The 55,426-nt window shown below is 67.4% G+C and carries 52 protein-coding genes (2 of these 52 cut by a window edge); 32 read left to right on the top strand and 20 right to left on the bottom strand.

Annotated features, from left to right (window positions below):
* Positions 1–971 carry the 3' portion of a M20 aminoacylase family protein gene (locus HUK68_RS06215; RefSeq protein WP_175503417.1) on the top strand. The gene continues 226 nt to the left of window position 1, outside the view, so 971 of the gene's 1,197 nt are visible here — the last part of the coding sequence; its start codon lies off the left edge, out of view; its stop codon occupies positions 969–971.
* 12 nt (positions 972–983) lie between these two features.
* On the opposite strand, the gene ylqF is transcribed toward HUK68_RS06215, so the two are convergent.
* Positions 984–1,949 carry a ribosome biogenesis GTPase YlqF gene (ylqF, locus tag HUK68_RS06210; RefSeq protein ID WP_175503416.1) on the bottom strand — a complete coding sequence of 322 codons (966 nt, stop codon included), beginning with the start codon at positions 1,947–1,949 and terminating at the stop codon, positions 984–986.
* Positions 1,950–2,032: 83 nt separating this feature from the next.
* On the opposite strand from ylqF, the gene HUK68_RS06205 reads away from it, so the two are divergent.
* Positions 2,033–2,326 (top strand): hypothetical protein, encoded by a 294-nt coding sequence (locus tag HUK68_RS06205; protein ID WP_244146269.1) that lies wholly within the window; start codon positions 2,033–2,035, stop codon positions 2,324–2,326.
* Positions 2,326–2,541, top strand: a complete 216-nt coding sequence (locus tag HUK68_RS06200) for an oxidoreductase-like domain-containing protein (RefSeq protein WP_175503415.1) — start codon at positions 2,326–2,328, stop codon at positions 2,539–2,541. Before HUK68_RS06205 ends, HUK68_RS06200 begins: the two co-directional genes overlap by 1 nt.
* 11 nt (positions 2,542–2,552) lie before the next feature.
* On the opposite strand, the gene gshA is transcribed toward HUK68_RS06200, so the two are convergent.
* The gene (gene gshA / locus HUK68_RS06195; RefSeq protein ID WP_175503414.1) at positions 2,553–4,082 is read right to left on the bottom strand and encodes a glutamate--cysteine ligase; all 1,530 of its coding nucleotides are present in this window, start codon (positions 4,080–4,082) and stop codon (positions 2,553–2,555) included.
* Between the two features lie 629 nt (positions 4,083–4,711).
* Between gshA and HUK68_RS06190 the strand changes: the two genes are divergently transcribed.
* The 9 genes from HUK68_RS06190 (at position 4,712) to tolA (ending at position 11,312) form a co-directional block, all read left to right on the top strand.
* Positions 4,712–5,008 carry a 2Fe-2S iron-sulfur cluster-binding protein gene (locus HUK68_RS06190; protein ID WP_175503413.1) on the top strand — a complete coding sequence of 99 codons (297 nt, stop codon included), beginning with the start codon at positions 4,712–4,714 and terminating at the stop codon, positions 5,006–5,008.
* 198 nt (positions 5,009–5,206) lie between these two features.
* Positions 5,207–6,328: a bifunctional 3,4-dihydroxy-2-butanone-4-phosphate synthase/GTP cyclohydrolase II gene (gene ribBA / locus HUK68_RS06185; protein ID WP_175503412.1), complete on the top strand. Its 1,122-nt coding sequence runs from the start codon at positions 5,207–5,209 to the stop codon at positions 6,326–6,328.
* A 4-nt stretch (positions 6,329–6,332) separates the two neighbouring features.
* Positions 6,333–6,797, top strand: a complete 465-nt coding sequence (ribH, locus tag HUK68_RS06180) for a 6,7-dimethyl-8-ribityllumazine synthase (RefSeq protein ID WP_175503411.1) — start codon at positions 6,333–6,335, stop codon at positions 6,795–6,797.
* Position 6,798: 1 nt separating this feature from the next.
* Entirely contained in the window at positions 6,799–7,326 is a 528-nt protein-coding gene (gene nusB, locus HUK68_RS06175; protein ID WP_175503410.1) for a transcription antitermination factor NusB, read from the top strand.
* A gap of 85 nt (positions 7,327–7,411) precedes the next feature.
* Positions 7,412–8,596: a pyridoxal phosphate-dependent aminotransferase gene (locus HUK68_RS06170; RefSeq protein WP_175503409.1), complete on the top strand. Its 1,185-nt coding sequence runs from the start codon at positions 7,412–7,414 to the stop codon at positions 8,594–8,596.
* 6 nt (positions 8,597–8,602) lie between these two features.
* Complete coding sequence (ybgC, locus tag HUK68_RS06165; protein WP_175503408.1) at positions 8,603–9,004, top strand: tol-pal system-associated acyl-CoA thioesterase; 402 nt, start codon at positions 8,603–8,605, stop codon at positions 9,002–9,004.
* Positions 9,001–9,705, top strand: a complete 705-nt coding sequence (tolQ, locus tag HUK68_RS06160; protein ID WP_175503407.1) for a protein TolQ — start codon at positions 9,001–9,003, stop codon at positions 9,703–9,705. The genes ybgC and tolQ overlap by 4 nt, the downstream gene beginning before the upstream one ends.
* Positions 9,706–9,726: 21 nt before the next feature.
* On the top strand, positions 9,727–10,158 hold the full coding sequence (locus tag HUK68_RS06155; protein WP_175503406.1) for an ExbD/TolR family protein: 432 nt from the start codon (positions 9,727–9,729) through the stop codon (positions 10,156–10,158).
* Positions 10,159–10,172: 14 nt separating this feature from the next.
* On the top strand, positions 10,173–11,312 hold the full coding sequence (gene tolA / locus HUK68_RS06150) for a cell envelope integrity protein TolA (RefSeq protein ID WP_175503405.1): 1,140 nt from the start codon (positions 10,173–10,175) through the stop codon (positions 11,310–11,312).
* A gap of 19 nt (positions 11,313–11,331) precedes the next feature.
* Here tolA and HUK68_RS06145 read toward each other — a convergent pair whose 3' ends face one another.
* Genes HUK68_RS06145 through HUK68_RS06130 form a run of 4 tightly spaced genes read right to left on the bottom strand, consistent with a single transcriptional unit; the run spans position 11,332 to position 14,303 of the window.
* The gene (locus HUK68_RS06145; protein ID WP_175503404.1) at positions 11,332–12,504 is read right to left on the bottom strand and encodes a BamA/TamA family outer membrane protein; all 1,173 of its coding nucleotides are present in this window, start codon (positions 12,502–12,504) and stop codon (positions 11,332–11,334) included.
* Positions 12,479–12,886, bottom strand: a complete 408-nt coding sequence (locus HUK68_RS23160) for a hypothetical protein (RefSeq protein WP_208458685.1) — start codon at positions 12,884–12,886, stop codon at positions 12,479–12,481. Before HUK68_RS23160 ends, HUK68_RS06145 begins: the two co-directional genes overlap by 26 nt.
* 14 nt (positions 12,887–12,900) lie before the next feature.
* Positions 12,901–13,671, bottom strand: coding sequence for a DUF2092 domain-containing protein (locus HUK68_RS06135; protein WP_175503403.1), 771 nt, complete (start codon positions 13,669–13,671; stop codon positions 12,901–12,903).
* A gap of 11 nt (positions 13,672–13,682) precedes the next feature.
* Positions 13,683–14,303, bottom strand: coding sequence for a response regulator transcription factor (locus tag HUK68_RS06130; RefSeq protein ID WP_175503402.1), 621 nt, complete (start codon positions 14,301–14,303; stop codon positions 13,683–13,685).
* A 116-nt stretch (positions 14,304–14,419) separates the two neighbouring features.
* On the opposite strand from HUK68_RS06130, the gene HUK68_RS06125 reads away from it, so the two are divergent.
* The 5 genes from HUK68_RS06125 to HUK68_RS06105 all read left to right on the top strand — a co-directional run bounded on the left by HUK68_RS06125 (position 14,420) and on the right by HUK68_RS06105 (position 19,876).
* A complete protein-coding gene (locus HUK68_RS06125) occupies positions 14,420–15,592 on the top strand; it encodes a hypothetical protein (protein WP_175503401.1) in 1,173 nt (390 codons plus the stop codon).
* A gap of 106 nt (positions 15,593–15,698) precedes the next feature.
* Positions 15,699–16,649, top strand: coding sequence for a SphA family protein (locus HUK68_RS06120; RefSeq protein ID WP_208458684.1), 951 nt, complete (start codon positions 15,699–15,701; stop codon positions 16,647–16,649).
* Between the two features lie 7 nt (positions 16,650–16,656).
* Positions 16,657–17,454, top strand: a complete 798-nt coding sequence (locus HUK68_RS06115) for a neuromedin U (protein ID WP_175503399.1) — start codon at positions 16,657–16,659, stop codon at positions 17,452–17,454.
* 5 nt (positions 17,455–17,459) lie between these two features.
* Complete coding sequence (locus HUK68_RS06110) at positions 17,460–18,332, top strand: bile acid:sodium symporter family protein (protein WP_175503398.1); 873 nt, start codon at positions 17,460–17,462, stop codon at positions 18,330–18,332.
* Between the two features lie 2 nt (positions 18,333–18,334).
* On the top strand, positions 18,335–19,876 hold the full coding sequence (locus HUK68_RS06105; protein WP_175503397.1) for an arylsulfatase: 1,542 nt from the start codon (positions 18,335–18,337) through the stop codon (positions 19,874–19,876).
* 362 nt (positions 19,877–20,238) lie between these two features.
* On the opposite strand, the gene HUK68_RS06100 is transcribed toward HUK68_RS06105, so the two are convergent.
* Both HUK68_RS06100 and HUK68_RS06095 read right to left on the bottom strand, forming a co-directional pair.
* Positions 20,239–22,791: an autotransporter gene (locus HUK68_RS06100; protein WP_175503396.1), complete on the bottom strand. Its 2,553-nt coding sequence runs from the start codon at positions 22,789–22,791 to the stop codon at positions 20,239–20,241.
* Between the two features lie 139 nt (positions 22,792–22,930).
* Positions 22,931–24,982: an MASE1 domain-containing protein gene (locus tag HUK68_RS06095; protein WP_175503395.1), complete on the bottom strand. Its 2,052-nt coding sequence runs from the start codon at positions 24,980–24,982 to the stop codon at positions 22,931–22,933.
* A gap of 219 nt (positions 24,983–25,201) precedes the next feature.
* Between HUK68_RS06095 and HUK68_RS06090 the strand changes: the two genes are divergently transcribed.
* Complete coding sequence (locus HUK68_RS06090) at positions 25,202–25,891, top strand: response regulator transcription factor (RefSeq protein WP_244146268.1); 690 nt, start codon at positions 25,202–25,204, stop codon at positions 25,889–25,891.
* Positions 25,892–25,963: 72 nt separating this feature from the next.
* Here the strand turns inward: HUK68_RS06090 and HUK68_RS06085 are convergent, their stop codons facing one another.
* On the bottom strand, positions 25,964–26,389 hold the full coding sequence (locus HUK68_RS06085) for an outer membrane lipoprotein (RefSeq protein WP_175503394.1): 426 nt from the start codon (positions 26,387–26,389) through the stop codon (positions 25,964–25,966).
* Between the two features lie 185 nt (positions 26,390–26,574).
* Between HUK68_RS06085 and HUK68_RS06080 the strand changes: the two genes are divergently transcribed.
* The 9 genes from HUK68_RS06080 to HUK68_RS06040 all read left to right on the top strand — a co-directional run bounded on the left by HUK68_RS06080 (position 26,575) and on the right by HUK68_RS06040 (position 35,770).
* Positions 26,575–27,393, top strand: coding sequence for an acid phosphatase (locus tag HUK68_RS06080; protein WP_175503393.1), 819 nt, complete (start codon positions 26,575–26,577; stop codon positions 27,391–27,393).
* A gap of 17 nt (positions 27,394–27,410) precedes the next feature.
* Entirely contained in the window at positions 27,411–28,616 is a 1,206-nt protein-coding gene (gene gltS / locus HUK68_RS06075) for a sodium/glutamate symporter (protein WP_175503392.1), read from the top strand.
* A gap of 2 nt (positions 28,617–28,618) precedes the next feature.
* Positions 28,619–30,109, top strand: a complete 1,491-nt coding sequence (locus HUK68_RS06070) for a TAXI family TRAP transporter solute-binding subunit (protein WP_175503391.1) — start codon at positions 28,619–28,621, stop codon at positions 30,107–30,109.
* A 75-nt stretch (positions 30,110–30,184) separates the two neighbouring features.
* Positions 30,185–30,865: a YidH family protein gene (locus HUK68_RS23155; protein WP_208458683.1), complete on the top strand. Its 681-nt coding sequence runs from the start codon at positions 30,185–30,187 to the stop codon at positions 30,863–30,865.
* 4 nt (positions 30,866–30,869) lie between these two features.
* Complete coding sequence (locus HUK68_RS06060; protein ID WP_175503390.1) at positions 30,870–31,850, top strand: formylglycine-generating enzyme family protein; 981 nt, start codon at positions 30,870–30,872, stop codon at positions 31,848–31,850.
* A gap of 2 nt (positions 31,851–31,852) precedes the next feature.
* A complete protein-coding gene (locus tag HUK68_RS06055; RefSeq protein WP_175503389.1) occupies positions 31,853–32,194 on the top strand; it encodes a DUF1622 domain-containing protein in 342 nt (113 codons plus the stop codon).
* A 61-nt stretch (positions 32,195–32,255) separates the two neighbouring features.
* Positions 32,256–33,620, top strand: a complete 1,365-nt coding sequence (gene trhP, locus HUK68_RS06050; RefSeq protein WP_175503388.1) for a prephenate-dependent tRNA uridine(34) hydroxylase TrhP — start codon at positions 32,256–32,258, stop codon at positions 33,618–33,620.
* Between the two features lie 225 nt (positions 33,621–33,845).
* Entirely contained in the window at positions 33,846–34,640 is a 795-nt protein-coding gene (locus tag HUK68_RS06045) for a plasmid replication/partition related protein (RefSeq protein WP_175503387.1), read from the top strand.
* A gap of 29 nt (positions 34,641–34,669) precedes the next feature.
* Positions 34,670–35,770, top strand: coding sequence for an NADH:flavin oxidoreductase/NADH oxidase (locus tag HUK68_RS06040; RefSeq protein WP_175503386.1), 1,101 nt, complete (start codon positions 34,670–34,672; stop codon positions 35,768–35,770).
* A gap of 14 nt (positions 35,771–35,784) precedes the next feature.
* Here HUK68_RS06040 and HUK68_RS06035 read toward each other — a convergent pair whose 3' ends face one another.
* From HUK68_RS06035 to HUK68_RS06010, 6 genes are all read right to left on the bottom strand, one after another.
* Positions 35,785–36,567 (bottom strand): DNA alkylation repair protein, encoded by a 783-nt coding sequence (locus tag HUK68_RS06035; RefSeq protein WP_175503385.1) that lies wholly within the window; start codon positions 36,565–36,567, stop codon positions 35,785–35,787.
* Positions 36,564–37,073 (bottom strand): MarR family winged helix-turn-helix transcriptional regulator, encoded by a 510-nt coding sequence (locus HUK68_RS06030; RefSeq protein ID WP_175503384.1) that lies wholly within the window; start codon positions 37,071–37,073, stop codon positions 36,564–36,566. Before HUK68_RS06030 ends, HUK68_RS06035 begins: the two co-directional genes overlap by 4 nt.
* A 471-nt stretch (positions 37,074–37,544) precedes the next feature.
* The gene (locus HUK68_RS06025) at positions 37,545–38,543 is read right to left on the bottom strand and encodes a Bug family tripartite tricarboxylate transporter substrate binding protein (RefSeq protein WP_175503383.1); all 999 of its coding nucleotides are present in this window, start codon (positions 38,541–38,543) and stop codon (positions 37,545–37,547) included.
* Between the two features lie 49 nt (positions 38,544–38,592).
* Complete coding sequence (ilvD, locus tag HUK68_RS06020) at positions 38,593–40,365, bottom strand: dihydroxy-acid dehydratase (protein WP_175503382.1); 1,773 nt, start codon at positions 40,363–40,365, stop codon at positions 38,593–38,595.
* Between the two features lie 101 nt (positions 40,366–40,466).
* A complete protein-coding gene (gene ccoG / locus HUK68_RS06015; RefSeq protein WP_175503381.1) occupies positions 40,467–41,906 on the bottom strand; it encodes a cytochrome c oxidase accessory protein CcoG in 1,440 nt (479 codons plus the stop codon).
* A gap of 282 nt (positions 41,907–42,188) precedes the next feature.
* A complete protein-coding gene (locus HUK68_RS06010; RefSeq protein WP_175503380.1) occupies positions 42,189–45,086 on the bottom strand; it encodes an aconitate hydratase in 2,898 nt (965 codons plus the stop codon).
* A gap of 102 nt (positions 45,087–45,188) precedes the next feature.
* On the opposite strand from HUK68_RS06010, the gene HUK68_RS06005 reads away from it, so the two are divergent.
* Positions 45,189–45,746: a hypothetical protein gene (locus tag HUK68_RS06005; protein WP_175503379.1), complete on the top strand. Its 558-nt coding sequence runs from the start codon at positions 45,189–45,191 to the stop codon at positions 45,744–45,746.
* 42 nt (positions 45,747–45,788) lie between these two features.
* On the opposite strand, the gene acnB is transcribed toward HUK68_RS06005, so the two are convergent.
* From acnB to HUK68_RS05980, 5 genes are read right to left on the bottom strand one after another with little or no spacing between them, the layout of a single operon-like run.
* The gene (acnB, locus tag HUK68_RS06000; RefSeq protein ID WP_175503378.1) at positions 45,789–48,389 is read right to left on the bottom strand and encodes a bifunctional aconitate hydratase 2/2-methylisocitrate dehydratase; all 2,601 of its coding nucleotides are present in this window, start codon (positions 48,387–48,389) and stop codon (positions 45,789–45,791) included.
* 59 nt (positions 48,390–48,448) lie between these two features.
* A complete protein-coding gene (locus HUK68_RS05995) occupies positions 48,449–49,027 on the bottom strand; it encodes a hypothetical protein (protein WP_175503377.1) in 579 nt (192 codons plus the stop codon).
* Between the two features lie 27 nt (positions 49,028–49,054).
* The gene (locus HUK68_RS05990; protein ID WP_175503376.1) at positions 49,055–50,065 is read right to left on the bottom strand and encodes an HpcH/HpaI aldolase/citrate lyase family protein; all 1,011 of its coding nucleotides are present in this window, start codon (positions 50,063–50,065) and stop codon (positions 49,055–49,057) included.
* Positions 50,062–50,838 (bottom strand): trans-aconitate 2-methyltransferase, encoded by a 777-nt coding sequence (gene tam / locus HUK68_RS05985; RefSeq protein WP_175503375.1) that lies wholly within the window; start codon positions 50,836–50,838, stop codon positions 50,062–50,064. The genes HUK68_RS05990 and tam overlap by 4 nt, the downstream gene beginning before the upstream one ends.
* Before the next feature lie 17 nt (positions 50,839–50,855).
* Entirely contained in the window at positions 50,856–51,842 is a 987-nt protein-coding gene (locus HUK68_RS05980) for a malate dehydrogenase (RefSeq protein WP_175503374.1), read from the bottom strand.
* A gap of 215 nt (positions 51,843–52,057) precedes the next feature.
* On the opposite strand from HUK68_RS05980, the gene HUK68_RS05975 reads away from it, so the two are divergent.
* The 4 genes from HUK68_RS05975 to sdhA form a co-directional block, all read left to right on the top strand.
* Positions 52,058–52,837 carry a GntR family transcriptional regulator gene (locus HUK68_RS05975; protein WP_175503373.1) on the top strand — a complete coding sequence of 260 codons (780 nt, stop codon included), beginning with the start codon at positions 52,058–52,060 and terminating at the stop codon, positions 52,835–52,837.
* A 152-nt stretch (positions 52,838–52,989) separates the two neighbouring features.
* A complete protein-coding gene (gene sdhC, locus HUK68_RS05970) occupies positions 52,990–53,424 on the top strand; it encodes a succinate dehydrogenase, cytochrome b556 subunit (protein WP_175503372.1) in 435 nt (144 codons plus the stop codon).
* A 33-nt stretch (positions 53,425–53,457) separates the two neighbouring features.
* A complete protein-coding gene (sdhD, locus tag HUK68_RS05965; protein ID WP_175503371.1) occupies positions 53,458–53,823 on the top strand; it encodes a succinate dehydrogenase, hydrophobic membrane anchor protein in 366 nt (121 codons plus the stop codon).
* 34 nt (positions 53,824–53,857) lie between these two features.
* Positions 53,858–55,426 carry the 5' portion of a succinate dehydrogenase flavoprotein subunit gene (sdhA, locus tag HUK68_RS05960; RefSeq protein ID WP_175503370.1) on the top strand. The gene runs 237 nt beyond the window's last position, so only the first 1,569 of its 1,806 coding nucleotides appear in the window; it begins with the start codon at positions 53,858–53,860; its stop codon lies off the right edge, out of view.

The following is a 55,426-nucleotide window of genomic DNA, read 5'->3' as shown; positions in this document are numbered from 1 at the left end:
TCGGCATCCGTGCCGACATGGACGCGCTGCCGGTGCAGGAGCTCAACCAGTTCGGCCACATCAGCACCCATCCGGGCCGCATGCATGCCTGCGGCCACGACGGCCACACCACCATGCTGCTGGGCGCGGCCACGCTGCTCGCGCAGCAGCCCGACTTCGACGGCTCGGTGCACCTGATCTTCCAGCCCGGCGAGGAAGGCGGCGCGGGCGCGCGCGCCATGATGGAAGACGGCCTGTTCACGCTGTTTCCCTGCGAGGCGGTGTTCGCGCTGCACAACTGGCCGCTGCTGCCCGCGGGCAAGATGGCGGTGCGCGTCGGCCCGATCATGGCGTCGGCGCTGCGCTTCGAGATCCGCATCACCGGCAAGGGCGGCCACGCCGCCATGCCGCACACCACGCTCGACCCGATTCCCGTGGCCTGCGCGCTCGTGGGCCAGCTGCAGACGCTGGTGTCGCGCAGCACCGACCCGCTGGACAGCTCGGTGCTGACCGTCGGCCAGATCAATTCCGGCACGGTGGAAAACATCATTCCCGACACCGCGGTGATCTACGGCACGGTGCGCACGCTCAAGACCAGCACCGAGAAGATGATGATCGAAGGCCTGCACCGCATGAGCGAGCATGTGGCCGCGGCGCACCAGTGCCAGGCCGAAGTCATCATCAAGCCCGGCTACCCCAACACCACCAACCACGCGCACGAAGCCCGCTTCATGGCCAGCGTCATGCGCGAGATCGTCGGCGACGAGAATGCCGATGGCGATATCCTGCCCGCGCTCACGGCCGAGGACTTCGGCTTCATGCTTGAAGTGGTGCCCGGCGCCTACGGCTGGATCGGCAACGGCCCGAACGGCCAGGCCGGCGTGGGCCTGCACAACCCGGCGTATGACTTCAACGACGAGAACCTGGACCGCGGCCCGCGCTTCTGGGACCTGCTGGCGCGCCGCTGGTTCGAGACCCCGGCGGTGAAGTAACAGCCGGCCGGCTCAGGTGCCGGCGTCAGGGGCGGGTCGTGGTCCACGCCCGCCCTTTTTGTTTTTCGCGCGCGCGTCCTTCTTGGCCTGGCGCTGCGCGTCGAGCTCCATGCCCTTGGCAAACCACTCCTCGTATTCCTGCGGCGTCTCGAGCGTGATCCGGCCCAGGTTGTGGATGCGGAAATCGGTGATCACGATCTCGGCGGCCTTTTGCAGGTTCACGCGCCCGCCGCTCATCACCGCGCCGCGCTTGCGGCCGATGGCCTCGAGCAGTTCGTCGTCGGGCAGCGCGGCGATTTCGGCGTCGTCCTGCGTGAGCTTGTAGCGCTCGCGCAGGTGGGCGGCGTAGTTGCGCTGCGCATAGCGCAGGAATTCCAGCGCCACCAGTTCCTCGTCATACGCATTGCGGCCCACGGCGCCGCTCACCGCGAGGTTGTAGCCGCTTTGCTCGACGGCAATGCGCGGCCAGAGCATGCCCGGCGTGTCCCACAGATAGAAGTCATCGGCCAGCACGATGCGCTGCTCGAGCTTGGTCACGCCGGCCTCGTCGCCGGTCTTGGCCTGGCCCTTGTTGCTCATCGAGTTGATCAGCGTCGACTTGCCGACGTTGGGAACGCCGCAGATCAGCACCCTCATCGGCTTGGCCATGCCGCCGCGCCCCGGCGCGAGCAGCTGGCAGGCCTCGATCAGGCGGCGCGTGGGCGCGGGCTCCGACGCATCGAGCGCCACGGCGCGGGTTTCGGGCTGGGCGTTGTACCAGGCCAGCCACTGCACGGTACGCTCCGGGTCGGCCACATCCTGCTTGTTGAGGACCTTCAGCCGCGGCTTGTGGCCCGTGAGTTCCTGCAGCAGCGGGTTGGCGCTCGAGCCCGGCAGGCGCGCATCCAGCACTTCAATGACCACGTCAATGTCCTTGATGCGCTCGGCAATCGCCTTGCGTGTGAGATTCATGTGACCGGGAAACCATTGAATGGCCATGGGGCAATACTTTCTGAAGATTCGTCGCTGACAAGGGGCGCAAGGATAATCGGGTTCTGCATTTTTCACGCACCCGTTCCCTCATGCCCACACCAAACTCCATTGCCGCCCAGCACCAGGCCAACAACGACCTGCTGATCAAGGGCGTGACCTGCGCCATCATCGGCCTGGTCATCCTGGTCGCGCCATTCTTCATGCAGGCCAGCGACCTGCGCAACATTTTCCTGCAGGGACATATCGTCGGCTGGTTCGCGCTGATCCTGGGTGCGGCCTTCGTGGTCCAGGGCGTGCTGCGCCGGCGCAAGACCGCAGCCATCGAAGCCATGCTCGAACCCAAGACCACCTATACCGCCGAGCGCAAGAAGAACCGGCGCTGATGGACGCTGCGGCTCCCGCGCTGCAGGCCGCGCTGGCGGCGTTTGCGCGCTATGAAGCACTGGCCGCCGAGGCCGGCGTCGCCCTGCGGCCCGCGCCCGCGCAGCCCACCAGTTGCTGCGGCCGCGGCTGCAACGGCTGCGTCTGGGAAGGTTTCTACGGCGCCGCCACGTTCTGGGTCGAGGATGCACAGGCCGCGTTGTCTGGCATGGCCTGAGCGGCGACCGGCTACCCTAAGGTCTGCGGCGCCATGAAGCGCTGGCGCCATTCCTCGAACGGCAGCGTATCGCCCTGCTCGCGCGCGCGCTGCTCGGCCACCGATTGCAGCGCCTGCGCCTCGGCGCGCGCCTGCTGCCCGGCGGACCAGGGCAGGTCCAGCAGCACCTCGCGCGCGAGTTCGGACTGCGCCAGCGTGAACGCCATGAAGCTGCGCTCATGCTGCTCGACCATCGTGCGCAGCACCTGGGCCGAAGGCGTCGTATCGGGCTGCGCCACGCGTGCACGCGCCTGGGCCAAGGCCTGGCTATAGTCGCTGCAGCCATGCGCGGCATCGAGCGCCGCGGCCAGCGGCACGCAGGCGGTGAGCACTTCGTCGGCCCAATCGCTGAGCAAGACTTCGTGGCCGCCGCGCTTGAGGCACAGGCCGGGCTCGCGGCCGCGCTCGGCCGCCAGGTGCTGGTTGTGCTTGAGTTCGGCAATTTCCGCGGGCGTATCGGGCGGGCTGTCGCTTTGCAGGCAGTGCAGCAGGAACACGTCCAGCATGCGCATGGTGCTTTGGGCGATGCCTACCGGCTCGAAGGGATCGAGGTCCATGAGCCGCACCTCGACATACTCCACGCCGCGTTCGCGCAGCGCATGCAGCGGGCGCTCGCCGCTGCGCACCGTGCGCTTGGGCCGGATGGTGCCGTAGAACTCGTTCTCGATCTGCAGCAGGCTGGTGCCGAGCTGGTTGTAATCGCCGCCGGGGTTGCGAATGCCCAGCTGTTCATAGGCCGGATAGGGCTGGGTCAGCGCCTCGTGCAGCGACCGGGCATAGCCGCCCAGGCCGTTGTAGCTGACGTTGATCGCTGCCTGGGCGTCGCTCTGGTAGCCCAGCCGGCCCATGCGCAGCGAGGTGGCATGCGGCAGATGCAGCGTGTGGCCTTTGGCATCGAGGGGCTGCAGGCTGTGCTCGCGGCCGTCGACAAAGCACGAACACAGCGCCGGCGACGAACCGAACAGATACAGCAGCACGAACGCATGGCGGCGGAAATTGCGGATCAAGGCGAAGTACTGGTCGCTGTCCACACCGGGCATGGACCAGTTGTAGTGGATGCCCGAGATCATCTGCATGCGCCGGCCATAGCGGTGGCCCAGGCCCATGCGGTAGACGCTTTTCGAGCGCCCCGCGTTCGACGAGCCATAGCGCGCCAGCGGAATGGTCTCGTCCGTGGGCAGGCCGCAGGGCATGCTCGACACCCAGAGCATTTCGTCGCCCGCCTGGCGCAGGCTGTGATAGACATGCTGGTGGACTTCGACCAGTTCGTCGAGGCATTGGGCGACGCCCAGGTGGGCGCCGGTGATCAGCTCGATCTGCGACTCGCTGTAATCGGTGGTGATGTGCGGGTGCGTCAATGCTGAACCGAGGGCGGCAGGATGCGGTGTCAGCGCCAGCCCTCCGTCAGGCAGTGCGCGCAGCCCTTCCTTCTCGATGCCGCGGCGGATCTGCGCCAGGCGGTCGGAGGAAGGGACTGGCAAGGGCTCCTGCGATTTGTTCATTCTTGGGTACCGATTCAACTGTTTTGGAGCCGGCGCACGATGCATGCCCGGCCCGGACGCTCTGATCATAGAGAAATGCCTTGGAGCACGCCGCGCGCGGCGGCGAAATCACGTGCGCACGGCCTGTCTCCCTACAGCTCGCGCACGGCCGCGCGCAGATTGTGGTGGGGTTTTGTAACAGAAACCTATGGCACTGCGCTGACCATTGCTGACACCACCAAAGGCTTTGCTCAAAAAACAGGCAGGCTGTCACGCCGCATACAAAGTTGTTACCGCGTTCACTGGACAAGCATGTGCACAACTTCCATTTTTTGCCGATAAAACACTGCAAGTCATTGATTTCAAAAGAGGCAGGGTGGGCTGCACAAAAAACAGGCAAGCTCGCTGCAACCAGTTCAGAGGGCTTCAGAGGGAAAGGCGGGGTGCCGCGAGCAAGGGTTAACCCTTCACCGGTTTGCAGTTATGCCCGGCAAAGCGGGACAATCGTGTGGATAAGTCCGGGCCATCGCTGCAGGAGCCGCGCAAGCTGTTGATTTGCGTGGAATTTGTCCGCGATGCCCAAAAACCAGGCAGCCTGCAGCCTGCGGCATGCTCCAATTCCGGTTCTGCATCTCTTTTCCCACCTGCGCATGAGCTCGCCCTTCACTCCCGATTTCTTCATCGCCAAACTCACCCCCAGCGGCCAGCAATGCGACGCCTGGGCCGACCAGCCGCTGCTGCATTCGCTCGAGGCCGGCTCCATCGACTGGCCCAGCTCTTGCCGCAATGGCACCTGCCGCACCTGCCTCGGCACGCTGGTGTCGGGCAGCGTGCGCTACGAAATCGAGTGGCCGGGCCTGAGCGAGGATGAAAAGGCCGAGGGCTGCGTGCTGCCCTGCGTCGCCTACCCGCTGGGCGACGTGGTGCTCGAAGACCCTACGCGCTGAGCTTGCAGCCACGGCTTGGCGCGGTGCACGCGCGGCTGGATTAAAATGCCGGTTTGAGGTTGGTTGCCATCCGGCATCCGCCCTGAAGCGGCCAGCCCGCATCGATCGTTCTTTGGGGGCACTGCAGTGCCAGCGACAGTTCTCCCAGGAATGCCCGCTGCCTGGTCCGATTGCACCGGCATCCGAAGAAAGCCCGACATGACCTCCCCCCTGCATCCCGTAGCCATCTCTCCGGTGGAAGACATCATTGCCCACATGCGCGCCGGCCGCATGGTGGTGCTGATCGATGAAGAAGACCGCGAAAACGAAGGCGACCTGGTGCTGGCCGCCGACCATGTCACGCCCGAGGCGATCAATTTCATGGCGCGTTTTGGCCGCGGCCTGATCTGCCTCACGCTCACGCGCGAACGTTGCGAACTGCTCAAGCTGCCGCCCATGGCCACGCGCAACGGCACCAAGCACTCCACCGCCTTCACGGTCTCCATCGAAGCCGCCGAAGGCGTCACGACGGGCATTTCCGCCGCCGACCGCGCGCGCACCGTGCAGGCCGCGGTGGCCGCCAACGCCCAGGCCGACGACCTGGTCCAGCCCGGCCATATCTTTCCCTTGCAGGCCGTGCCTGGCGGCGTGCTGATGCGCGCCGGCCATACCGAAGCCGGCTGCGACCTGGCCGGCATGGCCGGCTGCAGCCCCGCGGCCGTGATCTGCGAGATCATGAAGGACGACGGCACGATGGCGCGCCTGCCCGATCTGCAGCTGTTTGCCGCCGAGCATGGCCTGAAGATCGGCACCATTGCCGACCTGATCCAATACCGCAGCCGCACCGAATCGCTGCTGCAGGTCGTCGACAGCCGCCCGCTGCAGACCCCGTTCGGCGAATTCACGGTGCGCGTGTTCCGCGACCAGCCCAGCCATTCCGTGCACCTGGCCCTCGTCAAGGGCAGCTGGAACGCCGATGACGAGGTGCCGGTGCGCGTGCACGAGCCGCTGTCGCTGCTGGACCTGCTTGAAGTCGACCGCGAGATGCACTCGTGGAGCCTTGACAGCAGCCTGCGCTACCTCGACGCGCAAGGCCGCGGCGTGGCCGTGCTGCTCAACTGCGGCGAAAGCGCAGAGCAGTTGCTGGCGCAGTTCGACGGCAGCGCGCGTTCGGCGCAGGCGCCCGAGCGCGGCCGCATGGACCTGCGCACCTACGGCATCGGCGCGCAGATCCTGCGCGACTGCGGCGTGCACAAGATGCGTTTGATGGGCAACCCGCGCCGCATGCCCAGCATGACCGGCTACGGCCTCGAGATCACTGGCTACATCCCCAAGGAATAACAACATGTTTGGCGCAGAACAGGGCATCGGCCCGCAACTCGACGGCGCAGGCTTGCGCATCGGCATCGTCCAGGCCCGCTTCAACGAAAGCATCACCAACGCGCTCGCGGCGGCCTGCCGCGCCGAGCTGCTGGCACTGGGCGTGCAGGAAGAGAACATCGACCATGTGCAGGTCCCGGGCGCACTGGAAGTGCCCGTGGCGCTGCAGGCCATGGCCGAACGTGAGCAGTACGACGCCCTGGTGGCGCTGGGCTGCATCATCCGGGGGGAGACATACCACTTCGAGCTGGTGGCCAACGAATCGGGCGCGGGCGTGACGCGCCTGTCGCTGGACTACCAGCTGCCGATCGCCAACGCGATCATCACCACTGAAAACATGGAGCAGGCCATTGCGCGCCAGACCGACAAGGGCCGCGATGCAGCCCGCGTGGCGGTCGAAATGGCACAGCTGCTCGACACCCTGAACTGACATGAGCGAAGAACAATCCTCCGCGGCCGCAGGCCGCCCGCCGCGCCAGTCGCGCACCGGCAACACCAGCACCGGCGCGCGCAAGGCAGCCTCGAAATCGAACCGCAGCCGCGCGCGCGAATTCGCGCTGCAGGCGCTCTACCAGCATCTCGTGGGCCGCAACGATGCGACCGCCATCGACATGTTCACGCGCGACCTGGCCGGCTTCCACAAGGCCGACACGGCGCATTACGACGCGCTGCTGCACGGCTGCATCACGACCGAAGCCGAGCTCGACGCGCTGATCGTGCCCAAGCTCGATCGCCAGCTCGCCGAGATCTCGCCCATCGAGCATGCGGTGATGTGGATCGGCACCTATGAGTTCCTGCACTGCCCCGATGTGCCCTGGCGCGTCGTGCTCAACGAGTGCATCGAACTGGCCAAGGAATTTGGCGGCACCGACGGCCACAAATACGTCAACGCCGTGCTCAACGGCCTCGCGCCCAGCCTGCGCAGCGTCGAAGTCGCGGCCGACAAGGCCGCGGGCTGACAGGCTCCGGGCCGCAGCCGGTGCGCAGCGCGCGCACCGCTGGCCGCGGCTGCCGTTTTCCGTTCCCGACAACGCCCTCCCGCCCATGCAAGTTTCAAACCGCGCGCAGCGCATTGAGCCGTTTTATGTGATGGAAGTGGCCAAGGCCGCCCAGGCCCTGGCACGCGAGGTGGCGCACACCAGCGAGCCGATGATCTTCCTGAACATCGGCGAACCCGACTTCACCGCGCCGCCGCTGGTGCAGCAGGCCGCGGCGCGCGCCGTGGCCGAAGGCCAGACGCAATACACGCCGGCGCTGGGCCTCGACGCGCTGCGCGAGCGCATCAGCCAGTGGTATGCGCAGCGCTTCGGCGCCGATGTGCCCGCGCGGCGCATCGTCGTCACGGCCGGCGCCTCGGCCGCGCTGCAGCTGGCCTGCCTGGCGCTGGTCAATGCGGGCGACGAGATCCTGATGCCCGACCCGAGCTATCCGTGCAACCGGCATTTCGTGAGCGCGGCCGAGGGCACTCCGGTGCTGATTCCCACCACGGCCGCCGAGCGTTTCCAGCTCAGCGCCGACAAGGTCGCCGAGGCCTGGGGCGAGAAGACGCGCGGCGTGCTGCTGGCCTCGCCGTCGAATCCCACGGGCACCTCGATCGCGCCCGACGAGCTGCGCCGCATCCACGACGTGGTGCGCGCGCGCGGCGGGCTGACGATCATCGACGAGATCTACCTGGGGCTGTCCTACGATCCGGCCTACTCCCAGACCGCGCTGGCGCTGGGCGAGGACCTGATCAGCATCAACAGCTTCAGCAAGTACTTCAACATGACCGGCTGGCGCCTGGGCTGGATGGTCGTGCCCGAGGCGCTGGTGCCGGCCATCGAGCGCGTGGCGCAGAACCTGTTCATCTGCGCCAGCACCATTGCCCAGCATGCGGCGCTGGCCTGTTTCGAGCCCGACAGCATTGCCGAGTACGAGCGCCGCCGCGCCGAATTCAAGGCGCGCCGCGATTACTTCATCCCGGAACTGGACAAGCTCGGCCTGCGCGTGCCGGTCATGCCCGATGGCGCGTTCTACGCCTGGGCCGACTGCAGCGACGCCGCGCGCAAGCTGGGTGTGGAGGGCAGCTGGGACTTCGCGTATGCGCTGATGCAGCGCGCGCACCTGGCGATCACGCCGGGGCGCGACTTCGGCAGCCATGAGACGGCGAATTACGTGCGCTTTTCCACGGCCAATTCGCTGCCCCAGCTGCAGGAGGCGGTGCGCCGCCTGCAGGTGCTGCTGGGCTGAGCGCGCATGGATTTCGCTCTCCCGATCCGCGTCTACTGGGAAGACACCGATGCCGGCGGCGTCGTGTTCTATGCCAACTACCTGAGGTTCTACGAACGTGCGCGCACCGAATGGCTGCGCTCGCTGGGTATCGAGCAGCAAAAGTTGCGGGAACAAACCGGCGGCATGTTTGTCGTAACCCAGGCGCAGGTCGAGTACCTGCGGCCCGCGCGGCTCGACGACCAACTTTTGGTTACCGCGCGCTTGGAGGCCAGTGGCCGTGCGTCGATGACAATACGCCAGCAAGCTTTCCTGGAAACGACCTCCGGTGCGCTGCTCAGCGAAGCTTCGATACGCATCGGCTGGGTCAATGGCGCGAACATGCGTCCGATGAGAATACCGATCAGCCTTCTGGAACAACTTTCATGAACTCCCATAACATGTCCATTTTCAGCCTGGTCCTGCAGGCCAGCTGGGTCGTGCAGCTCGTCATGCTGGCCCTCGTGGCCGCATCGGTGGCCAGCTGGGCGGCGATCTTCCGCAAGTCCAACCTGCTCAAGCGGGTGCGCGCGTTCAACGACGCGTTCGAGCAGGAATTCTGGTCGGGCACCAGCCTCAACGACCTCTACGCCTCGGCTGCGCAGAACGCCAAGCGCGGCGGCCCGATGGAACGCATCTTCGCCAGCGGCATGCGCGAATACCAGAAGCTGCGCGAGCGCCGCATCGGCGACGTCTCGACGCTGATGGACGGCACGCGCCGCGCGATGCGCGCCAGCCTGCAGCGCGAAATGGACGAGATCGAAGCCGGCCTGCCCTTCCTGGGCTCAGTGGGCTCGGTGTCGCCCTATGTCGGCCTGTTCGGCACGGTGTGGGGCGTGATGCACGCGTTCACCGGCTTTGCCAGCATGGAGCAGGTCACGCTGGCCACGGTGGCGCCGGGCATCGCCGAAGCGCTGGTGGCCACGGCCATGGGCCTGTTCGCGGCCATTCCCGCCGTCACCGCCTACAACCGCTTCGCGCACCAGACCGACCGCGTGGCCAACCAGCTCGATACCTTCATCGAGGAGTTCTCCAACATCCTGCAGCGCAACGTGGGCGCCACCGCGAGCAGCACCGCGTCCGGCCACTGAGCTGCCACCAGGAGCCAACCCATGCCTGCAGTGTCCTCCCGTGGCGGCCGCCAGCGCCGCACCGTCAATGAAATCAACATGGTGCCGTTCATCGACGTGATGCTGGTGCTGCTGATCATCTTCATGGTGACGGCGCCGATGCTCACGCCCGGCGCGATCAACGTGCCCAGCGCGGGCAAGGCCTCGCGCGTGCCGACCGAGAACCTGGCGCGCATCCTGATCGACAAGGACGGCTCGATCCGCCTCAAGACCGGCAGCAGCGAGCAGGTGGTGCTGCTCAACGAACTGGGCTTTGCCGCCAAGGCCTGGCAGGCGCAGCAGCCCGCCGACGACAGCGCCGTCGTGATCTCCGCCGACAAGACGCTCAGCTACGACACCGTCATGCAGACCATGGCCCAGTTGCAGCGCGCCGGCGTGAAGCGCGTGGCGCTTGACGTCAAATCCAGCCAGTAAAGCCTTTGCCTCCCATGCCACGTCCGCCAGAACACGATCCCTTCGCCCCGCCTCCACCGCCGCCGCGCCTGCGCGCCTGGCTTCTGGCGATCGTGGCGCACGGCCTGCTCGTGGCGGCGCTGCTGTGGGCGGTGCGCACGCCACCCGCCATGCAGGAGGCCGCCGTCGAGGCAGAGATCTGGTCGGCCCTGCCGCAGGAAGCGGCTCCGCCGGCGCCCACGCCCGAGCCGACGCCAGCGTCCGAGCCGAAACCCGAACCCGAAGTGAAGCCCGAGCCGCCACCACCGCCACCGCCGCCCGTGGTGGCGCCACCGCCGCCGCCGCCCCCAGCCGTGGCGCCAAAGGACGACGACAACGAAGCCGAGATCGCGCTGGAGCGCAAGAAAAAGCGCGAAGCCGCCGAAAAGGCCGAGCGCGAAAAGGCCGAAAAAGCCAAGGCCGAGCGCGAGAAGAAGGAACAGGAGCGCCGCGAAAAACTCGAGGCCGAGAAGAAGGAACGCCTGGAGAAGGAAAAAGCCGAGAAGGCGGAAAAGGCCAAGCAGGAAAAGGCCGATCGGGCCAAGCAGGAAAAGGCCGATAAGGCCAAGGCCGAGCGCGAGGAAAAAGCGCGTGAGGAAAAGGCACGCGAAGAAAAAGCGCGCGCGGAAAAAGCCGAGAAGGAAGAAAAGGCCAAGGCCGAGAAAGCCAAGGCCGACAAGGCGGCCGCGGACAAGCGCAAGAAGGAAGAAGCCGCCAAGGAAGCCAAGGAGGCCGAAGCACGCCGTGCGGCCAATGTGGCGCGCATGCAGGCCGCGGCCGGCGCCGGCTCCGAATCCTCGCGTGGCAGCGCCGAGCGCGCCAGCAGCCCGAACCAGGGCCAGGGCAATGGCTCGGCCACGGGCGGGCCTTCGGCCGGCTATGGCGCCAAGGTCGCGGCCAAGGTCAAGCCCAACATCGTCTATCCAGATGACGTCGCCGGCAACCCGCGCGCCGAAGTCGCGGTGCGCACCTCGCCCGACGGCACCATCGTCAGCGTGCGCGTGACCCAGTCCAGCGGCAACGCGGCCTGGGATGAAGCCGTGGTGCGCGCGCTGCACAAGACCGATACGCTGCCGCGGGACATCAACGGACGGGTGCCGAGTTCGCTGACGATCGGCTTCCGGCCGCGCGACTGACGACCGGGGCTGGCGGGCGCTAGAACGCCTCGCCGATATAGAAATAGACGGCGTGGCCGTCGCGTCCGACGGCCACGTCGACGCTGACGTTCACGCCGTATTTCTTGCTGGCCATCCAGCGCAGGCCGGCGCCGGCCGACGGCAGCTGCGTTTCCTTGAACAGCTCGGAGTACTTGCGGGCGACGGCGCCCGTGCCGGCAAAGAACACCGCGCCAAAGCGCTCGCCGAAATGCCAGCGCAGCTCGGCTTGCGCCGCATAGAGATTGCGGTCGCGGTATTGCCCGGTCGGATAGCCGCGCAAGTCCTTTTGCGCGCCATAGAGGCACAGTTCGGGAAACGGCACGCGGCCATCCACGGCGCAGGTCGAGACCCGGCCGGCCAGCGTCCAGCGCGGGTTCAGCGGCCAATACCTCGCATACCCGGCGCGCAGATTGCGGTAGCTCAGGTCGCTGCCCAGGCTGGGGCTGGAGAAGCCGATGCGCAACGTGGCGTAATCGCCCTTGCGCGGCATGAACTGGTTGTCGCGCGTGTCGTAGTCGAGCGCCGGGCCCAGCAGCACGGTGCGGTGGTCCAGGTCGATGGCAGGCAGGCTCACGCCCAGCCGGTTGCCGACTTCGCTCAGATCGAGCTCGGTCTTGATGTGCGTGCTTTGCAGGCGCAGGCCGAGGAAGAGGTTCTTGGTGACGCCGTACAGCGCCTGCGCCAACACCACGTCGCCGGAGTCGCGCGTGGGCACCGAGATGCCCTGCTCGCCCGCCGCGGAGCCGATGCCGTAGAAGCGCAGGTTCATGTCGGCTTTGCCGGCAAATGCCAGCACCCGCAGCCGGTCCTCGAGAAAGCTCGCCTGCTGGAAGGCGCCATAGGCATGGCTGCCATTGCTGGTGGCCAGCACGCCTGCCCCCGTGACCCAGGGCCGCTCGCTGCCGTTGGGGTTGTAGAGCGCGGCCGCGGCCAGTGTGAGCCCGGTGCCCAGCATCGGGTCCGACATCGGGATCGGCATGACCACGAAGCTGGGCTTGCGGTCCACCGGGTGCGGGCCCGCGGTCTCCTGCGTGCGCACCGCCTGGGTCTCGATCTGGTCGCCCAGCGCCGCGGTGCTCTGGCCCCAGGCCGCGCCGCAAGACAGCAACAGCGCGCAGGCCCCGCCGAGCCGCCGGGTGCGCCGGCTAGCGCGGTGGGTTGACGACCACATAGGTCACCGAACTGCCCTGCATCTGCGGCTGGTACCAGGTGTTGCCGCACTGGCTGTAGGAAATGCCGTTGACCACGACGGTGTTGCAGTTGGGCGGCACGGAACGCACCATCGAGCCGATCACCGCGCCGGTCACCACAGCGGCGGTGGTCACGGCCGCCGCCGTGGCCCAGGGATGGTAGTGGTCGTCCACGTCGACGTCGATATCGACATGGTGGTTCACGTTGACATTGCGGGGCGGGATGGGATGACCGGGCGGCGGCGGCGGGCGGTTCTGGTGCACGGAGGTGCGCGCGGCCGACCGGACTTCCCTGGCATCGCCCATGGCTGGAGCCAGCACCAGCAGTGCGCACATGGCAGCGGGAATCGAGATCAGTTTCATGGCGTGGCTCCTGGTTACCGGGCGGTGTTGGCAATCGCGTTGGCGCGCACCGCTTGAATGGCTTGCGCTCCATCCGGGGGCACGAAGGCAAACGTCGAATCCGGCGGGGTGTCGCCAGGCACCCAGTCGAGGTCCACCGTGTACTGCGGGCGCGCCGGGTCATCGGTGGTGGTGAGCACCAGGCGCCGCGGCAGGGGCTGGGCGCCGCGCTGGATCCAGAGCTGCCAGTCGAGGCCGTCCTGGCGGAACGCGTACTGCTCGCAGGGCACGCCGCGCACGGTGGCCGGGCCGATGGCCAGGGCGGTGATCAGCTGTTCGGGCTTGGCCGCGGGATCGCCCCAGGCAAACAGATCGGCCAGCGGCAGATCGATGCCGAATTCCTCGAAGACCCGGCCAAACAGCTGGTCGAGCGTCGGCGGCGCCGCGAACTGGGCGTAGTAGTTCGAGGCCTTGCCATAGACCGTGACCGACCTGCCGTCGTAGTAGAACTGGCGCTGGCGCCGGTCGCTCTCGAAGTCGACGCGCAGCCGGTTGGGCCGGTGTGCCCATAGCGTCAACGCCGCATCCAGCTGCACCTTCTGTCCGTTCACCAGCACCTGGTCGGTGGCAGTCTGGGCCTTGAGGCTGAACGACTGCAGCGACTGCAGATGGCGCCCCATCTTGCGCAGCGCCTCGACGGCCTGGGGTTCGAGCAACGTCGGCGCGGCCGCGGTTTGCGCCATCGCGGAGACGGTTCCGAGGGCACCGGCAAAGGCCAGCCCCCAGGCCAGGATCGCATGTTTCATGGATTCACCTTTCAGGAGAAGCCGCCGCGGTCGCAGCGTGCCTCGATTAGCAACTTCACCATCTCCGCCAGGGAGCGCACGCCCAGGCGGTGCATCACCTGCGAACGGTCGGCCTTGATGGTGCGTTCGCTGACGCCCAGTTCCACCGCCAGCTGCTTGTTGAGCCGCCCTTGGGCAATGCCGTCGAGCACCTTGCGCTCGCGCTCGCTGAGCGCGGCAATACTGCTGCGCACGAAATCGCACAGCGCCTGGTTGGCGCGCCGGCGCTGGTCGTGCTCGACCGCGGCGCGCACGGCGGCCAGCAGCGTCTCGCCATCCACGGGCTCGGTGAGGAAGTCACGCGCGCCCGCCTGCATGGCCTGCACGGTCGAAGCCACATCGGCGTTGGCGGTGAGAAAGATGATCGGGCGCTCGTAGGCCGGATAGCGGCGCAGCGCCGCCTGGAACTTCAGGCCGTTCACGCCGGGCAGGTGCAGCGACAGCAGCAGGCAGCCGACCTCGTTGTCCGGCTCCATGACCAGATAGTCGCCGGCCACGGCATAGGTATGCACCTTGTAGCCCGCAGCCGCCAGCAGGCTGCCGGTCGCGCAGCGGGTGTGCTCGTCACTGTTGATGAGATGAACTACAGCCATGCGGCACAGTATCGGCACGCGTCTGTGGCGTTGAATTGGACGAAGGTCCCATAGGCCGCAGCAGGGGCGCGCGGCGATGCTTCAGGTCCCGGCCACAAGGCAATGAGGAGACGCGTGTGGAAGACATGGACCTGACCGAGGGGCTGTTCCAGGAGCGCTTGCCGGCGCCGCTCGATGACGGGCGCCTCGCCTCCCGGCTGGCGGCCTGGAAAGCCCATACCCCATTGCGCATCGCCGCCTTCGTCGCCGTCGCCTGGCTGCCGCTGTGCCTGCTGGCGTCCCATGAGGGCACGCTCTATGCGCCCGGCACCGCCGGCACGCTGTTGCTCGATTTCGGCGCCATCGGGCGTTACCTGGGCGCCGGTCCGCTCCTGATCGCGGGCACGGGGGTATGCATGGCGGTTCTGGGCGGCATTGCGCAGCGGCTGGGAACGCTGTGCAACGACGCCGATCCCGGCGGCCAGCATTTTGCGCAGCTGGTGGCCGCGACGCGGCGGCGCCACGCGCGGCGCTGGCCGGCCGTGGCGCTGCTGTGCATCGCCCTCTTGCTCAGCACGGTGCTCACCCATGCCCTGCCGTGGCACGAACTGCCGGCCTGGCACCGCGCGGGCGCGCAGCTGTCGCTGGCCGGCTGGTGGAACGCCTGCGTGAGCCTGCCGCTGCTGCTGATGCTGCTGCTGGGCTGGCTGTGGCGGCTCGCGCGCTGGAGCCGGTTCCTGTGGCGCGTCTCCCAGCTGCCGCTGTGCCTGGTGCCGGTGCATCCCGACCAGGCCGGTGGAATCGGCTTCGTGGGCTATTCCCTGCGCGGGTTCAGCCCGTTTGCCGCGGCCTTCGGCGCCATGATGGCCGGCGCCATCGCCAACCGTACCGTGCACGGCGGCATCCCGCTCGCCGACCACAGGATGGCCATCATCGGTGCGGTGGCCGGCATGCTGCTGCTGTGCGGCGCGCCGCTGCTGCTGTTCTCCACCCGGCTGATGCGCACCTGGTGGCGCGGGGTGCGCGACTACGCCGCGCTGGCCAGCGAGTTCGGCCGCGCGTTCGAGGCGAAATGGTTTTCCGAGGGCGCGCCGACGCGCTGCGGCGACCTGCTCGATACCGGCGATTTCTCCGCGGCCGCGGATCTCTACCAGGTGGTCGACCGGATCCACGCGCTGCGCGTCGTGCCGGTGGATCTGCTGAGCGCCGTGGCGCTCGCGGCCGCGACCCTGCTGCCCCTGGTGCCGGTCGTATTGCTGGTGATTCCCTTCGACGTGCTGCTGGCGGCGCTGGCGTCGCTGCTGCGCTGAGCACGCCGAACGCTCTATGGGACCAAGGGCCAATTTCAGCGCTTTCGGCGCGGCTGACAATTTTCCACAGGCTCAGAGGCTTTACGAAAAGGGGCGGCATATGCACTTGCGGGCGGCAATCAAAAGCATTTCGGCGGGCGCGGCCATTGCCGCTGTACTGGCAGGCCCGGCGCGCGCCGATGAAGGTGGCATCAGCTTCTGGCTGCCCGGCCAGATGGGCAGCCTGGCGGCGGTGCCGGGCGAGGCTGGCTGGTCGATGCCCGTCCTCTACGTCCACACTTCGGCCAAGGGTGGACGCGATGCGGCGTTCACGCGCGGCGGGCGTGTCGCACTGGGCCTGAAAGCGCGTGCCGACCTGGTGCTGGCCGTGCCGACCTATACCTTCGAGAAGCCGGTCTGGGGTGCGCAGGCTGCCGTGGGCATGGGCATTGGCGGCGCGCACATGAAAACCAATATCCAGGCCACCGTGACCGGCCCCGGCGGCGGCCAGGTCTCGGGCAGCGAGCACGACTCGCTCAACGGCGCTGCCGACCTCTATCCGACGGCCTCGCTGAAGTGGAACCGCGGCGTGCACAACTTCATGGCCTACACCATGGGCGGAATCCCTGTGGGCGCGTACACCGCCGGCCGGCTGGCGAATGTCGGCGTGAACCACTGGTCGCTCGACGCGGGTGGCGGCTATACCTACTTCGACAAGAAAAACGAGTTCTCGGCGGTGCTGGGCTTCACCCACAACTGGAGGAACAAGGACACCGACTACAAGAACGGCACCTCCATGCACCTGGACTGGGCAGCCTCGCATTTCGTGTCGCAGCAGGTGTTCGTGGGCGCGGTGGGCTATTTCTACCACCAGCTCACGGGCGACTCGGGCTCGGGCGCCAAGCTCGGGGAGTTCAAGTCGCAGGTCACGGCCATCGGCCCGCAGCTGGGCTACTTCTTCGATTGGGGCGGCCGCAAGATGTACCTCAATCTGAAGGCCTACAAGGAATTCGACGCGAAAAACCGTGCCGAAGGCTGGAACGCCTGGGCCACGCTGCTGGTGCCGCTGGGAAAGTGAGGCGCCAATGAAGATTCTCCCCATTGCCGCCTGCGCCCTGGCCTGCGTGGCCGCCCTGCCCGCCCGGGCCGATGAAGAGCTGCAAAAGAAGCTGGCCAACCCGGTCGCCGACATGATCTCGGTGCCTATCCAGCTCACCAGCACCCTGAAGACCGGGCCGCAGGAGCGGCCGCAGCATGTCGTGAATTTCCAGCCGGTCTACCCGGTGCGCATCAGCGAGAACTGGCGCCTGATCAACCGCGTGATCGTGCCCGTGGTCTCGAGCCCGGCGCTCACGCCCACGCAAGACCGCGTCAATGGCCTGGGCGACATCACCTATGAAGGCTTCTTCTCGCCCGTCAAGCCCGCGGGTGGAGCGATCTGGGGCGTAGGGCCGATGCTGCAGATGCGCACCGCCACCGATGAACGGCTCGGCTCGGGCAAATGGGCCGCGGGACCGTCGGCGCTGGTGCTGGCGCAGCCCGGGAAATGGTCGGTTGGCGCGCTGGTGACGCAGCTCTGGTCCTTTGCCGGCGACGAGTCGCGCGCCAAGGTGAACCAGATGCAGATCCAGCCCATCGTCAGCTACCGGCTGAGCCCGGTGCACACCGTCGGCTACCTCGGCACCATCACCGCGAACTGGGAGGAGTCGCGCTCCAGCCAGCGCTGGACGGTGCCGGTGGGCATGACCTATTCGACGCTGGTCAAGCCCGCCAAGGGCGCGCCGATCAATTTCGTCGTCGGCGCGGGCTACAACGTGGTGCGGCCCGACAACGCCGGCACCTGGTTCGTGCGCGCCCAGGCCACCTTCATCTTCGACAAGTGAGCAGCATGAATACCCTCCAGCTCATCGGACTCGCGCTGCAACTCAGCATGGCCGGCATTCTTTTGTCGGTGGCGCTGCAGGCGCGCCCCAAGGACCTGACCTGGCTACTGCATCAGCCCGGCCTGCTGGCACGCTCGCTGCTCGCGGTCTTCATCATCATGCCGCTGGCCGCCGTCGCCGTGGCGCTGGTGTTCGACCTGCCCCGGCCGCTGGAGATCGCGCTGATCGCGCTGGCGCTGTCGCCCGTGCCGCCGATCCTGCCGAAAAAGGAAATCGATTCCGGCGGCGCGCCTTCGTACACCTTCGGCCTGATGGCCGTGACTGGCATTTTCTCGCTGGTCTTCATTCCCGTGGCAGCGTGGCTGCTGTCGAACACCTTCCATCGGCCGCTGGAAGTATCCAACGCCAAGCTCGCGGAAATCGTCCTCACCTCCATCCTGCTGCCGCTGGTGCTGGGCATCGTGCTGCGCGCCCGCGCACCGAAGCTGGCCGACCGGCTGGCCAAGCCGATCAGCGTGGTCTCGAGCGTACTGCTGGTGCTGGCATTCCTGCCGGTGCTGTGGGGCGAAGGCAAGGCCATGCTGGCCTTGATGAGCGTGGGCACGCTGCTTGTGATCATCGCGCTCTACGCCTTCGGCATTGCCGCCGGCCACCTGCTGGGCGGGCCCGACGCGGGCGACCGCACCGTGCTCGCGCTCACCAACACCACGCGCCATCCGGCCATTGCCCTCGCCATCCTGCATACCGCGCCCAATCCCCGCGCGGAACTGGGCGCGGTGCTGCTGGTCTTCCTGCTCGCGTTTCTGGTGTCCATTCCCTATGCCAATTGGCGCCGCAAGGCGCTTGTCGATCGTCCGTCAACCAAGAAGGAGCTTTGAAGATGTCCAATCCAGGCAACAAGCAACCGAATATCCTCGTCATATGGGGAGATGACATCGGCCAGTCCAACCTGAGCTGCTACACCCATGGGCTGATGGGCTACCAGACGCCCAACATCGACCGCATCGCCTCCGAAGGTATGCTGTTCACCGACAGCTATGGCGAGCAGTCCTGCACCGCCGGCCGCTCGTCGTTCATCACCGGGCAGAGCGTCTACCGCACCGGGCTGTCGAAGGTCGGCATTCCCGCGGCACCGATCGGCATGTCGGAGAAGATCGTGACCATCGCCGCGCTGCTCAAGGAACAGGGCTATGCCACCGGGCAGTTCGGCAAGAACCACCTCGGCGACCTGAACCACATGCTGCCCACCAACCATGGCTTCGACGAGTTCTTCGGCAACCTCTACCACCTCAACGCCGAGGAAGAGCCCGAGATGGACGACTATCCCAAGGACCCGGCGTTCAAGGAGCGCTTCGGTCCGCGCGGCGTCATGCACTCCTGGGCCACCGACAAGGACGATCCCACCGAGATGGAACGCTGGGGCCGCGTCGGCAAGCAGAAGCTCGAGGACACCGGCCCGCTGACCAAGGCGCGCATGGAAACCTGCGATGACGAGTTCGTCGAAGCCGCAACCGACTTCATCAAGCGCCAGAACGCGGCCGGCAAGCCCTGGTTCGTGTGGCTCAACACCACCCACATGCACCTGTTCACGCACACCAAGAAATCCAGCCTGGGCCAGGCCGGGCGCTGGCAGTCGCCCTACCACGACACCATGGTGGACCATGACAAGAATGTCGGCCAGATGCTGGACCTGCTCGACGAGCTGGGCATCGCCGAGGACACGCTGGTCCAGTACTCCACCGACAACGGCCCGCACCGCAACAGCTGGCCCGATGCCGGCACGACGCCATTTCGCAGCGAAAAGAACACCAACTGGGAAGGCGCGTTCCGCGTGCCGCTGCTGCTGCGCTGGCCGAACAAGATCAAGGCGGGCTCGGTCTGCAACGAGATCATCCAGCACCACGACTGGCTGCCGACCTTTCTGAGCGCCGCGGGCGCGCCCGATGTGCCCGAGAAGCTGAAATCCGGCTACGAGGCCATCGGGCGCACTTACAAGAACCATATCGACGGATATGACTTCCTGCCTTATCTCACGGGACAGGCGAAGGAAGGGCCGCGCAAGTTCTTCTTCTATTTCAGCGACGACGGCGATGTGCTGGGCATGCGCTTCGACAACTGGAAGATCGTGTTCATGGAGCAGCGCGTGCGCGGCACCATGGCCGTATGGGCGGAACCCTTCGTGCGGCTGCGCCTGCCGAAGATGTTCAACCTGCGCACCGATCCCTACGAGTACGCGGACATCACGTCCAACACCTATTACGACTGGTTCCTGCACAACGGCTATTTCATCTTCGTGGCGCAGGCGGCGGCGGCCAAGTTTGCCGAGACCTTCAAGGAATTCCCGGCGATACAAAAGCCCAACAGCTTCACCATTGACGACGCGATGGCGAAGATGAGCGAAGCCGCGACGGCCTCCGACTGACCTCCCTCCGAGAGATCCTTGCGGGCTTGCTGCCGGGCAGAAATGCCGGGCCGCAAGCCCGCGGTGCGTCTGGGCGGTCCCGCAGCGCTGGGCCTTGCGTCGATAGCCCAGGCATCGGTTCGCGCCAGGCCTGCAGATCAAGCCTGCAGTAGGAGCCGGGCGCGAGATTGCGCGCGCAAGGCCGGCAAGCAATCGCTGGCAGCAGTGGCCTGGCTCCAGCCACGGCGCGACCCGGTCCCTGATCCGTCCGCCTGCAGCCTCATCGGTCCGCAAGGTCCGCAGGCCAAAAAAAAGCCGGGAGCAAGGCTCCCGGCTTGTCGATTCGAACGGTTTGAGGCGCGTGTATTGCGCCCCCCAGACGCTTAGCGCCGCAGGCGCCCCCCGCCCATGCGGCCGCCAAAACCGCCGCCAAAGCCCCGGCCGCCAAACTGCTGCTGCAGGTTGGCATGCGACTGCATCAACCCCTGGCTGCGGGTCGCGCCGTTGAAACGCGCACCGCGCTCGCGGTCGAGGTTCTGGAACTGGCCCTGCGCCGGCGCGGTGCGCTGCGCGCCGCCCAGGCCGCCGGTGGCATTGCGCGTCGCCTGGCCCTGGGCCGAGCCCAGCACCGGCTGCCAGCCGCCGCCGCTCGTATGCTGCTCCCAGCCCGCATCGGTGTGGCGATAGACATCGCCGTTGCGGCCCGCATAGACATCGTCGCCGATATGGCCTACTGCGCCCTGGTCGCCGCGGATGCCGCCGAAACGCGTCACCTGGCCGGTGCTGGCGTTGTAGGCCGCGCCGCGGTTGGCGTTCACCTGGTTGCCGGTGTAGGGGTTGCCCGCCACCACGCGGTTGCCGCCAATGGCGCTGCCGCCCGGGCCGGTGGCGACACCGCGCTCGCCGGCGACGAAGTTGCCGGTATAGGCGTTTTGCACCACGCCGCGCTGGCCCGCGGCCGCGACCCCGGTGCGCGAGTTGTACGCGGTGCCCACGCGCTGGGCCCAGGCATTGCCGGTCCAGGCGTCATAGCCGCCACCCACGCGCGACACCGTGGCGACGTTGCTCCAGTTGCGGTAGATGTTGCCGGAGTAGCCTGCCCAGCCGCCAGGCCCCCATGCCGCTGCCCCTCCCGCCGGGCCCACGGCCGAGCCCCATGCCGGATACCAGGGATAGGTATCCGGGCCCCAGGCCCAGCCCCAGCCCCACGGGCCCCACCAGGGGTACGGCCCCCAGCCCCAGCCGGCCGCGCTCATCGCCGCGCCCCAGGCCCAGCCAAAGCCGAACGACACCGCCCAGCCGGTCCATGGCGTATAGGCCACGGAGGCGCCAAAGCCATAGGTCACGGGCTGGCCGACCCAGACCGTGCCCACCCAGGGGTCGTAGACATAGCCCGTGCCGTAGACCACGGTGCCCGTGACCGGGTCGATATAGGTGCCCTGGTAGCCCGGCGTGTAGCCGACATGGACGATGTCGCCGTCCACGTCGTAGATGCGCGCAAACGTGACGTAGTACAGCGGCGAGTCGGGCGGAATCGCGTAGATTTCCGCGGGCACGCTGCGCGCCGCGCGCCACGGCCCGCGCGGCGAGGACGCCTGGAACCAGACACCGTTTTCCACCGCGAGGTAGCCCGCGCTGCCCGCGAACACGATAGGAGTGGCACTGTTGCTCACGTACTGCAGCGAGGTCGGAGGAATCGGGCGCAGCACCGGGTCGCCATCGAAGCGCGGCGCCGTCATGTGCGCGCCGCTGGCGCTCACCGAGGCCGTCTGAGGCACGCCCGCGGCAATCGCCGCCTCGCGTGCCTGCGCCGTGCCCGCCACCGCGGCCAGCACGTTCTCCTTGGGACTGTCGTCGGGAATCTGCGCGAAGTCGGGCGGCAAGGCATTCGCGGCGACATAGCTCCAGGGCCCGCTCAGGCTGGCGGCACGGTACCAGCGGCCCGACAGCAGCACATAGACGGTGTTGTCGCCCTCGTGGCGGAACAGGTTGCCGGTGGTGTTCTCCGCATATTGCAGGCGCGTGCCAGGCACCGCCACGTAGCGCGGCGCGCCTTCTAGCACAACCAGCTCGGTGGGCCGGGTCGCGACGAAGATCTGCGGCACGGTTCTGGCCAGCGATGGCACCTGCTGGCCCGGCTGGGTGCGGCCCGACAGCGGGTCGACCAGGCGGTCCGCCGTGGCGTTCTTCAGCGCCAGCGCCAGCTCGGGCGTCTCGGGCACCACGCCCCAGGGGCCGGCCAGCGTGGCCGCGCCCATCCAGCCATCGAACAGGCGCAGATAGAAACGCTGGCCCGAATCGCGCAGCAGCAGCACGCGGGTGTTGACCACGCGCTCGAGTTGCGTGCCGCGCAGCGGCCGCAGCACCGGCTCGCCGTCGAGCGGCACGAGGATCGCGGGGGTCTCGCTGAAAAGGATTTGCGGCGGGTCGTTGCGCAGCCGCGTGTGCGCCGCGAGCCCGGTCTCCTGCGTCACGGCCAGCGAGGCCTCGAGCCGGTCCAGCGGCACGACGCGCGCGCGCGCGCCGACCTGGCTGGTCAGCAGCCGCGACAGGCGCGCCTTTTCCGCAGGCGCGGCGGCGGGGAAGTCGATGCCGTCGAGCTTGAGCTGGTCGAGCGTGACCGTGCGCCGGCCCTTGTCCACGAGCGTGCGGGCCTGGACATCGGCGACGCCGTAGTAGCTGCGCGGGGACTTGTCGCCGACCTCGGCGCGGACCGCCACGCGGCCCAGCAGCCGCCAGCCGTCCCAATGCTCGACCTGCAGCGGATAGACCGTGAGCGCGGTCGTGCCGGAGCGCAAGGTGCGCGGCCAGTCGGCCTCGGTGGCCGTGCGCGGCGGCGCGGCGCCGGCCCCGGCCACTGCCTGCGCTTGGGCCAGCGGCGCGATCAGCGCCAGCAGCCATAGCGCCATGAGACTTAGAAAGCGCGAAAGTGCCATGCTTTTTCTCCTGGAATCGAGCTGAGTTGAAGCCAGTAAATCATGGGAGTTCGCGCCCCGCCTTGGCACGAGGGGCAGCCGCGCTGCCCCTTACCCTGGGTTTCCGCGGCAATGATTCGCGCGATGCGTGCGCCCGCTACTACGCCTGTGGCAGCTCCAGCCAGAAACTCGTGCCATGCGGCGCCAGCGGCTGCAGCCGCAGCGAGCCGCCATGCGCCTGGGCAATCTTCTGGCAGATGGGCAGACACAGGCCCAGGCCGCTTTTCTTGGTGGTGAAGAACGGCTCGAAGAGGCGCGCGCGGTGCTCGGCCTTGATGCCCGGTCCCGTGTCGCATACCTGCAGATGCACGCCGCCGCGTTCGCCAGCCTGCGAGATCACGGTCAGGCAGCGTGGCGTGTCGTTGTGCTGCATGGCGTCGCAGGCATTGGACATCAGGTTGAGCACCAGCTGCTGCAACTGCACACCGTCGCCGCGCACCGGCGGCAGGTCCGGCGCGAGCTTCAGCGCAATCTGCACGTCGCGCCGCAGCAACTCGCCACGCATGAAATGCGCCACGTCCTGCACCAGCTGATTCAGGTCCAGCAGCGCGGTTTCGGCGTTGCCCTTCTTCACCATGCGCCGCAGGTACTGGATCAACACCATCGCGCGCTTGTCCGCTTCGACGATGTCCTCGAGGATCGAACGGATGGCGGGGGTGCATCCCGGCTGTTGCTCGACGAAGCGCTGGGCAGCCTGCGCGCTGCTCAGGATCGCGGTCAAGGGCTGGCTGATCTCATGCGCCAGCGTGGTCGAGAATTCGGTCAGCGAAGCCACGCGCGCGGCATGCGTCAATTGCTGTCGCTGCTCTTGCGCATCGAGTTCTGCCTGGCGCTGGGGCGTGATATCGCGCACCACGAAGAACATGCACTCGAGGTCCGGCAGCATGACCGGCGACAGGGTGATCAGCGCGTTGTGCACCTGGCCGCTGACATCGCGCACCACCATCTCCACATCGCGCACCTCCACGCCCTCGGCCAGCATCGCTGCCAGCCGGGCTGCATCCGCTGCATCGAGGTAGGGCGCCAGCGGCGCAAGGCGCGCCGGCGCTGCGCCCCGGCGTTCGTGGGGCAGCAATACGCGCCAGCTGCGGTTGGCCTCGAGCACCACGCCGGTGTCGGCATTGGCGATGGCAATGGCATCGGCGCTGGCATGCACGGCACGCGAAAACAGCTCGCGCGAGGCCGACAGCCGGCGACCGTATTGGCGCCGCTCCTCGACCAATGCCGCCAGCAGCATCTGCGACACCGCCAGGCTGATCAGGAACAGCTGCAACGCCATTTCCTCGCTGCGCTCCAGCGCGGTAGGGAACGGCCCGCGCCCCTGTGTGCTGCCCCAGACCATCAAGACCGACACAGCCGCGAAAGTCAGGCTGGCCATTCCAGGGCCAAAGCGCACCGCGGCCCAGATCAGCAGCGGCACCGGCAGATACCACAGGCTTTGCGTGCTGGACACCTGCGGTATCCAACCCAGGCCGAAAGCTGCGACGCCCAGCATGGCCAGCAGCAGCAACAGCGCACCCGCCTCGCCCATCCGCCAGCGGCTTGCCTGCCGCAATCCACGCGACGCATCCCACCAGGCGACGATCACGGTGGTGAAAGTGAGCGTCGCGAGCATATTGGAGAGCATGCGCGCATGCCAGATCTCGACCGGATCCAGTTCCACGCCGGCCAGCCGCAGGAACATTGCGGCGAAGTAGGACGAGAGAACCGATCCCACGCTGGCCGCACCCAGGAAGGTCACGACGGCGCGCACCGAGTTCAAGCGCACGCGCCCGCCCGCGCTCCAGCGCGCCAGCGCCGCGCCGGTTACCGCTTCGATCACATTGCTGACCAGCCAGACCAGCGCCACCGAGAGCGGCATGCCCCACTGCAATTGCGCCAGCAGATGGGCGGGCACGATGGTCGCAACCAGCAACCACCACCAGCGCGAAGGCGTGACGAGCAAGGCGCCCAGCAGCAGCGCGTTGGAAGGCCACAACAGGGACACCGGGTAGGTGCGGGCGCTGAACGTCATGCCCAGCTTGGCACCGAGAAAGTAGGCAAGGCCGAGCGCCACTGCGGCCGCCAGGGCACGCGGATCCCTGAGGCCGGCTGCGGGCGCGTCCTTCAGGGGAATATGCGCGGACAGTTGCGAACTGACGTTGATTGGCATGGAACAAATAGTCGAGCCTCGGGTTATCCCGACGCATCGCCCTTTGGTCCCATATCGCCACTACTTAGTAAAAAGTCATCAAATCTTAAAGAAGGAAACATTTGTTACCAAACATGAGCCAGACAGGTTAAATCACTGGATCCTTTTACACTTATTTCAGCCGACAGAAAACCAATTGAGTCTCAACCGCATTCCAAAACTTGCCTATTGGAGGTAACCATGCAGACTGATGATTTGGCGTCGTACAAGACCTTTGGCATGGGAGGGGTGGTCGGGCAGCCGCATGTCTACCTGATCGACGATGACAGCGCTGTCCGAAAAGCCATCGGGTGGCTGCTGCGCTCGGCGATGTTCCGGGTGCTGGAATTCAACAGCGCCGAGGATTTCCTGCGCGATGCCGATCCGGACGGCCAGGGATGCATCGTCCTCGACGTGTGCATGCCCGGTCTGGGGGGACTCGATCTGCAGCAACAGTTGACAGCACGTGCCCGGTCCATGCCGGTGGTGTTTCTCTCCGGTACGGCCAGCGTATCGACCTGCGCCGCGGCAATGAAATTCGGGGCCTGCGACTTCCTTACCAAACCAGTGGACGAGGCGCTGCTGTTCTCGGCTGTCGAGCGGGCCTTCGCGCGCGACCAGTCCCAGCGCGAGGAGCGTTCGCGCAGCGCGGTGACCGATTCGCGCCTGGCCACGCTCACGCCGCGCGAGCGCGAAGTCCTTGGCCATGTCATGTCGGGCCGGCTGAACAAGCAGATTGCCGCCGAACTGGGCACGGCCGAGAAGACCGTCAAGGTGCACCGCGCCCGCGCCATGGAAAAGATGCAGGTGGACTCGGTGGCGGAACTCGTGCGCACGGTATTGCGCGCGCACCCGCAATGGTCGTTCGCGCCCCATGGCACGCCGCACTGAGCGTCCGGCGCCGACGCTGGCGCTGCGGGGGGCGTGCGGGTACATGGGTTGCTCCTGACGGGCTGAACGCCTTCAGTAGCGCATCACGCGGGCGTCCTGGCCCACGCCTTCGACGCGCGCCCGGTCGCCCACCGCCAGCGCGGAGTTCACCGGCTGGGTGATCCCGACGGAGACGCCGTTGTCCAGCAGCACCAGCACATGCTGGCCCGGACGCGGGCTGGCATAGTGGTTCTGGACCTTGTTGCCGCCATACGCGCCCAGCAGCGAGCCGGCCACGGTGGCCACGTCGCGGCCGGTGCCATTGCCGATCTGATAGCCCAGCACGCCCCCAGCCACGGCGCCGATGATGGCACCCAGGCCCAGCTGGTGGTCGCCATCGATGGTCACGGCCTCGATGCGCGTGACCTTGCCCAGGCGCACCTCGGTTTCGCCCTGCTGGGGCGTGGAGCAGGCAGCCAGCAGCGCCATCAAGGCGATAGAGAGCCACGCACGAATCATAGAACCTCCAGTAATGATGTGATCGCGGCTGGATCTTCCGCGCGGCGCGCGGCGTTGGCATTGGCCCACGGTTCGTAGCGCGTTGCCCCAAGGTGCCATTCTGGAAGCGGCCGCAACCTGTAATGCTGGCTCCTGTCTATCCCGGATGAGGCCATCATCCCTGGCCGCCGCCCCAAGGAGCTCAGATGAAAACATTGCTTGCCATCGTCGCGCTGACCGTTGCCGGCTGCGCCCATGTCCCCGACCCGGCGCAGCCCGCGCAGCCGGCCAAGGTCCCGGAAATCCTGCCCGGATTCCTGCAGGGCTACCTGTCCAAGGAGGCGCTGCCCAACAGCCTGGCGCTGATCCCACCGCCGCCGGCACCGGGCTCGGGCGCGTTTGCGTTCGACGAGGAGATCATGCGCAAGAGCCTGGCGCTGCACGGCACGCCGCGCTGGACGCAAGCCACGCTGGACGCCGACCTGCGCTTTCCGCATGCCGCCGACACCTTCTCCTGCGTGCTGGGTGTATCCGTGACCCAGGCCCGCACTCCCTACCTGTACCAGTTGCTGCGCCGCACCATGACCGACGCGGGGCTGGCCACCTACTCGGCCAAGGACCACTACCAGCGCACCCGGCCATTCGTCGCCAACCAGGCGCCGATCTGCACGCCGCAGGAACAGGCCTTCCTGGCCAAGGACGGCTCCTATCCCTCGGGCCACACCGCCATCGGCTGGGCCTGGGCAATGGTGCTGATCGAGATCGCGCCCGCGCGCACCGATGCCATTGCCGCGCGCGGCCGCGCGTTTGGCGAAAACCGCAATATCTGCAACGTCCACTGGCGCAGCGATGTGCTCGAGGGCCGCTTCGTCGCCGCCGCCACCGTGGCGCGCCTGCAGTCGGAGCCGGCCTTCCGCAGCGATCTCGCGGCCGCAAAGAAGGAGCTGGCCGCGGCGCAGGCCAGCGGCGCCAAGCCCACGCGCGACTGCCGCGCCGAAGCAGCCGCGCTGGCCCAGCCGCTCTGAAGCGCCGCGACAGACCCATGGACGCTTTCGCCCTGACGCCGCTGCAATCGCTGTTTGCCGCCGTGGCCTGCCTGCTGGTCGGCGCGGGCGTCACGCGGCGCGTGGGCTTTCTCGCGCGCTACAACATTCCCGAGCCCGTGACGGGCGGCCTGCTGTTCGCGGCCGTCGCCTCGGCGGCGGCGCTGCTGGGCAGCAGCGGGCAGGCGCCGGTGGCGCTCGACACGACGCTCAAGCCGACCCTGCTGCTGATGTTCTTTGCCGGCGTCGGCATGGGCGCCGACCTGCGGCTGCTGCGCCAGGGCGGCAAGGCGCTGGGCCGCTTCGTGCTGGTGCTGTTTCCCTTCATCGTGCTGCAAAACGGCGTCGGGCTCGCAATGGCCACGCTGCTGGACCTGCATCCGCTGTACGGCGTCATCGTCGGCTCGATCACGCTGGTCGGCGGCCATGGCACGGGCGCGGCCTATGCCGAGCGCTTTGCCGAGGTCAACAACCTGCAGTCGGTGATGGAGCTTTCCATGACCTCGGCCACCGTGGGCCTCATCCTGGGCGGCATCGTCGCGGGACCGGTCGCGCAGTTCCTCATCAGGCGCCACCGGCTCGGGCTGGACCAGGCCGAGGCGCAGGCCGCCGGGCCGCAGGCCGAAGCGCGCGCGGTGTCGGCGCTGGGCGTGGCGGGCGCGCTGGCCGGCATTCTCGGCGCGGTCATCCTGGGCCAGTGGCTGGCGCAGCAAATGCAGGATCTGCCGATGACCGTGCCCGGTTTCCTGTGGTGCATGCTGGTAGGCGTGGCCGTGCGCAACCTGGCGCCGCTGGTGGGGCTGCACTTCGACGACCGAGCCACCGAGCTGATCTCGGGCCTGTGCCTGGCGCTGTTCCTGGTGATGACGATGATGGCGCTGAACCTGGTCGAGGTCGCGCGCACGGCCGGGCCGCTGCTGGCCATCCTGGCGGCGCATACGATCATCATCGCGCTCTACGCGGTTTTCGTCTGTTTTCGCGTCATGGGCCGCGACTACGAGGCTGCCGTGACCTCGGCCGCCTTCATCGGCTTCAATCTGGGCTCGACCGCGACGGCCATCGCGAACATGCAGGCGATCGCGGCCAAGCATGGTCCGGCGCCGCGCGCGTTCCTGATCGTGCCGCTGGCCGGCGCCTTCCTGGTGGACCTGATGAACGCCGTGATACTGACCGGTTTCCTCTCGCTGGACTTGCTGGGGCAGTGACGATGGCGCTGCGCATCGGCCCGACTGCTGCCCTGCTGCTGGCGCTGCTGCTCGCGGCCTGCGCACGCGGCCCCGACACGCGAGCGCTCGAGGCCGACGTGCGGCAGCGCCTGGACGCGGCGCTGCCTGCGGGAACGCTCCAGCTGCAGGCGCTGCAGCGCCGCGGCTCGCAGGACGACGCCAAGGCACCGCCGGGCGAGACCCGGCGCGTGGTTTATTTCGATGCCGACCTGCAACTGGCGCGCGACTACGACTTCGGCGCCTGGGATGCGGCCGGCGTCGCCGGGCTGGTGAGCGCGCTGGGCACGGGGCCCAAGGGGCTGACCGGCATCCGCAGCGGTGGCAACCAGGCCGGCGATGTGCTGCGCGCCCATGGCTCGGCGCTGTACCGGCGCGCAGGCGAGGGCTGGGAAGCGGTGGCGCCGCAGGGCTTTAGCGCGCCGGGCGCCCCAGGCTTCGCGGCAGAAGCGCCCCGCCCGCCCGAGGAGCGGCTGCTCGAGGCCATGCGCAGCGTGGTCGCCAACGCGCCGCCCGAAACCTCGCCGGCCACGCGCGAGGCCATCGTGCAGGAACTGGAGAACGCGCACGCGGCCCTGCGCGCGCGTCTGGCGCGTGTCGCGCGCGGCTACGCCATTGCCGCGGGTCCGGCCAGCGGCCAATACCTGCGCTTTGCCCAGGCGTTGGGCCAGGGCAGCCAGCGCACCGAGGCCCTGGTCACCGCGGGCGGCGAGGAAAACATCCGGCTGGTGCGCGAAGGCCGTGCGCCGCTGGGCCTGGCACAGGGCGACTCGGCTTGGTGGGCCTTCCGCGGCGAAGGCCCGTTTGCCCAGGAAGGTGCGTGGACCACGCTGCGCGCCATTGGCAGCCTCTACCCCGAGGCCGTGCATGTGCTGGTGCGGCGCGAGGCGGGCCTGCGCTCGGTCGCCGACCTGGCCGGCAAGCGCGTGGCCGTGGGCCAGCCCGGCGCCGCGTCGCGCACCACGGCGCTGGCCGTGCTGCAAGCCCATGGCGTGGACGAGTCCCGGCTGTCGGCGGTGCTGGACCTGGCGCCCGACGCCGCGCTGCGCGCCTTGCGCGACGGCGCAGCCGATGCGCTGGTGCAGGTCATCGGCTTTCCTGCCGACAGCATCCGCGGCGCGGTGGCGGAACTGGGCTTGCAGCTGCTGCCACTGGAGGCGCGCGTGGTGCGCGATCTCGCGGCGCGCAATCCCGCCTGGTACCCGCTGGCCTTGCCTGCAGGCACCTACGCGGGGCAGTCCGCCGAGTTGCAGACGCTGGCCACCTCGGCGGTGCTGCTGGCCGCCGGCGACCTGACCGACGCCGAGGTCGCGGCCATCACGCGCTGGGTCTACGCGCCGGGCAGCGACCTGGTGGTGCGCGGCAGCGTGCAGGGTGCGCAGATCTCCGCCGCCCAGGCGCGCCAGGGCCTGGCCGTGCCGCAGCATGCCGCCGCGGCGCGGGTGCTCGAATCGCTCGCGACGCCTGCGCGCTGACGGCGTCAACTGCCCTGCACAGCGATGGGACCAAGGTCCAATGCTCCACCCGGGCGCGCTGATTATCTTTGTGCCATGACCTCGAACCAAGACCCGACGCCGCCCACCGATCCGACGCCGCCGGCAGGTCCGGACAAGCCGCCGCCAACCCAGATCCCGCAGGTCGACGCGTCCGATCCGGACAGTGCGTCGCTGCAGTACTCGCAGTTCCGCACCGGCCTGTCGGCCAAGCGCACCGACATGTCCACCGAACGCACCGGCATGTCCAGGGAGCGCACCGACATGTCCAAGGAGCGCACCGCGATGTCGACGGAGCGCACCGACATGTCGACGGCGCGCACGGACATGTCCAAGCGGCGCACCGGCATGTCGTTCCAGCGCACGCGCATGAGCGCCGACCGCACGCTGATGTCGGTGATCCGCACCTCGCTGTCGCTGATCAGCTTTGGTTTCACCATCGTCCAGGCGTTCGAGAAGCTGGCCATCAACAAACTGCTCCACGACTCGCATGCGACTCGCAACTTCGGCGTATCGCTGGTGTGCCTGGGCATCATCATGCTGGCGATCGGCATCCTCTACCACCTGCGCTTCATGCAGGGCCTGCGCCACACGCGCGAAGAAATGACCGAGAACGGCCTGATCCACGGCGAAAGCGTGTTTCCGACCTCCTTCACGCTGGTGACCGCAATCATCCTGCTGGGCATCGGCGTGGTCGCCGTGCTGAGCATCGTGTTGAACATCGGACCCTTTGGATAGACACATGGACGACGTCGTCAAAACCGCGCGGCCCGCCGCGACCCGGCCCGGCAACCTGGTGTGGGTGCCCGGCGGCCTGTTCCGCATGGGCTCCGATGACCACTACCCCGAGGAAGCTCCGGCCCACTTCGCGCGTGTGGAAGGGTTCTGGATGCAGCGCACGCCCGTGACCAACCGCGAGTTCCGGCGCTTTGTCGAGGCCACGGGCTATGTCACCTTTGCCGAGAAGGCGCCCGACCCGGCGTCCTATCCGGGCGCGCTGCCGCACATGCTGCGCGCCGGCTCGATGGTGTTCTCGCCCCCCGACCATCCCGTGGACCTGCGCGATTACAGCCAGTGGTGGAATTTCCGCTTCGATGCGCAATGGCGCCGTCCGCAAGGTCCGCGCAGCTCGATTGGCGGGCTGGACGACCACCCGGTCGTGCATGTCGCCTACTGCGATGTGCTGGCTTACGCCGAATGGGCCGGGCTGGCGCTGCCGACCGAAGCCGAGTGGGAATTCGCCGCGCGCGGCGGCCTGAGCGGCGCCGAATACGCCTGGGGCGACGAACTCACGCCCGGCGGCCGCCACATGGCCAACACCTGGCAGGGTGCGTTTCCGCATGAGAACCAGCGCGGCGACGGCTACGACCGCACCTCGCCGGTCAACGCGTTTCCCGCCAACGGCTGGGGGCTGCTCGACATGATTGGCAATGTCTGGGAGTGGACCGCCGACTGGTACGCGCCGCGGCACGAGGACCAGGGCGCGCGCCCCTGCTGCGCGCCGCGCGACCCGCGCGGCGCGCGCGAGGAGGCCAGCTATGCCGGCGGCGACGGCGTGCCGATTCCGCGCAAGGTGCTCAAGGGCGGCTCGCACCTGTGCGCGCCGAGCTACTGCCGGCGCTACCGCCCGGCGGCGCGCCACGCCCAGCCCATCGACACCTCCACCAGCCATGTCGGCTTCCGCTGCGTGCTGCGCGGCCCCGGGCCACAGGACGGAGACTGAGCATGCGCGAATGGTTCGTGCTGATCAGCGAGGGCGCGGTGCTGTTGATCGACAGCATCGCGATGGCGGTCATCGTATTGGCCACGCTGCAGGCCTGCGGCGCCTGCCTGCGCGCGCTCGGCCACCCGCCTTCCGGCCACGAGCGCCGCGCCATCTGGCTGCGCTATGCGCGCTGGCTGGTCGCGGGGCTCACCTTTCAGCTCGCGGCCGACATCATCGAGACCTCGACCACCGACGGCTGGGATGCCATCGCACGCATGGCCGCGGTGGCCGCCATCCGCACCGCGCTGAACTGGTTCCTGGACCGGGACCTGAGCGACGTGCGCGAACGCGATCTCGCTTGACGCGGCGCCGAAAACAGGGGCTGGCGCCACCCGGTTTCTGACAATCGGGGACAATTGCGCCATGCCCCTCAAAGCCCCCGAACTACTGCTGCCCGCCGGCTCGCTTGACAAGATGCGCGCCGCCTACGACTTTGGCGCCGACGCCATCTACGCGGGCCAGCCCCGCTACTCGCTGCGCGCGCGCAACAACGAGTTCCGCCTCGAGCAGATCGGCCAGGGCATTGCCGAAGCCCATGCGCGCGGCAAGAAATTCTTCGTCACCAGCAACCTGCTGCCGCACAACGACAAGGTGCGCACCTATCTGCGCGACATGGAACCCGTCATCGCGTTCAAGCCCGACGCGCTGATCATGGCCGATCCCGGCCTGATGATGATGGTGCGCGAGAAGTGGCCCGAGGTGCCGATCCACATCTCGGTGCAGGCCAACACCGTCAACTATGCGGCCGTCAAGTTCTGGCAGCGCATGGGCATTGCGCGCATCATCCTGTCGCGCGAACTGAGCCTCGACGAGATCGAGAAGATCCGCCAGGAATGCCCGGACATGGAACTCGAGGTGTTCGTGCACGGCGCGCTGTGCATCGCCTACTCGGGCCGCTGCCTGCTGTCGGGCTACTTCAACCGCCGCGACCCCAACCAGGGCACCTGCACCAATGCCTGCCGCTGGAACTACGCGACGCAGGAAACGGCCGTGGACCCGAACACCGGCGAAGCCATCCCGCTGAAGATGGAAGGCGACTTCGACTTCGCCAAGGCCCAGCAGGAAGAGGAAACCAGCTTCTCGGCCTGCAACAACACGCCGCGCCACCCCAAGGCCGACCAGGTCTACCTGCTCGAAGAGCAAGGCCGCCCCGGCGAGCTGATGCCCATCATGGAAGATGAGCACGGCACCTACATCATGAACAGCAAGGACCTGCGCGCCGTCGAGCACATCGACCGGCTCACGAAGATCGGCGTCGATTCGCTCAAGATCGAAGGCCGCACCAAGTCGCTGTACTACGTCGCGCGCACCGCCCAGACCTACCGCCGCGCGATTGACGATGCCGTCGCGGGCCGCCCGTTCAACCCGCACCTGATCACCGAACTCGAGGGCCTGGCCAACCGCGGCTATACCAGCGGTTTCCTCGAGCGCCGTCCGTCGCAGGACTACCAGAACTACGAGACCGGCCACTCGCTGCTGCAGCGCAGCCACTTCGTCGGCGAAGTGCGCGGCTGGGCCGACGGCCTTGCCGAGATCGAGACCAAGAACCGCTTCGCGGTCGGCGACACGCTGGAAATCATCCATCCGAGCGGCAACCGCCAGGTCAAGCTCGAGCAGATGTTCAACCTCGACGGCGACGCCGTGGCCGTGGCCCAGGGCAACCCGATCCGCGTGCGCATTCCGCTCGAAGGCCCGGTGGACGGTGCGCTGATCGCGCGTCTGCTCTAACACGCCCCGCTTCTTCGGTCGAAGGGTGAAGAACCACCCCGTTCGCCCTGAGCTTGACGAAGGGTGAAGAACCACCCCGTTCGCCCTGAGCTTGACGAAGGGTGAACGCCTAGGCCAGTGTTGACTGGCCTGATCACACAGCGACACCGCCACAGCGCTGCCCCTTCCGGGTGGCTCCCATTCTTCCCCCCAGGCGCGTTGCCGTCGGCCATCGCCTCTCCTCCCATGAATATTGTTGTCAACGAAGAACTCAAGGCCTATATCGACCCGCTGAGCGCCGACGAACACGAAGCGCTCGAACGCAGCATCCTGGCGGAAGGCTGCCGCGATGCGCTGGTGCTGTGGGGCGACCTGCTGGTCGACGGCCACAACCGCTACGGCATCTGCCAGAAGCATGGCGTGCCGTTCGAGACCGTGCAGGCCAAGCATTTCCAGAGCATGGATGACGTTCACCTGTGGATGATCGACCAGCACCTGGGCCGGCGCAGCGTGTCCGACTTCCAGCGCGGCGTGCTGGCGCTGCGCAAGCGCGAGATCGTGGCGGCGCGCCGCGCCAAAGCCGCGCAGAGCGCCGCGCCTGCGGCCGAGGCGGCCCCTGCCGACGACAGCGCCGAGCAGCAGGCGCTGGCCACGCGCGAGGCGCTGGCGCGCGCCGCGCGCCTGAGCAGCACCCAGGTCAAGCAGATCGAGACCATCCAGCAGAAGGCCGCGCCCGAAGTCGTGGCCGCGGTGAAGGCCGGCGAGATCTCGATCAACGCCGCGGCGGCCGTGGCGCAACTGCCTGCCGAGGAACAGGTGGCCGCGGCGGCCGCGGGCAAGGACGAACTCAGGCAGGCCGCCAAGCGCGTGCGCGAGTCGAAGAAAAAACCGCGCGAAGAAACCGCCGAGGGCAGCGCACCGGCCGCAGAAACCGTGGACGTCGCCGCCCTGCAACAGCGCGTCGAGACGCTGGAGCAGGAAAATGGCATGCTGCGCCAGCAGATCAAGGCCTTGCAGGAAATGCTCCAGGAAAAGGCCTGATTACTTCCCTCGTCTCACCAACGGATGCCATGACCGCCCTGTTCTCCCCCCTGCCCGTGGGCCCTGCCCAGCTGTCCAACCGCATCGTGATCGCGCCGATGTGCACCTATAGCGCCGACGATGGCTGCGCCACCGACTGGCATCTGATGCATTACGGCCAGCTGGCCCAGTCGGGCGCGGGCCTGCTGATCGTCGAAGCCACCGCCGTCGAGGCCATCGGCCGCATCAGTCCCAAGGACCTGGGGCTTTGGAGCGATGCCAACGAGGCGGCCATGCGCCCGGTGATCGAACATGTGCGCCGCTTCAGCGGCATCAAGCTGGGCGTGCAACTGGGGCACGCGGGCCGCAAGGCGTCGAGCCTGCAGCCCTGGCTCGGCGGCGGCCCGCTGCCCGCGGATCAAGCCTGGCCCACGCTGGGTCCGAGCGCGCTGTCGGCAGCGCCCGAAGTGCCCACGCCCGCAGCCGCCACGCTGGCCGACATCGTGCGCGTGAAGAAGGCGTTCGTCGACGCGGCGCTGCGCGCGCAGCGCCTGGGCTACGACCTGATCGAACTGCACGCGGCGCATGGCTACCTGCTGCACCAGTTCCTGTCGCCGCTGTCGAACCAGCGCACCGACCAGTATGGCGGCAGCCTGGAAAACCGCCTGCGCCTCACGCTGGAAGTGTTCAGTGCGGTGCGCGCCGCCGTGGGCGACACCCTGCCCGTGGGCGTGCGCCTCTCGGCCACCGACTGGATCGATGGCGGCTGGGATGTCGAACAAAGCGCGGTGCTGGCCAAGGAACTGCAGGCCCTGGGCTGCGCCTTCCTGCATGTCTCGAGCGGCGGCCTGAGCCCGGCGCAGCAGATTCCCGTCGGTCCGGGCTACCAGTTGCCGCTCGCGCACGCGCTGCGCGCGCAACTGCAAATGCCGGTGATCGGCGTGGGCTTGATCACCGAGCCGCTGCAGGCCCAGGCCGCGCTCGACGCGGGCGATGCCGATGCCATTGCCATCGCGCGCGCCGCCCTCTTCAATCCGCGCTGGCCCTGGCATGCGGCCCAGGTGCTGGGCGCACAGGTGCCGGCTTCGGCGCAGTACCTGCGCTGCCAGCCGCATGGCGCGCGCGGGCTGTTCGCGCCGCTGGCGGCTTGAATCTGCCCCGGGCTTCAGGGACGAGGCAGGCTGCGCAAACCGCGCTGGCAGATACGGCGCGTCGCGGCCTGCGGCTCGCCTTGCAGCCACTGGGCACACAACGAGCGCGCCCAGTCCGGCTGGGTCTTGGCGGCGTCGTTGAGCCAGTTGGCCACTGAATCCTGCACATAGGCCGATGGGTCGGCGCGCAGCGGCTCCAGCAATGGCAGGCCGCGTTCCGGTTGTTGCCTGAAAGCCGCGATGTGCGCGCACCAGACGCCGCGCGGACGCAGTGCTTCACAGGCAAAGCGGCGCAGGCGCTCGGACGGCTGCGAGGTCCAGCCAGCCAATATCTCGATGGCCGCGCCGAGTTCCGCAACCAGCTGCGGCCGCAGCGCCATCCATGCCCATTCGCGCACGCCAAAATGGGCATCGTCGGCCAGCGGACGAATGGCGTCGAGCCGCGCCGCCAGATCCAACTGGGGTTGGCTCGCCACCATGAAGCAGGCCCAGCCGCGCACGGTATCCGAGGCGTGGCTGCGGCAGGTGTCGATGCCGGCGCTGCCCAATGCCGTGAAGAGCAGGCTGCCCATGCCGTGCATGCGTTGCAGGATGCCGCGCGCGCAGACCTGGGCCGCCTGCGCCAGCACCGGCGTCGGCAGCGCCGGAAACACCGCATTCAGCAAGCGCGCCTGGTCCACCGCGAGGCCCTCGACCAGTGTTGCGCTCTGCACGGTGCCCAGCGACAACGCATCGAGCAGCCCGGCGGGAATGTCGGCGCCGCGGCGCGCGCCCTTGCGCGTTGCGGGCGGCGTCATGGCGCGCCCGCGCTGCGGCGTGCCGCCAGCCCGGCCGCCACCTTGTCCAGCAGGCCTTCGAGCTGAATGCGCTCTGCCGCCGACAGCCCGCCAAACACGCCGGCAATCCAGCGGCCGTGCTCGGCCACCACGGCCTGCGCCAGCTCCCTGCCACGCGCGGTGAGCTGTACCCGCAGCGCGCGCCGGTCGGCCGCGTCGGTCCGGCGTTCGACCAATGCATCGCGCTCGAGGCCGTCCAGCAGGCCGGTCACCGTCGCGCGCGTCACGCCGGCCTGATCGGCGAGCTCACGCGGCGCCAGCCCGCCGCTTGCCGCGTCGAGCAGGAACAGCAGCACGAAGCGGCCTTCCGACAAACCATATCCTGCCAGCACGCGCGCGCAATCGCGGTCGATGGCCGCGGCCAGCGACAGCGTCTGGAAGCACAGGCGAATGCGGTCCTGCCCGGGCCACTGGCGCCGGCCGGCCTCGGCCAGCAGCGCCTGGTATTTTTGTTCAAATTCTTGCATGTCACCATACTATATGGTGCCTAATCATCAATTGAAACAAGCAGGCAAAAAAAATACTCCAGGACCCAGTGTCATGGAGTATTTTGTCCCGGACCCGCAACCCTTTCGGGCTTGTCCGTGCGCATCAGACGCTCTGGCGAGCGCTGCGCAGGTTCCCTGCAATTACTGGTTGGCCAGGCCGACGTGGGCTTCGCGGTAGTCAGCGATGAAGGTGATCAGGGTGTTGATGGCTTGACGCATGGTGTGCTTTCTATGAGATGCACTCAAACAACTGGCGGCTCGCATCTCCAAACACCGCCAGAGCAGATCACCTAAGTAGTAACCCGTAGCCCCCAGTATAAACCCTGTACGCGTTTTTACGCAGTCTGTGCGGCAAAACAACATGTTATGCATGGGGGATTGTCACACCAGCATAAAAAACGGGAGCCCAGGCTCCCGTTGCTTCTTGCATGCCGCCGCGTCGGCGGGTGTTCAGCCCTCGGCAGTGAAGCCCACGCGCTGGACGATGGGGCCCCATTTCTCCACTTCGGACTTCACCAGCGCCGCCAGTTCCGCGGGCGTCGACGACATGGCTTCGAGGCCGAAAGTCGCCAGGCTGTCGACCACGTCCTTCGATGCCAGCGCGCTGCGCAGATGGCCGTTGAGACGCTGCACCAGTTCGGGCGGCGTCTTGGCCGGCAGGAAGAACGCAAACCATTCGCTGTGCGCCATGTCGGCGTAGCCCTGCTCCACCAGCGTCGGCACCTGGGGTGCGAAACGGCTGCGGCGCTGGCCGCTCACGCCCAGGATGCGCAGCTTGCCGCTGGATACATGCTGCAGCATGTCGCCCACCGGCCCCGAAACCGCCGAGATGTTGCCGCCCATCATGTCGAGCAGCGCCGGCTGGGTGCCGCGGTAGCCTGCATGCTTGAGATCGACGCCGCCATGCTGGCCCAGCAGTGCGCCGATGAAATGCGGTGTCGAGCCGGGCGCGGGCGAGCCGAAGTTCGCGCCCTGCGGGTTGGCCTTGGCCCAGGCCAGGAACTCGCGCACGTTGGTCACCTGGGCCGGCACGGCCGGGCCGACCGCAAAGCCGAAGTCGAAGATGCAGCCGAGCGACACTGGCGCCAGATCGGTCACGGGGTTGTACGACAGCTTCTTGTAGATGTGCGGATAGATCGACAGCATCGAGGTCGGCGTCTGCAGCAGCGTCGCGCCATCGCCGGGCCGGCCCTTGACGTAGTTGATGGCAATCTGGCCGCCCGCGCCGGTGCGGTTTTCCACCACGGCCATCTTCGCGTAGGCCGGCGCCAGATGCGTGGCCACGCGCCGGCAGATCGCGTCGGAGGTGCCGCCCGCGGCAAAGCCGGTGATGATGTTGAGGCTCTCCAGCGCGGCCTGGGCGTGGGCCGCCATTCCCAGGCTGGCCAGCAGCGCGCCGGCGCCGCCGGCGCCCGCGGCGCCCAGCCATTCCCGTCGATTCAAGGTCATTGACTGCTTTCTTGGTGTGGATTGAAGGCAGACGCGGCCACCCTAGCGTTCAGCCTTCGTCGCGCAGCCAGGTGACCGCGCCCGAGTGCGTGACCGCGCCCTGGTGGGCCGGCCGCACCGTCAGCGCATATTTTTCCAGCAACCCGCCCCACTGCGCTCCCGTGTTTACGCGAGCATGGCGCGCATGCTCCTGCAGGCGCAGCGCCAGCTCCGATTCGGAAAGCTCCACCGTGATCGAGCGCGCCAGCGGGCGCGCGTCGATGCTGATCATGTCGCCATCGCGCAGCACCGCGATCGGGCCGTTGTCGGCGGCTTCGGGCCCGGCATAGCCTATGCACAGGCCGCGCGTCGCGCCCGAGAAGCGTCCGTCGGTCAGCAGCGCCACCTTGTCGCCCATGCCCTGGCCATAGAGCAAGGCGGTGATGCCCAGCATCTCGCGCATGCCAGGGCTGCCCTTCGGGCCTTCGTTGCGGATCACGATCACATCGCCAGCGCTGTAGTTCATGGCCTGCACGGCAGCCTGGGCCTGCTCCTCCGACTCGAACACGCGCGCCGGGCCGCGGTGGCTCAGCGTGCCCAGTCCCGCGGTCTTGAGCAGCGCGCCATCGGGGCACAGATTGCCCTTGAGCACGGCCAGGCCGCCATCGCGCGAGATCGGGTTGTCGGCGGCGCGCACCACCTGCCCGTCGGGCGCAAGCGCAGACGCGAGTTCCTCGGCCAGCGTGCGGCCGGTGAAGGTCAGTGCCTCGCCATGCAGCAGGCCCTGGTCGAGCAGGCTGCGCAGGATCACGCCCGCGCCGCCGATGTAATGCACGTCGCGCGCCAGATAGCGCCCGCCCGGGCGCAGGTCGGCAATCAGCGGCGTGCGCGCAAAGACTTCGGCCACATCGTCGAGATGGAAGCGGATGCCGGCTTCGTGCGCAATCGCCGGCAGGTGCAGCGCGGCATTGGTCGAGCCGCCCGTGGCGCTGACCACGGCGCAGGCGTTCTCCAGCGCCTGGCGCGTGACGATGTCGCGCGGCAGCGGCCCGCGCCCCTGGGCGCTGGCCCAGACCGCGCGCATCAGCGTCTTGGCGGCGCGGCGCATGAGCGGCGCGCGTTCGCTGAACACCGCGGGCAGCATGCTCGAGCCGATGGGCGCCAGGCCCAGCGCCTCGCTGACCATGCCCATGGTGTTGGCCGTGAACTGACCCGCGCAGGCCCCCGCCGTGGGCAGGCAGCTGCGGCTGATCTGCGCCAGGTCCTCGGCCGTGGCCTTGCCGGCCAGCACCTGGCCGATCGTTTCATAGGTATCGACGACATTCAGGTCGCGCCCGTCCGGCCCGGGCATCTGCCCGGGCAGCGCCGAGCCGCCATGCACGAACACGCTGGGGACATTGCAGCGCAGCATGCCCATCATCAGGCCCGGCAGGTTCTTGTCGCAGGCGCCGATGGCAAAGATGCCGTCCCACTGGTGGCCGCGCACCGAGGCCTCGACGCTGTCGGCGATCAGTTCGCGCGAGACCAGCGAAAAGCGCATGCCCGAATGCGCCATCGTCAGGCCGTCGCTCACGGACACCACCGGGCATTCGTGCGGCGTGCCGCCGCCGGCATAAATGCCGGTCTTGGCATGCTGGGCCTGATCGCGCAGGTTCAGGTTGCACGGACTCATCTCGCCGCCGGTGTGGAACACGCCGATATGCGGGCGTTCGATGTCCTCATCGTCCTGGCCCAGCGCATGCAGGAAGCTGCGCGTCGTGGCGCGCACCGTGCCTTTGCGAATGATGGCGGAGCGGAAACCGGGGGCGGCGGGCGCGGGGTCGGGATCTTTGTCGTGGGTCATGGTGTGCGGCGTGAACGTGGTGCGCACACCATAACCAAACCGCGCGCCGGCGCCCGGGCGGCGCGGCGCGGGCCGTCACCACGGCGACAGCCCTGGCGCGCTCAGCGCGGCACCAGGAAGGTCGTCTTGGCCTGCACCTGCAGCGCGCCGTCGCTCACCGAGCGCACTTCCAGCAGCACCGGGTGCGAGCCCGCGTCCGCGGCGCCATAGGGTGCCTGCAGCCGCACGACGATCCAGCGGTCGGCCGCGGCGTCGACGGCCACCTCGCTCTCGGAGGCCACGCGCAGGCCTTCGATGCCCGATGCCGACAGTTGGTAGCGCTGCGGCGCCTCGGTGGCGTTGCCCAGCTGCACGCGGTAGATGTTCTCGATCTGGCCGCCGGCCACGATGCGCGACAGCGTGCCGCGGTCGCGCACCACGTCGACCTTGAGCGGAACGCGCACGTACAGGCTCACGACCATCGCCACCGTGAGCGACACCAGCACCGCACCGTAGACCAGCACGCGCGGGCGCAGCATGCGGCGCACGATCTGCAGGCCGCGCCAGCCGCGCTCGAGCGCGTTCTCGGTCGACAGGCGGATCAAGCCGCGCGGGTAGTGCATCTTGTCCATGACCGAGTTGCAGGCATCGATGCACAGTCCGCAGTTGATGCACTGGTATTGCAAGCCGTCGCGGATGTCGATGCCCACCGGGCAGACCTGCACACAGAGCTTGCAGTCGATGCAGTCGCCCAGGCCCTGCGCCTGGTAGTCGACGCCCTTGGGACGCGGGCCGCGCTTCTCGCCGCGCGCCGCGTCATAGGTGACCAGCAGCGTGTCGCGGTCGAACATCGCGCTCTGGAAGCGCGCATAGGGGCACATGTGGGTGCAGACCTGCTCGCGCAGAAAACCCGCGTTGCCATAGGTGGCCAGCGCATAGAACAGCACCCAGAAGATCTGCCACGCGCCCTGCAGGGCCATGATTTCGGTGGCCAGCGAGCGGATCGGCACGAAGTAGCCGACAAAGGTGAAACCGGTCCACAGCGCGATCAGCAGCCACAGCAGGTGCTTGGCCGAGCGCTTCATCAGCTTCTCCAGGGTCCAGCGGCTGCCGTCGAGGCGCAGCCGCGCGCTGCGATCGCCCTCGGTCTTGCGCTCGATCCACATGAAGATCTCGGTATAGACCGATTGCGGGCAGCTGAAGCCGCACCACAGCCGCCCGGCCACCGCCGTGAACAGGAACAGCGCCAGCGCCGAGATGATCAGCAGCGTCGTGAGGTAGATGAAATCCTGCGGATAGAGCAGCCAGCCGAAGATGTAGAAGCGCCGCTGCTCGAGATCGAACAGCAGCGCCTGGCGGCCGTTGATCTGCAGCCAGGGAATGCCGTAGAAGAACAGCTGCGTGAGCCACACCATGGCCCAGCGCCAGCGCGCGAACACGCCGCTGATGGAACGCGGCTGGATTTTCCTGCGGGCTTCGAACAGCGGCTGCTCGGTGGACGCGACGATGGGAATGACCTTGCGTGGTGCTTTGCCGCGCGGTGACGTGGGGTGATCTGACATAAGGCCTCAATGACAACGGTGCCGGCAGCGTTGGCATCGCACCGGACCTGCCCTCACTATGCGCCGCAAGCGCTTTGGGCAAAAGCAGCAGACCGGGGGGCTCGGGCCGTATCCGATGATTTGTTGATCCAGGTCATCTTCAGGGGCCGGCCAAGCGCGATGCGCTGCACGCGCGGCCGCATGCAGGAGCACGGCCGCGACGGCACGCATCATCGGGGATTTGCTATTCCCCATGAAAAGCCTTTGGCATGCGCGCCTGGCGGCGCGCGGCGCCGGCCGGCCTCAGGTGTCCAGCAATTGGCGCAGCACATACGGCAGGATGCCGCCATGCCGGTAGTAGTCGGCCTCGATCGGGGTGTCGATGCGCAGCGTGAGCGTGCGCCGCAACTGGCTGCCGTCGGCGCGCGTGATGCACAGTTCGGCATCGCTTTGCGGCGTGAGCAGCGGATCGGGGATCACCTCGATGAACTCGTCGCCCTTGAGCCCCAGGCTGCTCCAGGTATCGTCACCGCGCAGCTGCAGCGGCAGCACGCCCATTCCCACCAGATTGTTGCGATGGATGCGCTCGAAGCTGCGCGCGATCACGGCGCGGATGCCCAGCAGCTGCGTGCCCTTGGCGGCCCAGTCGCGGCTCGACCCCGTGCCGTATTCCTCCCCCGCGAAGATCACGCTGGCGCGGCCCTCGGCCTGGTACTGCATGGCCGCGTCGTAGATCGGCATCTTGTGCGCGTGGCCGGCCGCATCGCGGTACAGCGTGAGCCCGCCCTCCTCGCGCGCGCCATCGGCCAGCGGCGGCAGCATCAGGTTCTTGATGCGCACGTTGGCGAAGGTGCCGCGCATCATCACCTCGTGGTTGCCGCGGCGCGAGCCGTAGCTGTTGAAGTCGGCCTGCTGCACGCCGTGGTCGCAGAGCCACTCGCCCGCGGGCGACTTGGGGTGAATGGAGCCGGCCGGCGAGATATGGTCGGTGGTGATCGAGTCGCCGAACAGCGCGATGATGCGCGCGGCATGCACCGCATACGGGTTGCGCGGCTGCAGGCCCGTGGTCACGGGCTGCTCGATGCCCAGCTTGAAGCCGGCAAAGAATGGCGGCTCGGCGATATAGGTGCTCTCGGGCCAGGTATAGATGGCGCCGCTGACACCGCGGATCTTCTCCCACAGCTTGCCGGGTTCGCTCGCGACCTTGTGGTAATTCTCCTGGAAGGCTTCGCCGTTCATCGCATATTTCATCAGCGCATGGATCTCCTGCGTGCTGGGCCAGATGTCGCCCAGGAAGATGTCCCTGCCGCCATGGCCCTTGCCCACGGGCTGGGTCATCAGGTCGGTGAGCACCGTGCCGGCAATCGCATACGCCACCACCAGCGGCGGGCTGGCGAGGAAGTTGGCCTTGAGATTGGGGTGGATGCGGGCCTCGAAATTGCGGTTGCCCGACAGCACCGCGGCGCAGACCAGATCGCTCTGGCGGATCGCGGCGTTGATCTCTGGCGTGAGATCGCCGGCATTGCCGATGCAGGTCGTGCAGCCGTAGCCGGCGAGCGCGAATCCGAGCTTTTCCAGGTAGGGCAGCAGCCCGGCTTCGGTCAGGTAGCGCGTCACCAGGCGCGAGCCCGGCGCCAGCGAGGTCTTGATGTGCGGCTTGACGCTCAGGCCCGCCTCGACGGCCTTCTTCGCCAGCAGCCCCGCGGCCAGCATCACGCTCGGGTTCGAGGTATTGGTGCAGCTGGTGATGGCCGCGATCAGCACGTCGCCATGGCCGATGGTGAACTTCACGCCGTCGCTGCCCGAATGGACCGCGGGAGTGGGAACTTCGGCCGTCGCGTGCATCACGGCCGGCTCGGGCTTGTTGGCCTCCATTTCCTCGAGCTGGCGCTCGGCGCCCTCGGGCGTGGGCCGCGACTGGCGCATGCCGGCGTCATCGGGCTCGCCCTGCACCAGATGGCGCGTCTTGAGCAGCTCGGGCGCCTGGTTGAAGCCGTTGAGCGCCGCGGGCGCGCTGAACAGGTGCGTGAACTGCGACGCCACCTGGCCCAGTTCGATGCGGTCCTGCGGCCGCTTGGGGCCGGCAAGGCTGGGCGTGACGCTGCCCAGGTCCAGGCTCACCACGCGCGAATAGTCGATCTCGCCGCGGCCCGGCACGCCAAACAGCTGCTGCGCGCGGAAGTAGGCCTCGAACGCCTCGATCTCCCCGGCGCTGCGCCCGGTGCCGCGGAAATAGTCCATGGTCTTCTCGTCGACCGGAAAGAACCCCATGGTCGCGCCGTATTCGGGCGCCATGTTGCCGATGGTCGCGCGGTCGGGCACGGCCAGGCTTTGCGTGCCTTCTCCAAAGAATTCGACGAACTGCCCCACGACCTTCTCGCGGCGCAGCCGCTCGGTGATCGTCAGCACCAGATCGGTGGCGGTCACGCCTTCGCGCAGCTGGCCCGTGAGTTCGAAGCCGACGACATCGGGCATCAGGATGTAGACCGGCTGGCCCAGCATCGCCGCCTCGGCCTCGATGCCGCCCACGCCCCAGCCGACCACGCCGATGCCGTTGATCATCGTCGTGTGGCTGTCGGTGCCGACCAAAGTGTCGGGATAGAACACGCCGTCGGCGCGCTGGTGCACGCCGGGCGCGAGGTACTCGAGATTGACCTGGTGCACGATGCCGAAGCCCGGCGGGACCACGCGGAAGGTGTCGAACGCCTGCATGCCCCATTTCATGAACTGGTAGCGCTCCTGGTTGCGCTTGAACTCCAGCTGCATGTTCAGGTCCAGCGCCTTTTTCGTGCCGAAGTAGTCGACCATGATGGAGTGGTCGACCACCAGGTCGACCGGCACCAGCGGCTCGATGGCCTCGGGATTCTTGCCCAGCCGCGCGGCCTCGCTGCGCATCGCCGCGAGATCGGCCAGCAGCGGCACGCCGGTGAAATCCTGCAGCACCACGCGCGCCACGACAAACGGAATCTCCTCGGTGCGCGCGCCCTTGGGCTGCCACTGCGCGAGCTGGCGCACATGCTCGGGCGTGACCTTGCGGCCGTCGCAGTGGCGCAGCACGGCTTCGAGCACGATGCGCAGCGACACCGGCAGCCGCTGCACGCTCGGGTACTGCTTGGCCAGCGCCGGCAGCGAGTGGAACTTGCCGGTCACGCCGGAAGATGTCTTGAAGTTTTTCAGCGTGCTTGCAAACGCGTGTTTCATCGAGGCTCTCCTGTTGCTGTCGGACCATTGTGCGCCCGATGCATGACAGGCGCTGTGGGTCCAGGGCGCATCTGCCCCTGCAGTGCGGACTAATATCTCCGCATGCATCTTCACCAGCAATATTTGCCCGACTACCACTTCAGCGAACGCCATGCGCTCGACATCGCCGCGCCCCAGGCCCATGTCATGGCCGCGGCGCGCGACTATCGCCCCGACGGCGACGCGCTTTTCAAATATGCGATCGCCGCAAGGGAGTTGCCCATGCGCGCGCTCGATCGCCTGCATCTGCGCAGCGGCGCGCCCCAGCCAGCCTTCGGCATCGACAACTTCACCCGCCTGGAGCAACGCGGCGACGAGGAACTGCTGCTGGGCCTGGCGGGCAAATTCTGGCGCTCCGATTACGGCCAGGCGCGCATTGCCGACGGCCGGGCCTTCCTGGACTTCAATGCACCGGGCTCGGCCAAGCTGTTGCTGAGCTTCGTTGCCCAGAAGCTGGACGACGCGCACACCCGGCTCACCACCGAGACACGCGTGTACTGCCTCGATGCCGAGGCGCGGCGCAGGTTCGCGCCCTACTGGTATCTGATCCGGCCCGTGAGCGGCCTGCTGCGGCGGCGGATGCTGGCCAGCATCGGCCACAGCGCGCGCCGCGGAAAATGAAAAAACCCGCCGAAGCGGGTTTTTCATTCGCAAGCCGAAGAATCAGCAGGCCGGAGCCACGTTGCCCTTGGCGACTTCCGCGTACTCCTCGATCTGGTCGAAGTTCATGTAGCGGTAGACGCTGGCCTTGTCGGCGTCGATGATGCCCATGGCCAGCAGGTATTCCTGCTTCGTGGGCAGATAGCCGATCTTCGAGGCAATGGCGGCCAATTCGGCCGAGCCCAGGAACACATTGGTGTTCTTGCCCAGGCGGTTGGGGAAGTTGCGCGTCGAGGTCGAGATCACGGTCGCGCCTTCGCGCACCTGGGCCTGGTTGCCCATGCACAGCGAGCAGCCGGGCATCTCGGTGCGCGCACCGGAGGCGCCGAACGCCGCGTAGTGGCCTTCCTTGATCAGCTCGCTCTCGTCCATCTTGGTCGGGGGCGCAACCCACATCTTGACCGGGATGTCGCGCTGGCCGCCGAGCAGCTTGGCGGCTGCGCGGAAGTGGCCGATGTTGGTCATGCACGAACCGATGAAGGACTCATCGATCTTGGTGCCGGACACTTCGGACAGGAACTTGGCGTCATCGGGGTCGTTCGGGCAGCAGACGATCGGCTCCTGGATGTCGGCCAGATCGATCTCGATCACGGCAGCGTATTCGGCGTCCTTGTCGGCTTCGAGCAGGTTCGGCGCGTCGAGCCAGGCTTGCACCTTCTCGATGCGGCGCTCCAGCGTGCGGCGGTCGGCATAGCCTTCGGCGATCATGTTCTTCATCAGCACCACGTTGCTGGTCAGGTATTCCTTGACCGGCTCGGGGTTAAGCTTGATGGTGCAGCCCGCAGCCGAGCGCTCGGCCGAGGCGTCGGACAGCTCGAATGCCTGTTCGACCTTGAGGTTGGGCAGGCCTTCGATTTCCAGGATGCGGCCCGAGAACACGTTCTTCTTGCCGGCCTTGGCCACCGTCAGCAGACCGGCCTTGATCGCGTACAGCGGAATCGCGTGCACCAGGTCGCGCAGCGTCACGCCGGGCTGCATTTCGCCCTTGAAGCGCACCAGCACCGATTCAGGCATGTCCAGCGGCATCACGCCCGTGGCGGCGCCGAAGGCCACCAGGCCCGAGCCCGCGGGGAAGGAGATGCCGATGGGGAAACGCGTGTGCGAGTCGCCGCCGGTGCCGACGGTGTCGGGCAGCAGCAGGCGGTTGAGCCAGCTGTGGATCACGCCGTCGCCGGGACGCAGGGCCACGCCGCCGCGGTTGCTGATGAACGCCGGCAGTTCGCGGTGCGTCTTCACGTCCACGGGCTTGGGGTAAGCCGCGGTGTGGCAGAACGACTGCATGACCATGTCGGCCGAGAAGCCCAGGCAGGCCAGGTCCTTGAGTTCGTCGCGCGTCATCGGGCCGGTGGTGTCTTGCGAACCCACGGTGGTCATGCGCGGCTCGCAATAGGTACCGGGGCGCACGCCCTGGCCTTCGGGCAGGCCGACGGCGCGGCCGACCATCTTCTGCGCCAGCGTGAAGCCGGCTTGCGTGGCCACGGGCGCCTGGGGCAGGCGGAAGGCCGTGGACGCGGGCAGGCCCAGCGATTCACGCGCCTTGGCGGTCAGCGAACGGCCGATGATCAGGTTGATACGGCCGCCGGCGCGCACTTCGTCCAGCAGCACTTCGCTCTTGAGTTCGAAGTTCACGAGGGTGTTGCCATCGCGCTCGATCTTGCCGGCATAGGGGTAGATGTCGATCACATCGCCCATTTCGAGCGCGGAAACGTCGACTTCGATCGGCAGCGAGCCCGAGTCTTCCTGGGTATTGAAGAAGATCGGCGCGATCTTGCCGCCCAGCGTGACGCCGCCGAAGCGCTTGTTCGGCACGAACGGGATGTCCTGGCCCGTGGCCCAGATCACCGAGTTGGTGGCCGACTTGCGCGAGGAGCCGGTGCCGACCACGTCGCCGACGTAGGCCACGGTGTGGCCCTTGGACTTGAGTTCTTCGATGAACTGCATCGGGCCGCGCTTGCCGTCTTCCTCGGGCTTGAAGGCCGCGTCGGGACGCGTGTTCTTCAGCATGGCGAGGTAGTGCAGCGGAATGTCGGGACGGCTCCAGGCATCGGGTGCGGGCGACAGGTCGTCGGTGTTGGTTTCGCCGGGCACCTTGAACACCGTGACGGTGATCTTCTGCGCGACTTCGGGGCGGCTCGTGAACCACTCGGCATCGGCCCAGCTCTGCATCACTTCCTGCGCCTTGGCGTTGCCGGCCTTGGCCTTGGCTTCGACGTCGTTGAAGTAGTCGAACATCAGCAGCGTCTTCTTCAGCGCTTCGGCGGCCACGCCCGCCACTTCGGCGTCGTCCAGCAGTTCGATCAGCGGATGCACGTTGTAGCCGCCCACCATGGTGCCCAGCAGCTCGGTGGCCAGGGACTTGGAGATCAGGCCCACTGCGATGTCGCCATGCGCGACCGCTGCCAGGAACGAGGCCTTGACCTTGGCTGCATCGTCCACGCCCGGGGGCACGCGGTGCGTCAGCAGATCCAGCAGGAAGGCGTCTTCGCCGGCGGGCGGGTTCTTGATCAGCTCGATCAGCTCCGCCACTTGCGTCGCGTCCAGCGGCAGGGGTGGAATGCCAAGCGCGGCGCGCTCGGCCACATGATCGCGATAGGCTTTCAACATGGTTCTCTCTCCAATGGTTTTCTAAGGTGGGGCGGCGTGAGGCCTCGACCAGGGCAGGCTTATTTGCTGCCAGCTACCGGGTCGAGCACGCTTGGGGGTGGGTTCTTCTTGATGGCTTCGGCCACCTGGAACTGCTCGGGGCTCATGCACTCGTCGGCCAGGCGCTGGCCCAGCTTCTGGTTCATGAGCATGGACTTGTTGGCGATCTGCAGCCAGACCGCACCCGCGGCCTTGTCTTCCAGGCGCACCGTGCCGGTGGTCGTGGCCACGGGCACCATTTCGTACTTGAAGCCCTTGCCGTCGATCTGGAAGTGGCCGGCATGCTGCTCGTGCTTGCTCACATTGACATGGGCGCCCAGCTCGCAGGCGATGCGGCCGGTGTGCACGCGCTCGGCAATGGCCAGTTCATCGGGCGTCAGCGCCTGGGCCACGGTGACCGCGCCAGCGGCGCCGGCGGCCGCAGCCGCGGCGGCCGGTGCCTTGGACTTCGCCTGGGCAGGCTTCTTGGCGGCGGGCTTGGCGCTGGCCTTCTTGGCCGTGGCCGCGGGCTTGGCAGCGGCTTTGGTCGTCGGGGTGCTGCCGGCGGCCAGGGCCAGCACGGGAGCCAGGAGCAGGAAGGAGGCGATGAAGGATTTCATGTGAGCTCCAGCGATCATAAAAAGAGTTCAGGTAGAGGAAGAAGCGGCAAACCAGGGCTGCACGCCCGCAGGCATGCTACGCCCGGTCTGCTGGGCGCGCTCCAGCAATTGCCAGTAATAGCGATAGCTGGCGCGGTCATGAAGCACGCCGTCGGCACTGATCGGAGCCCAGTGCACGGCGGCGGCAGACAGAAGTATGCGCGCGGCCTGATCAATCTCGGACTGCGCGGGGGCAAAGGCCGCGAGAATCGAACGGATCTGGCCGGGGTGGATGCTCCACATGCGCGTGTAACCAAACTCGCGCGCGGCGCGCCCCGCGGCCGCCTGCATGCGCTCGGGGTCCTTGAATTCGGTGACCACGCAATGCGAGGGCACCTTGCCATGGGCATGGCAGGCGGCGGAAATCTCCAGCTTGGCGCGCACCACCAGCGGGTGCTCGAACTGGCCCTGCACGCCCATGGCGGATGCCGGAATCGCGCCGCCGTGCGCGGAAACGAAGTCCATCAGGCCAAACGAGATGCTCTGCACGCGCGGATGGGCGGCAATCTCGAAGGCGCGGTAGACCGCGGCCGGCGACTCGATCAGCACATGCAGCGGCAGATGGCCGCCCGAAGCGCGCTCGAGCGCCTTCTCGGCCAGCAGCACGTCATCGACGCTCTCGACCTTGGGCACCATGACGTAGGACAGGCGGTGGCTGGCCTCGCCCACGATGGTCGCCACGTCTTCGGCAAATGCCGGGTGGTCGACCGCATGCACGCGCGCCGCGACGCGCGCCTCGGGCGCCGACTCGCGCGCCAGCGCCGCGACCAGCCGCGCATGCGCGGCTTCGTCGCCCACGGGCGCGCCGTCTTCGCAGTCCAGCGTGACATCGAACACGCAGGTGCCGAACTCGGCCGTCATCTCGGCCTGCAGCTCCAGGCTCTTGCGCATGCGCGCTTCCACGCCGCTGTAATGGTCGCAGACCGGCAGGCGCAACGTGCTGGCCTGCGCGTCGAGCAAAACCGTGGCGGGATGGGCGGAATCGGGCAGCAGGCTCATGGGGCGCGTTTCGCAACGATGAACAGGCGGGGAAACGCCAGCAGGCGCCGGCCGTCCGCGCGCACGGCGTAGGCCTGCGCCACGCGGCGCTCGTACGCTTGCAGGAAGTCCGCTTGCAGCGGCTCGGGCAGCGGATCGACAAACGGCCGCAGGCCGGTGCCGCGCAGCCACTGCACGATGGCCTGCGCATCGGCCATCGGATGCTGGTAGATGGTGTGCCAGACATCGACCTGCGCGCCCTGCTGCGCGAGCAGGTCGTAGTAGGCATGGATGTCCAGAATGGAACGGCCGGCGGCCACCTTCGCGTCGATATGCGGCGCGAACTGCGGCAGCGCGGCGACCTCGCGCATCAGGCGATGCGAAGGCTGCTGGAAATTGTCCGGCATCTGGATGGCAAGCACGCCACCCGGAGCCAGGGCCGCGAACAGGCGCGGAATCAGCTGTTCATGCGCGCCGACCCATTGCAGCGCGGCATTCGCATAAATCAGGTCGGGCGCCTGCGCAGGCGCCCAGTCGGCAATGTCGGCGTGGGCAAACGCCAGCTGCGGCAGCTGCGCACGCGCCTGCTCCAGCATGGCGGCCGAATTGTCCACTCTCAGGATCTGTGCCTGGGGAAAGCGCTCGGCCAGCAGCTCGGTGGAATTGCCCGGGCCGCAGCCCAGGTCCACCACATGGGCCGGACCGGAAAGATCGACCCGGGCCAGCAGCTCGGCGGCGGGGCGGGTGCGCTCCTGCGCGAAACGCAGGTAAAGCGCGGGGTTCCAGTCGGCCATAGGCTGCGCGTCCTTTTTTACAGCAGGTGCTTGACGCCGTCTTGCTCGCCTTGCAGCTCGGCCAGCGTCTTGTCGATGCCGGCTTGCGAGAAGGCATCGATTTCCAGGCCTTCGACGATCTTGTATTCGCCGTTTTCGGTGGTCACGGGGAAACCGAAGACCACGCCGGCGGGAATGCCGTATTCGCCATTCGAGGGCACGCCCATCGTGACCCACTCGCCGTTCGAGCCCAGGGCCCAGTCGCGCATGTGGTCGATGGCAGCGTTCGCAGCCGAGGCCGCCGACGACAGGCCGCGGGCGTTGATGATGGCCGCGCCGCGCTTGCCGACGGTGGGCAGGAACACGTTGGCGTTCCATTCCTGGTCGTTGATCATGTCCTTGACCGACTTGCCGTCGACGGTGGCGAAGCGGTAGTCCGCGTACATCGTGGGCGAGTGGTTGCCCCACACGGTCAGCTTGCGGATGTCGCCGACCTTGAAGCCCGCCTTGGCCGCGAGCTGCGAAGCCGCGCGGTTGTGGTCCAGGCGCAGCATGGCGGTGAAGTTCTTTGCCGGCAGGTCGGGAGCCGACTTCATGGCGATGTAGGCGTTGGTGTTGGCGGGGTTGCCGACGACCAGGACCTTGACGTTGCGCGAAGCGACGGCGTTCAGGGCCTTGCCCTGGGCCGTGAAGATCTGGGCATTGGCGGCCAGCAGGTCAGCACGCTCCATGCCGGGGCCGCGGGGACGGGCGCCGACCAGCAGGGCGTAGTCGGTGTCCTTGAAGGCTTGCAGCGGGTCGGAGTGGGCTTCGATGCCGGCCAGCAGGGGGAAGGCGCAGTCTTCGAGTTCCATGATCACGCCCTTGAGCGCGTTCTGGGCCTTTTCGTCAGGGATTTCCAGGAGTTGCAGAATGACGGGCTGATCCTTGCCCAGCATTTCGCCCGAAGCGATGCGAAACAGCAGTGCGTAACCGATTTGACCAGCAGCGCCAGTGACGGCGACGCGAACAGGTGCTTTGCTCATAGTGATGACTCCAGAAACAGAAAAAATGGTGGGCGCATTCTTGCACCAGCATTCTGTCATCCAGCCAAGCCTGTGCCCCCGCAAACAGCCTGCAAGTGTACTCTTGATTTCGCTGCCCGGTCAATTTGTCTTATGTCTTATATAAGATATGATAGAGCGCTGTGCAATGTGCGCTTTCGACTCCGCGCCGGGCGCCCACCATTCCACAAAAACACATGTCCTCCTCCTTGCCCCCCTCCACTGAAACGCCGGCCGCCGCGCCCGCGCCGGGCCCTGCCTTCAGCCCCTTGTACCAGCAGATCAAGGGGTTGATCCTGCAGAGCCTTGAAGCCGGCGAATGGCGTCCCGGAGAACTGATTCCCAGCGAGATGGAGCTGGCGGCGCGCTTTCGCGTGAGCCAGGGCACGGTGCGCAAGGCCATCGACGAGCTGGCCGCCGAGAATCTCGTGATGCGCCGCCAGGGCAAGGGCACCTTCGTGGCCACCCACTCGGCCCAGCAGGTCCAGTACCGCTTCCTCAAGCTGCACCCCGACACCGGCGACGTGCAGGAGGAAGGCCGCGCCCAGCGCCGCATCATCGACTGCAAGCGCGTGCGCGCACCGGCCGAGATCGCGCGCCTGCTGTCGCTGCGCAGCGGCGATGCCGTGATGCAGGTGCGCCGGGTACTGGCCTTTGTCGGCACGCCGACGATTCTTGAGGACATCTGGCTGCCCGGCCAGGCATTCAAGGGCCTGACCGCCGAGCAGATCAGCGCCTACCAGGGCCCGACCTACGCGATGTTCGAGGTCGAATACGGCGTGCGCATGGTGCGCGCCGAGGAAAAGATCCGCGCCGTGCTGCCCGATGCAGAGCAGGCCGAATTGCTGCAAGTAAGCACTTCCACGCCATTGCTCAGCGTCGAGCGTGTGGCCTACACTTACAACGATGTTCCCATGGAGTTACGGCGTGGCCTGTACCTCACGGACACACACCACTACCGCAATGCCCTGAATTAGCCCCCTCTTTCTTGGCTCCAGCGGCAGCAAAACCAACGTAATTGGAGAAATACGCAATTGCCACGCGACCTTTGTTGCTGCATTGCAATAGAATTTTGCGGCGATCGCATTGCCCGATTACGAAGCAGTTACCACCCACGAAAGCGCATCACATGACAGAGTTAGCCAAAAAGCGGCCCGAGTTCCGCAACATCCACCTGGTCAGGGACGTTCGTACCTACCGCATGCCCGCTGCCGCGGTGGTGTCCATCCTGCACCGCATCAGCGGCGTGATCATGTTCGTGCTGCTGCCGTTCATCGTGTGGATGCTCGACAAGTCGCTGAGCTCGGAGATCTCGTACGACGCCTTCACCGCGGTGTTCCGCGCGGGCGCCGGTTTCGTGCCCGGCTGGTTCTTCAAGCTCATGGCGCTGGCACTGATCTGGTCGTACCTGCACCACTTCATCGCCGGTATCCGCCACCTCTGGATGGACCTGAGCCATTCGGCGGTGAACAAGGAATTCGGCCGCAAGTCCGCCGTCACCACGCTGGTGATCAGCATCGCCCTCACCGTGGTGCTGGGTGCCAAGCTGTTCGGCCTGTACTGATCCGCCCCGCACACTGAAGAAGAAGGAATTCCCATGTCCGTGAATTACGGCTCCAAGCGCACCGTCGTCGGTGCCCACTACGGCCTGCGCGACTGGCTGGTCCAGCGCTGCACCGCAGTCATCATGATCATCTTCACCGTGGCGCTGCTGGCGCAGGTGATCTTCTCGCGCGGCGCGATCGGCTACGACCTCTGGGCTGGCATCTTCGCCTCCCAGTGGATGAAGGGCCTGACCTTCGCACTGATCATCGCGTTTGCCTGGCACGTCTGGGTCGGCATGCGCAATGTCTGGATGGATTACGTCAAGCCGGTGCTCCTGCGCCTGACGCTGCAGGTCCTGACGCTGGCCTGGCTGGTTGCCTGCGCCGCCTGGGCTTTCCAGGTCCTGTGGCGCATGTAAGCGGGCAAACGGTCTCCACGATTGAAGGTTAAGAATGAGCTACACCAAAGCAAAAATCACCAAGCGCAAGTTTGACGTCGTCATCGTCGGCGCTGGCGGCTCCGGCATGCGTGCCGCGCTGGAACTCTCGCGCGCCGGCCTGAATGTGGCCTCGCTGTCCAAGGTTTTCCCCACCCGCTCGCACACCGTCGCGGCGCAGGGCGGCGTGTCGGCCTCGCTGGGCAACATGTCCGAGGACAACTGGCACTATCACTTCTACGACACCATCAAGGGCTCCGACTGGCTCGGCGACCAGGATGCGATCGAATTCATGTGCCGTGAAGCCCCCAAGGTGGTCTACGAGCTCGAACACTTCGGCATGCCGTTCGACCGCAACCCCGACGGCACGATCTACCAGCGCCCGTTCGGCGGCCACACCGCCAACTACGGTGAAAAGCCCGTGCAGCGCGCCTGCGCCGCGGCCGACCGTACCGGCCACGCCATGCTGCACACGCTGTACCAGCAGAACGTCAAGGCCAAGACCAACTTCTTCGTCGAGTGGATGGCGCTGGACCTGATCCGCAACGAAGCCGGCGATGTCGTCGGCGTCACGGCGCTGGAACTCGAAACCGGCGACCTGTACGAGCTGCAGGCCAAGGCCGTGCTGCTGGCCACCGGCGGCGCGGGCCGCATCTTCGCGGCATCGACCAACGCCTTCATCAACACCGGCGACGGCCTGGGCATGGCCGCACGCGCGGGCATCCCGCTGCAGGACATGGAATTCTGGCAATTCCACCCCACCGGCGTGGCCGGCGCGGGCGTGCTGCTGACCGAAGGCTGCCGCGGCGAAGGCGCGATCTTGCTGAACAGCGAAGGCGAACGCTTTATGGAGCGCTACGCGCCCACGCTCAAGGACCTGGCACCGCGCGACTTCGTGTCGCGTTCGATGGACCAGGAAATCAAGGAAGGCCGTGGCTGTGGTCCGAACAAGGACTACGTCATGCTCAAGCTGAGCCACCTCGGCGCCGACACCATCCACAAGCGCCTGCCCTCGGTGTACGAGATCGGCGTGAACTTCGCCAACGTCGACATCACCAAGGAAGACATTCCCGTGGTGCCGACCATCCACTACCAGATGGGTGGCATCCCCACCAACATCAACGGCCAGGTCGTGGTGCATGACGGCCAGTCGAACCAGATCGTCAACGGCCTGTATGCGGTCGGCGAATGCTCGTGCGTCTCGGTGCACGGCGCCAACCGCCTGGGCACGAACTCGCTGCTCGACCTGCTGGTCTTCGGCAAGTCGGCCGGCCGCCACATCGTGGACTTCGTGCGCACCAGCGGCGAGCACCAGCCCGTGCCCGCCGACGGTTGCGACCGCACCCTGGCACGCCTGAACCAGCTCCAGGAATCGACCGCGGGCACCTATGCCCAGGACGTGGCCGGCAACATCCGCACGACGATGCAGCAGCACGCCGGCGTGTTCCGCACGCAAAAGAGCATGGACGAAGGCGTGGTCAAGATCAACGCCATCCGCGACACCGTGGGCAGCGTGACGCTCAAGGACAAGTCCATGGTGTGGAACACCGCGCGCATGGAAGCCCTGGAAGTCGACAACCTGATC

The sequence above is a fragment of the Comamonas antarctica genome (assembly GCF_013363755.1).
In the GTDB taxonomy this organism is placed as follows: domain Bacteria; phylum Pseudomonadota; class Gammaproteobacteria; order Burkholderiales; family Burkholderiaceae_C; genus Comamonas; species Comamonas antarctica.
The sequence above is the reverse complement of the archived record's forward strand: the minus strand, read 5'-3'. Positions and strand labels throughout refer to the sequence as shown.

What these genes read in the sequence shown, in the direction of transcription:
- HUK68_RS06030 (WP_175503384.1), bottom strand. Translation starts at nt 37,073, where the DNA reads ATGCAAGAATTTGAACAAAAATACCAGGCGCTGCTGGCCGAGGCCGGC.
- HUK68_RS06155 (WP_175503406.1), top strand. Translation starts at nt 9,727, where the DNA reads ATGCCTGCAGTGTCCTCCCGTGGCGGCCGCCAGCGCCGCACCGTCAAT.
- HUK68_RS06110 (WP_175503398.1), top strand. Translation starts at nt 17,460, where the DNA reads ATGAATACCCTCCAGCTCATCGGACTCGCGCTGCAACTCAGCATGGCC.
- HUK68_RS23160 (WP_208458685.1), bottom strand. Translation starts at nt 12,886, where the DNA reads ATGAAACTGATCTCGATTCCCGCTGCCATGTGCGCACTGCTGGTGCTG.
- gshA (WP_175503414.1), bottom strand. Translation starts at nt 4,082, where the DNA reads ATGAACAAATCGCAGGAGCCCTTGCCAGTCCCTTCCTCCGACCGCCTG.
- HUK68_RS06105 (WP_175503397.1), top strand. Translation starts at nt 18,335, where the DNA reads ATGTCCAATCCAGGCAACAAGCAACCGAATATCCTCGTCATATGGGGA.
- HUK68_RS06205 (WP_244146269.1), top strand. Translation starts at nt 2,033, where the DNA reads ATGCCCACACCAAACTCCATTGCCGCCCAGCACCAGGCCAACAACGAC.
- HUK68_RS05980 (WP_175503374.1), bottom strand. Translation starts at nt 51,842, where the DNA reads ATGAGCAAAGCACCTGTTCGCGTCGCCGTCACTGGCGCTGCTGGTCAA.
- HUK68_RS06200 (WP_175503415.1), top strand. Translation starts at nt 2,326, where the DNA reads ATGGACGCTGCGGCTCCCGCGCTGCAGGCCGCGCTGGCGGCGTTTGCG.
- HUK68_RS06080 (WP_175503393.1), top strand. Translation starts at nt 26,575, where the DNA reads ATGAAAACATTGCTTGCCATCGTCGCGCTGACCGTTGCCGGCTGCGCC.
- tam (WP_175503375.1), bottom strand. Translation starts at nt 50,838, where the DNA reads ATGGCCGACTGGAACCCCGCGCTTTACCTGCGTTTCGCGCAGGAGCGC.
- HUK68_RS05990 (WP_175503376.1), bottom strand. Translation starts at nt 50,065, where the DNA reads ATGAGCCTGCTGCCCGATTCCGCCCATCCCGCCACGGTTTTGCTCGAC.
- tolA (WP_175503405.1), top strand. Translation starts at nt 10,173, where the DNA reads ATGCCACGTCCGCCAGAACACGATCCCTTCGCCCCGCCTCCACCGCCG.
- HUK68_RS06130 (WP_175503402.1), bottom strand. Translation starts at nt 14,303, where the DNA reads ATGGCTGTAGTTCATCTCATCAACAGTGACGAGCACACCCGCTGCGCG.
- HUK68_RS06100 (WP_175503396.1), bottom strand. Translation starts at nt 22,791, where the DNA reads ATGGCACTTTCGCGCTTTCTAAGTCTCATGGCGCTATGGCTGCTGGCG.
- trhP (WP_175503388.1), top strand. Translation starts at nt 32,256, where the DNA reads ATGCCCCTCAAAGCCCCCGAACTACTGCTGCCCGCCGGCTCGCTTGAC.
- ybgC (WP_175503408.1), top strand. Translation starts at nt 8,603, where the DNA reads ATGGATTTCGCTCTCCCGATCCGCGTCTACTGGGAAGACACCGATGCC.
- tolQ (WP_175503407.1), top strand. Translation starts at nt 9,001, where the DNA reads ATGAACTCCCATAACATGTCCATTTTCAGCCTGGTCCTGCAGGCCAGC.
- HUK68_RS06060 (WP_175503390.1), top strand. Translation starts at nt 30,870, where the DNA reads ATGGACGACGTCGTCAAAACCGCGCGGCCCGCCGCGACCCGGCCCGGC.
- HUK68_RS06070 (WP_175503391.1), top strand. Translation starts at nt 28,619, where the DNA reads ATGGCGCTGCGCATCGGCCCGACTGCTGCCCTGCTGCTGGCGCTGCTG.
- HUK68_RS06090 (WP_244146268.1), top strand. Translation starts at nt 25,202, where the DNA reads ATGCAGACTGATGATTTGGCGTCGTACAAGACCTTTGGCATGGGAGGG.
- acnB (WP_175503378.1), bottom strand. Translation starts at nt 48,389, where the DNA reads ATGTTGAAAGCCTATCGCGATCATGTGGCCGAGCGCGCCGCGCTTGGC.
- ccoG (WP_175503381.1), bottom strand. Translation starts at nt 41,906, where the DNA reads ATGTCAGATCACCCCACGTCACCGCGCGGCAAAGCACCACGCAAGGTC.
- HUK68_RS06025 (WP_175503383.1), bottom strand. Translation starts at nt 38,543, where the DNA reads ATGACCTTGAATCGACGGGAATGGCTGGGCGCCGCGGGCGCCGGCGGC.
- HUK68_RS05975 (WP_175503373.1), top strand. Translation starts at nt 52,058, where the DNA reads ATGTCCTCCTCCTTGCCCCCCTCCACTGAAACGCCGGCCGCCGCGCCC.
- HUK68_RS23155 (WP_208458683.1), top strand. Translation starts at nt 30,185, where the DNA reads ATGACCTCGAACCAAGACCCGACGCCGCCCACCGATCCGACGCCGCCG.
- HUK68_RS06115 (WP_175503399.1), top strand. Translation starts at nt 16,657, where the DNA reads ATGAAGATTCTCCCCATTGCCGCCTGCGCCCTGGCCTGCGTGGCCGCC.
- HUK68_RS05995 (WP_175503377.1), bottom strand. Translation starts at nt 49,027, where the DNA reads ATGAAATCCTTCATCGCCTCCTTCCTGCTCCTGGCTCCCGTGCTGGCC.
- sdhD (WP_175503371.1), top strand. Translation starts at nt 53,458, where the DNA reads ATGTCCGTGAATTACGGCTCCAAGCGCACCGTCGTCGGTGCCCACTAC.
- HUK68_RS06055 (WP_175503389.1), top strand. Translation starts at nt 31,853, where the DNA reads ATGCGCGAATGGTTCGTGCTGATCAGCGAGGGCGCGGTGCTGTTGATC.
- ylqF (WP_175503416.1), bottom strand. Translation starts at nt 1,949, where the DNA reads ATGGCCATTCAATGGTTTCCCGGTCACATGAATCTCACACGCAAGGCG.
- HUK68_RS06085 (WP_175503394.1), bottom strand. Translation starts at nt 26,389, where the DNA reads ATGATTCGTGCGTGGCTCTCTATCGCCTTGATGGCGCTGCTGGCTGCC.
- HUK68_RS06145 (WP_175503404.1), bottom strand. Translation starts at nt 12,504, where the DNA reads ATGTGGTCGTCAACCCACCGCGCTAGCCGGCGCACCCGGCGGCTCGGC.
- HUK68_RS06005 (WP_175503379.1), top strand. Translation starts at nt 45,189, where the DNA reads ATGCATCTTCACCAGCAATATTTGCCCGACTACCACTTCAGCGAACGC.
- ilvD (WP_175503382.1), bottom strand. Translation starts at nt 40,365, where the DNA reads ATGACCCACGACAAAGATCCCGACCCCGCGCCCGCCGCCCCCGGTTTC.
- HUK68_RS06170 (WP_175503409.1), top strand. Translation starts at nt 7,412, where the DNA reads ATGCAAGTTTCAAACCGCGCGCAGCGCATTGAGCCGTTTTATGTGATG.
- HUK68_RS06040 (WP_175503386.1), top strand. Translation starts at nt 34,670, where the DNA reads ATGACCGCCCTGTTCTCCCCCCTGCCCGTGGGCCCTGCCCAGCTGTCC.
- HUK68_RS06010 (WP_175503380.1), bottom strand. Translation starts at nt 45,086, where the DNA reads ATGAAACACGCGTTTGCAAGCACGCTGAAAAACTTCAAGACATCTTCC.
- HUK68_RS06190 (WP_175503413.1), top strand. Translation starts at nt 4,712, where the DNA reads ATGAGCTCGCCCTTCACTCCCGATTTCTTCATCGCCAAACTCACCCCC.
- nusB (WP_175503410.1), top strand. Translation starts at nt 6,799, where the DNA reads ATGAGCGAAGAACAATCCTCCGCGGCCGCAGGCCGCCCGCCGCGCCAG.
- sdhC (WP_175503372.1), top strand. Translation starts at nt 52,990, where the DNA reads ATGACAGAGTTAGCCAAAAAGCGGCCCGAGTTCCGCAACATCCACCTG.
- ribH (WP_175503411.1), top strand. Translation starts at nt 6,333, where the DNA reads ATGTTTGGCGCAGAACAGGGCATCGGCCCGCAACTCGACGGCGCAGGC.
- HUK68_RS06135 (WP_175503403.1), bottom strand. Translation starts at nt 13,671, where the DNA reads ATGAAACATGCGATCCTGGCCTGGGGGCTGGCCTTTGCCGGTGCCCTC.
- HUK68_RS06035 (WP_175503385.1), bottom strand. Translation starts at nt 36,567, where the DNA reads ATGACGCCGCCCGCAACGCGCAAGGGCGCGCGCCGCGGCGCCGACATT.
- gltS (WP_175503392.1), top strand. Translation starts at nt 27,411, where the DNA reads ATGGACGCTTTCGCCCTGACGCCGCTGCAATCGCTGTTTGCCGCCGTG.
- ribBA (WP_175503412.1), top strand. Translation starts at nt 5,207, where the DNA reads ATGACCTCCCCCCTGCATCCCGTAGCCATCTCTCCGGTGGAAGACATC.
- HUK68_RS06095 (WP_175503395.1), bottom strand. Translation starts at nt 24,982, where the DNA reads ATGCCAATCAACGTCAGTTCGCAACTGTCCGCGCATATTCCCCTGAAG.
- HUK68_RS06045 (WP_175503387.1), top strand. Translation starts at nt 33,846, where the DNA reads ATGAATATTGTTGTCAACGAAGAACTCAAGGCCTATATCGACCCGCTG.